The sequence below is a fragment of the Pseudomonas sp. EA_5y_Pfl2_R50 genome, from assembly GCF_963970475.1.
Taxonomy (GTDB): domain Bacteria; phylum Pseudomonadota; class Gammaproteobacteria; order Pseudomonadales; family Pseudomonadaceae; genus Aquipseudomonas.
Map to the genome: position 1 here is coordinate 224642 of NZ_CAXAPT010000008.1, position 55990 is coordinate 280631.

The following is a 55990-nucleotide window of genomic DNA, read 5'->3' on the forward strand; positions in this document are numbered from 1 at the left end:
CTTGCAGTTCATGCAGCGCTTCTTCTTCGAGCACCGCACAGACTTCACCAGTTTCCCGATGGAGGATTCTGAGGTAAGGGTGTGGGCGATCCAGCCAGGCGTCGATCAAATAAGTCATGGTTCTCATCTCCTTGAAAGGGTTCAATGAGAATAATTCTTATTATCTAAATAGCAAGCGCCTATTGGCAGATTCTGAATTTTTCCGGGTAAAGATTGCGTAAGGTCAAAACGACTGGCGTTTGGCTATTGCGTGGATTTATTGCGTTTTAGCGGGGGAGGGCGAAGCTCCATCCCGCGGCTGGCGCGGGATGGATGACAGGTAAATCAGACTTTTCTGACGAACTCGGATTTGAGTTTCATCGGGCCGATGCCGTCGATCTTGCAGTCGATGTCGTGGTCGCCATCGCACAGGCGAATGTTCTTGACCTTGGTGCCGACCTTGACCACCAGTGAGGTGCCCTTGACCTTGAGGTCCTTGATCACGGTGATGGTGTCGCCGTCCTGCAGGACATTGCCGACCGAATCTTTCTTCACGGTGTCATCGGACGCCACTTCGGCTTCGCCACTGGCGGACCATTCGTGGGCGCACTCCGGGCACACCAGTTGAGTACCGTCTTCGTAGGTGTATTCGGAATTGCATTTCGGGCAGGGTGGCAACGTGCTCACTAAGGCTCCTTGGGTATGGATCGCTAAAAGTCGCACATTGTATAGGGTTTTACGCGTAGGAGGGCATAGTGCAGAAACAACTGTGGGAGCGGTCTTGCTGGCGAAGGCGGTGTGCCAGTCAACATTGATGTCGATTGGCAGATTGCTTTCGCGAGCAGGCTCGCTCCCACAGTGGGTTGTCTCAGTGCGTGCGGGCGACCGCAAACTCACTCAATTCAATCAGCGCATCGCGGTATTCGCTGGCCGGCAGTGCGTCGAGGCACTTGATCGCACGGGCCACGTAATCGCGGGCCAGTTGCGCGGTGTACGCCAGCGAACCGGACGCTTCCACTGCAATGCGGATGCTTTCCAGATCTTCGATTCCGCCTTTCTGGATCGCCTGACGCACCAGTGCAGCCTGTTCAGCCGTACCTTCACGCATGGTGTAGATCAGCGGCAGGGTTGGCTTGCCTTCGGCCAGATCGTCACCGACGTTCTTGCCCAGTGTTTCGGCGTCGCCCTTGTAGTCGAGCAGGTCGTCGACCAGTTGGAACGCTACCCCCAGGTGATCGCCGAAGGTGCGCAGGGCTTCACTTTGCTCGGCGGTCGCGCCGGCCAGTGCCGCAGCGCTGTGGGTCGAAGCTTCGAAGAGCATTGCGGTCTTGCCGCGAATGACTTCCATGTAGGTTTCTTCGGTGGTGCTGGCGTCGCGAACCTTGGACAGTTGCAGCACTTCGCCTTCGGCGATGATGCGCGTGGCCTGGGAGAGGATCTTCATCACCGGCATCGAGCCCAGCTCGACCATCATTTCGAACGAACGCGAATACAGGAAGTCGCCGACCAGTACGCTTGGGGCGTTGCCCCACATGGCGTTGGCGGTCGAACGGCCGCGGCGCATGCCGGACATGTCGACGACGTCGTCATGCAGCAGGGTCGCGGTGTGCAGGAATTCGATGGTGGCGGCGAGCAGGCGCATGTCGTCGCCTTCGCGACCCAAAGCCTTGCCACACAGCAACACTAATAAAGGACGCAGGCGCTTGCCGCCGGCCGAGGTAATGTAATCGCCGATTTTCGATACCAGCGGCACTCGGGACGTCAGCTGCTTCTTGATGATGCCGTCGACGGCGCTAAAATCGTCCGCCACCGCGCGGTAGAAAGCTTGGGGTTGCATCAGCGAGAGTCGCTCCAGAAGGGTTGCGCGGCATGCTAGGACCCCCATCCAGACCTGTCAAGGCGCGATGGACGGCTACTTGCAAGCCTGCTGCGGCTTGCGTACAATCGCGCACCCTGAACTTCCTGGGCAGCACCTGCCTTACGCAATTGCAACAGGCCTTCCAGCCTAATGCAGCCATGCCAGCCAATACCTCTTCTTATAAAGAGCTGGGTGAGCAGGATTATCGGAGAAATACCATGTCTTATGCAGTAATCGTTACTGGCGGCAAGCAGTACAAAGTCGCTCCAGGTGAATACCTGAAGATCGAAAAGCTGGAAGTCGCTACCGGCGAATCCGTTACCTTTGATCGCGTTCTGTTGGTTGCCAATGGCGACGACGTGAATATCGGCGCTCCAGTTGTTGCTGGCGCTACCGTTGTGGCTGAAGTGATCTCCCAAGGTCGTCACGATAAAGTCCGCATCATCAAGTTCCGTCGTCGTAAGCACCACATGAAGCGTATGGGCCACCGCCAGTGGTACACCGAGATCAAAATCACCGGTATTCAGGCTTAATTTCAGCCTAATTCCTCACTAGGAGAATTGACTCATGGCACACAAAAAAGCTGGTGGTAGTACCCGTAACGGTCGCGACTCAGAAGCCAAACGCCTTGGCGTGAAGATGTATGGCGGCCAGGTCATCAAGGCCGGCAACATCATCGTGCGTCAGCGCGGCACCCAATTCCACGCTGGCTACGGCGTTGGCATGGGTAAAGATCACACCCTCTTCGCGAAAATCGAAGGCGTGATCAAGTTTGAAGTAAAAGGCGCTTTCAACCGCCGTTACGTGAGCGTAATCGCGGCTTAATCGCGAGATCGCTGGAAGAGCCCTGTCTTGCGACGGGGCTTTTTCGTTTGTGGGGTGAGTCTCTTGCAAAGCTGTTTGTATGGGCTGACGGCGTGCGACATGGGTCGTGTTTCGGAGTCGCTGCGCTCATTTTTGCAAGAGTCTTATGTCTTGATTGTTTTTCGGCTCGTCCGTATGGCGAGAGGCGTTGGTTATGAAGTTTGTTGATGAAGTATCGATTCGCGTAAAGGCTGGTGATGGCGGCAACGGCGCCATGAGTTTCCGTCGGGAAAAATTCATCGAGAACGGTGGTCCGAACGGTGGTGATGGCGGTGATGGTGGTTCCATCTACATGATGGCCGACGAAAACCTCAACACCCTGGTCGACTATCGTTATACCCGGCACTTCGATGCCGAGCGTGGCTCCAATGGTGGTAGCACCGACTGCACCGGCAAGAAGGGCGAAGACCTGATCCTGCGCGTGCCGGTTGGCACCACGGTGATCGATTCCGCTACCCAGGAAGTCATCGGTGACCTGACCAAGGCTGGTCAGAAGCTGATGGTGGTACAGGGTGGCTGGCACGGTCTGGGCAACACTCGTTTCAAGTCGAGTACCAACCGTGCTCCGCGCCAGACCACGCCGGGCAAGCCGGGTGAGCAACGCGACCTGAAGCTGGAAATGAAAGTCCTCGCCGATGTAGGCCTGCTGGGCTTGCCGAACGCCGGTAAAAGTACCTTCATCCGTTCGGTGTCTGCCGCCAAGCCGAAAGTCGCCGACTATCCGTTCACCACGCTGGTGCCGAACCTTGGTGTGGTCAGCGTCGACCGCTGGAAGAGCTTCGTTGTTGCGGACATTCCAGGTCTGATCGAAGGCGCTTCCGACGGCGCTGGTCTGGGTATTCGCTTCCTCAAGCACCTGGCGCGGACGCGTCTGTTGCTGCACCTCGTCGACATGGCGCCGCTGGATGATTCCAGTGCTCCGGATGCTGCTGAAGTGATCGTCAACGAGCTGATCAAGTTCAGTCCGTCCCTGGCTGAGCGTGATCGCTGGCTGGTGCTGAACAAGTGCGACCAGATCCTCGAAGAAGATCACGAAGAGCGCGTCAAGGAAATCGTTGATCGTCTGGAGTGGACTGGCCCGGTTTACGTGATTTCGGCCATTGCCAAGATCGGTACCGAGCGTCTGTGTCACGACATCATGCGTTACATGGAAGATCGTGCCGATCGCCTGGCCGCCGATCCGGCATACAAGGAAGAGCTGGCTGATCTCGATCAGCGCATCGAAGATGAGGCCCGTGCGCAGTTGCAGGCACTGGACGACAAGCGTGCCCTGCGCCGCAGTGGCGTGAAGTCGGTCCATGACATCGGCGACGATGACTGGGACGAAGAAGATGTGGATGATGAAGATGGTCCGGAAATCATTTACGTGCGTGACTGATCCGTTGCGATAAACTTGAACGCCGCTCAATCGAGCGGCGTTTTGGTATCTGGAAATCGATCGTTGGTCGGCAATAGCCACGAATAACGTCACGGGCAGCGCTGGGTCGCGCTGCCCTCAAGCTAAGGTTGAAGATGATGCGGAGCAAGGTGACAGGTGCGCAGCGTTGGGTCGTGAAGATCGGCAGCGCTTTGCTGACAGCTGACGGCAAGGGGCTGGATCGTGCGGCAATGAGTGTCTGGGTCGAGCAGATGGTGGCCTTGCATGAGGCTGGCGTCGAACTGGTGCTGGTGTCCTCCGGGGCGGTGGCGGCCGGCATGAGCCGTTTGGGCTGGACCGCACGACCCAGTGCGATGCACGAGCTCCAGGCGGCCGCAGCAATTGGTCAGATGGGCTTGGTGCAAGCGTGGGAGTCCAGCTTTGCCGAGCATGGCCGCCACACTGCGCAGATTTTGCTGACGCACGACGACCTGTCTGATCGCAAGCGTTACCTGAACGCCCGCAGCACCTTGCGCGCACTGGTCGAGCTGAAGGTCATCCCGGTGATCAACGAAAACGACACCGTGGTCACTGACGAAATCCGTTTTGGCGACAACGATACGCTGGCGGCGCTGGTGGCCAATCTGGTCGAGGCGGATCTGCTGGTGATTCTCACTGATCGCGACGGCATGTTCGACGCAGATCCGCGCAACAATCCTGATGCGCAGATGATTTACGAGGCGCGCGCCGATGATCCGACCCTGGATGCGGTGGCGGGCGGCACGGGCGGTGCGCTGGGGCGCGGCGGCATGCAGACCAAACTGCGCGCGGCGCGTCTGGCGGCGCGTTCCGGGGCACACACCATCATTGTTGGTGGGCGCCTTGAGCGCGTGCTTGATCGCCTGAAGGCAGGCGAGCGCATCGGTACGTTGCTGTCGCCAGAGCGCGGCATGCTCGCTGCGCGCAAGCAGTGGCTGGCCGGGCATCTGCAAACGCGCGGTACGTTGGTTTTGGACGATGGCGCGGTGTCGGCGTTATCTCAAGGCAACAAAAGTTTGCTGCCTGTGGGTGTGAAATTGGTGCAAGGCAGTTTCCGTCGTGGCGAGATGGTGGTGTGTGTGGCGCCGGATGGTCGTGAGATCGCCCGGGGCCTGGCCAACTACAGCGCGCTGGAGGCACAAAAAATCATCGGTCAATCGTCGGATGCGATTGTCGGTTTGCTGGGGTACATGGCTGAACCTGAACTGGTTCATCGTGACAACTTGATTCTGGTGTAAGGAAAATTCGATGCGTTTGGCAAAAGGATTGTTGGGTCTGCTGATGGCGATGCCGCTGCTGGCCTCGGCCGAGGAAATCGGCCAGGTGTCAACGGTTTTCAAGTTTGTCGGCCCGAATGACCGGATCGTGGTCGAGGCGTTCGATGATCCGAAAGTTGAGGGTGTGACCTGCTACCTGTCGCGCGCCAAGACTGGAGGGGTGAAGGGTGGTTTGGGGTTGGCCGAGGATCGCGCGGAGGCCTCGATTGCTTGTCGTCAGGTTGGCCCGATCAAGTTCAAGGGTGATTTGAAGGATGGTGATGAGGTGTTCAAGGAGCGCACATCGCTGGTGTTCAAAACCATGCAGGTCGTGCGTTTCCTCGACAAGAAGCGCAACACGCTGGTGTACCTGGTCTACAGTGATCGCTTGATTGAAGGCAGTCCGCAGAATGCCGTGACCGCCATCCCGATCCTGCCATGGGTGCCGGTCCAGCAATAACGCCGCAAAACTAACTGTGGGAGCGGGCTTGCTCGCGAAAGCGGTCTTTCGGTTGATATCGCTATCAACTGATACGTCCCTTTCGCGAGCAAGCCCGCTCCCACATTTTTTTGTGCTGGATTTACTGAATCACAGGCAATAAAAAACCGACCCTAAGGTCGGTTTTTAATGACTACGTCGATTAAGCAGCTTCTTTCAGTGCTTTGACGTGGCCATTCAGACGGCTCTTATGGCGAGCAGCCTTGTTCTTGTGGATGATGCCTTTATCGGCCATGCGGTCGATAACTGGCACAGCCAGAACGTATGCAGCTTGAGCTTTTTCAGCGTCTTTTGCGTCGATGGCCTTAACTACATTCTTGATGTAGGTACGAACCATGGAACGCAGGCTGGCGTTGTGGCTGCGACGCTTCTCAGCCTGTTTTGCACGTTTTTTGGCGGAAGGTGAGTTGGCCACCGTCGAGCTCCTCGAAAGACTTTTTAGGAAATAGCAAACAAAATAGGCCGCGAATCATGCCGATGAGTTGAAGTCTTGTCAAGGGCGCTTGAAACGTTCCGCTAAGTGGTAGGTGTGGTGCGACGGGATATTTCTTTCCGGCGTGTGACCTGTAAACTCGCGAGCTTTGGCTCTGTGCTGTTGCGGCGCAGAGTATCGCACAAGTAGGCGCTTTATTCGCCTGCTGTTTATCGACAGGCACAAATTCCCTCAATGAATCTGCTCAAATCGTTGGCCGCCGTCAGCTCTATAACGATGCTTTCCCGGATTCTCGGGTTTGTTCGTGACACGCTGATTGCCCGTACATTCGGCGCCGGGATGGCGACGGACGCCTTCTTCATTGCCTTCAAACTGCCTAATCTGTTGCGCAGGATCTTCGCTGAAGGGGCTTTCTCACAAGCATTCGTGCCGATTCTTGCCGAATACAAAAATCAGCAGGGCGAGGAGGCGGCCCGGACTTTTATTGCCTATGTGTCGGGCTTGCTGACCCTGGTGCTGGCCGTCGTCACGGCGCTGGGCATGATCGCCGCGCCGTGGGTCATCTGGGCCACGGCGCCCGGCTTTACCGATACTCCGGAAAAATTTCAGCTCACCTCCGATCTGTTGCGGGTGACGTTCCCTTATATATTGCTGATCTCCCTGTCCTCGCTGGCCGGGGCAATCCTTAATACCTGGAACCGCTTTTCGGTGCCGGCGTTCGTGCCGACTCTGCTCAACGTCAGCATGATCGTGTTCTCGCTGTTCCTGACGCCGTACTTCGATCCACCGGTCATGGCCCTCGGCTGGGCGGTATTGGTCGGCGGACTGGCGCAGTTGCTCTATCAACTGCCGCACCTGAAAAAGATCGGCATGCTGGTGCTGCCCCGCCTGAATCTGCGTGACACCGGCGTGTGGCGGGTGATGAAACAGATGTTGCCGGCGATCATCGGCGTGTCGGTCAGCCAGATTTCGCTGATCATCAACACCATTTTTGCGTCATTTCTGGTCGCCGGTTCGGTGTCGTGGATGTATTACGCCGACCGTTTGATGGAGCTACCGTCCGGTGTCCTCGGCGTGGCGTTGGGCACGATTCTGCTGCCGACGCTGGCGAAAACCTACGCGAGCAAGGATCGCCACGAATATTCGCGGATTCTCGATTGGGGTCTGCGTCTGTGCTTCGTGCTGGTGCTGCCGTGCGCGTTGGCGCTGGGAATTCTCGCCGAGCCGCTGACGGTCTCGCTGTTTCAGTACGGTCAGTTCAGTGGTTTCGACGCCGAGATGACCCAGCGCGCGCTGATCGCCTATTCTGTGGGTCTGCTCGGCATTATCGTGATCAAGGTGTTGGCGCCGGGCTTTTATGCGCAACAGAACATCCGTACACCGGTAAAAATCGCAATCTTCACACTGGTCGTCACTCAGTTGTTTAACCTGGCTTTGATTGGACCGTTGGCTCACGCGGGGCTGGCCTTGGCGATCAGTGCCGGAGCCTGTTTGAACGCCGGGTTACTGTTCTATCAACTGCGCAAGCAACAGATGTATCAGCCGCAGCCGGGCTGGACCCGATTCGCTTTCAAGCTGGTGGTCGCGGTGGCGGTGATGTCCGCGGTGCTGCTGGTCGGCATGCATTTCATGCCGGCGTGGGATCAAGGCCACATGCTTGAACGCTTCCTGCGCTTGGGCGCTTTGGTGGCGGCCGGCGTAGTGGCGTATTTCGGTATGTTGCTGCTGCTCGGTTTCCGTCTGCGCGATTTCAATCGCAAGGCCTTGAGCTGAGGTTTTACCCTTTATGAACAGGCGCGAGCCGGCAGTTTTGTCGGCTCGATCACTTTGCGTTACGGTGTTGCCTGTCGTCGACCGTCCGGTGTGGTTATAATCGACCACTTTATGAGCAAGAAGCGCGTTATGCAGCTGGTTCGAGGCCTCCACAACTTGCGCCCCCAGCATCGGGGCTGCGTCGCCACTATTGGCAACTTTGACGGTGTTCACCGTGGTCACCAGGCTATCCTGGCCCGACTGCGTGAGCGTGCGCTCGAGTTGGGCGTACCCAGCTGCGTGGTGATTTTCGAGCCGCAACCACGTGAGTTCTTTGCGCCCGAGACCGCGCCGGCACGTCTGGCCCGATTGCGCGACAAGCTGCAACTGCTGGCTGGCGAAGGCGTTGACCGGGTCTTGTGTCTGGCGTTCAACCAGCGCCTGAGCAAGCTCAGCGCCAGTGAGTTCGTCGATACCATTCTCGTTGATGGCCTTGGCGTTCAGCATCTGGAAGTCGGCGACGATTTTCGCTTCGGTTGCGATCGCCTCGGCGATTTCGATTTCCTGATGCAGGCCGGGCAGGTTCACGGTTTTACCGTGGAAGCTGCGCAAACCGTCGAGCTGGACGGCATTCGTGTCAGCAGCACGCAGGTGCGCAACGCGCTGGCCGCCGCCGACTTTGCCTTGGCCGAACGTTTGCTCGGTCGCCCGTACCGCATCGCCGGTCGCGTGCTGCACGGCCAGAAGCTGGCCCGGCAATTGGGTACGCCCACTGCCAATATTCAATTGAAACGTCGGCGTGTGCCGTTCACCGGGGTGTATCTGGTGGGTGTGGATATCGACGGCAAGACCTGGTCCGGCGTCGCCAACATTGGCGTGCGGCCCACGGTTCAAGGTGATGGCAAGGCCCACCTTGAAGTTCATCTTCTGGATTTTGCCGGCGATCTGTATGACCGGCGTCTGACGGTGGTTTTCCACCAAAAGCTGCGTGAAGAGCAGCGCTTCGCCTCCCTGGAGGCATTGAAAACGGCGATCAATGCGGATGTCGCCACCGCCCGTGCACTAGCCGCACCTAGCGCCCATCGCTAACGAAGAGCCTTAAATGACCGACTATAAAGCCACGCTTAACCTTCCGGACACCGCCTTCCCAATGAAGGCCGGCCTGCCACAGCGCGAACCGCAGATCCTGCAGCGCTGGGACAGTATTGGCCTGTACGGAAAGTTGCGCGAGATTGGCAAGGATCGTCCGAAGTTCGTCCTGCACGACGGCCCTCCGTATGCCAACGGCACGATCCACATCGGTCACGCACTGAACAAGATTCTCAAGGACATGATCATCCGTTCGAAGACCCTGTCGGGCTTCGACGCGCCATACATTCCGGGTTGGGACTGCCACGGCCTGCCGATCGAGCACAAGGTCGAAGTGACTCACGGCAAGAACCTGGGCGCCGACAAGACCCGCGAACTCTGCCGCGCCTACGCCACCGAGCAGATCGAAGGTCAGAAATCCGAGTTCATCCGTCTCGGCGTGCTCGGCGACTTCGCCAACCCTTACAAGACCATGAATTTCAAGAACGAGGCCGGTGAAATCCGCGCGCTCGCCGAAATCGTCAAGGGCGGTTTCGTGTTCAAGGGGCTCAAACCGGTGAACTGGTGCTTCGACTGCGGTTCGGCCCTGGCTGAAGCGGAAGTCGAGTACGAGAACAAGAAGTCCTCGACCATCGACGTGGCCTTCCCGATTGCTGACGAAGCCAGGCTGGCTGCCGCGTTCGGTCTGCCGTCGCTGGACAAACCAGCGTCGATCGTGATCTGGACCACCACCCCGTGGACCATTCCGGCCAACCAGGCGCTGAACGTGCACCCGGAATTCAACTACGCGCTGGTTGATGTCGGCGACAAGTTGCTGGTGCTGGCTGAGGAACTGGTCGAAGCGTGTCTGACCCGCTACGGCGTCGAAGGCTCGGTTATCGCCACCACCACCGGTAAAGAACTGGAACTGATCAACTTCCGTCACCCGTTCTACGACCGTCTGTCGCCAGTGTACCTGGCTGACTACGTCGAACTGGGCGCTGGCACCGGCGTGGTTCACTCCGCTCCGGCCTACGGCGTGGACGACTTCGTGACCTGCAAGAAGTACGGCATGGTCAACGACGACATCCTCAATCCGGTGCAGAGCAACGGCGTTTACGTGCCGTCGCTGGAGTTCTTCGGCGGCCAGTTCATCTGGAAAGCCAACCCGGCCATCGTCGACAAGCTGACCGAAGTCGGTGCGCTGATGCACACCACCGTCATCGAACACAGCTACATGCACTGCTGGCGCCACAAGACCCCGCTGATCTACCGCGCCACCGCGCAGTGGTTCATCGGCATGGACAAAGAACCAACCAGCGGTGACACCCTGCGTGTGCGCTCGCTCAAAGCCATCGAAGACACCAAGTTCGTTCCGGCCTGGGGCCAGGCGCGTCTGCACTCGATGATCGCCAACCGTCCGGACTGGTGCATCTCCCGTCAGCGCAACTGGGGCGTGCCGATCCCGTTTTTCCTCAACAAGGAAAGCGGCGAGCTGCACCCACGTACCGTCGAGCTGATGGAAGAAGTCGCCAAGCGCGTTGAAGTCGAAGGCATCGAAGCCTGGTTCAAGATGGACGCCGCCGAACTGCTCGGCGACGAAGCGCCGCTGTACGACAAGATCAGCGACACCCTCGACGTCTGGTTCGATTCGGGCACCACGCACTGGCACGTCCTGCGCGGTTCGCACCCGATGGGTCACGAGAACGGCCCGCGCGCCGACCTGTACCTGGAAGGCTCCGACCAGCACCGTGGCTGGTTCCACTCGTCGCTGCTGACCGGTTGCGCCATCGACAACCACGCGCCGTATCGCGAACTGCTGACCCACGGCTTCACCGTCGATGAGTCCGGTCGCAAGATGTCCAAGTCCTTGGGCAACGTGATCGCGCCGCAGAAAGTCAACGACACCCTCGGTGCCGACATCATGCGTCTGTGGGTCGCTTCGACCGACTACTCCGGCGAAATGGCAGTGTCCGAGCAGATCCTGCAACGCAGTGCGGACGCCTATCGCCGTATTCGTAACACCGCGCGCTTCCTGCTCTCGAACCTGAGCGGCTTCAACCCGGCCACCGACATTCTGCCGGCTGAAGAAATGCTCGCGCTGGATCGTTGGGCGGTCGACCGCACCTTGCTGCTGCAACGCGAGCTGCAAGAGCACTATGGCGAATACCGCTTCTGGAACGTCTACTCCAAGATCCACAACTTCTGCGTGCAGGAGCTGGGTGGTTTCTACCTCGACATCATCAAGGATCGCCAATACACCACCGGCGCCGACAGCAAGGCCCGTCGCTCGTGCCAGACCGCGCTGTTCCACATCTCCGAAGCGCTTGTACGCTGGATCGCGCCGATCCTCGCCTTCACTGCCGACGAACTGTGGCAATACCTGCCGGGCGAGCGTAACGAGTCCGTGATGCTGAACACCTGGTACGAAGGCCTGACCGAGTTGCCGGAAGGCTTCGAGCTGGGGCGCGCCTACTGGGATCGCATCATGGAAGTGAAGGTGGCGGTCAACAAAGAGATGGAAATCCAGCGAGCGGCCAAAGCCGTCGGTGGCAACCTGCAAGCCGAAGTCACGCTGTTCGCCGAAGACGCCCTGAGCGCCGATCTGGCCAAGCTGAGCAACGAACTGCGCTTTGTCCTGATCACCTCGACCGCCAGCGTTGCGCCTTTTGTTCAGGCCCCTGCTGATGCGGTGGCCACTGAAGTCAGCGGCCTGAAACTGAAGATCGTCAAATCGGCCTTCCCGAAGTGCGCCCGTTGCTGGCACTGCCGCGAAGACGTGGGCGTGAACCCGGAGCACCCGGAAATCTGCGGGCGTTGCGTCGACAACATCAGCGGCGCTGGCGAGGTTCGTCACTATGCCTAATGCCGTTGGCCGTTTTGGACGGTTGAGCTGGCTGTGGTTGAGCCTGCTGGTTCTGGTCATCGACCAGGCCAGCAAGTTCTACTTCGAAGGCAAACTCGAAATGTATCAGCAGATTGTGGTGATCCCCGACTACTTCAGCTGGACTCTGGCCTACAACACCGGCGCTGCCTTCAGTTTCCTCGCCGACAGCTCCGGCTGGCAGCGCTGGCTGTTCGCCCTGATCGCAATTGTGGTCAGCGCAGTGCTGGTGGTCTGGCTCAAGCGTCTGGGTCGCAACGAAACCTGGCTGGCCGTCGCATTGGCGTTGGTGCTGGGTGGTGCGCTAGGCAATCTGTACGACCGCATCGCGCTGGGCCATGTGATCGATTTCATTCTGGTGCACTGGCAGAACCGCTGGTACTTCCCGGCATTCAACTTTGCTGACAGCGCGATTACCGTTGGCGCGGTGATGCTGGCACTGGACATGTTCAAATCCAAGAAAACCGAAGAGGCCGTTCATGACTGAACAGGTATTGGCTGAGCAACGCATCGGCCAGAACACGGAAGTCACTTTGCACTTTGCATTGCACCTGGAGAACGGCGATACCGTCGACAGTACGTTCGACAAGGCTCCGGCGACTTTCAAGGTCGGCGACGGCAACCTGCTGCCAGGTTTCGAAGCGGCGCTGTTCGGCTTCAAGGCCGGTGACAAGCGTACGCTGACCGTCGAGCCGGAAAACGCTTTCGGTCAACCGAACCCGCAAAACGTGCAGATCATTCCGCGTTCGCAGTTCGTTGACATGGAGCTGTCGCCGGGTTTGCTGGTGATCTTCAACGATGCGGCCAATACTGAACTGCCGGGTGTGGTGAAAGAATTCGACGACACGCAAGTGACCATCGACTTCAATCACCCGCTGTCGGGCAAGACGCTGACCTTTGACGTGGAAATCATCTCCGTCAAAGCGATCTGAAACTGTGAGAGCGAGCCTGCTCGCTCTCACAGTTGGTAATTCATTGTTTTCGCGCGCAAGACACGAGGCACAGCATGCAAATCAAACTCGCCAACCCCCGTGGCTTCTGCGCCGGCGTGGACCGCGCGATCGAAATCGTCAACCGCGCCCTGGAAGTCTTCGGGCCGCCGATCTATGTTCGTCATGAAGTGGTGCACAACAAGTTCGTCGTCGAAGACCTGCGCAGTCGTGGCGCGATTTTCGTCGAAGAACTGGACCAGGTGCCGGACGACGTCATTGTGATTTTCAGCGCCCACGGTGTTTCTCAGGCCGTGCGCAACGAAGCCGCCGGTCGCGGCTTGAAGGTGTTCGACGCGACATGCCCGCTGGTGACCAAGGTACACATCGAGGTCGCCAAATACAGCCGTGATGGCCGTGAATGCATCCTCATCGGCCACGCCGGTCACCCGGAAGTCGAAGGCACCATGGGCCAGTACGATGCCAGCAATGGCGGCGCGATCTACCTCGTTGAAGACGAGAAGGACGTGGCCGAGTTGCAAGTGCATGACCCGGAGAAGCTGGCGTTCGTCACCCAGACCACGTTGTCGATGGACGACACCAGTCGTGTCATCGATGCCCTTCGGACGCGCTTCCCGGCCATCGGTGGCCCGCGCAAGGACGACATCTGCTACGCCACACAAAATCGTCAGGACGCGGTCAAGCAACTGGCCGACGAGTGCGACGTGGTGTTGGTGGTCGGCAGCCCGAACAGCTCCAACTCCAACCGTCTGCGTGAGCTGGCTGAACGTATGGCCACGCCGGCCTATCTGATCGACGGCGCCGAAGACCTGCAGCAGAGCTGGTTCGAGGGCGTCGAGCGGATCGGCATCACCGCAGGTGCTTCCGCACCGGAAGTGCTGGTGCGTGGCGTGATCCAGCAACTGCAGGCGTGGGGCGCGACCGGTGCTGATGAGTTGGCCGGACGCGAAGAGAACATTACCTTCTCGATGCCGAAAGAGCTGCGCGTTCGTTCTATCTGACCTTCTGCGCTTTTTCGCACAGCGCCTGTTCAGCCTGATGGCTGGTCAGGCGCACGCGACCGCTCGCAGCCAGCACTACCTGGCGCTGGCTGACCGGTTCGCGGGCCGAGCAGACATGTAACGTTCCGGCCTGAAATGCCCGTCCCGGCATAAGCGGTTGTCCCAGACTGCCAAACCGCACATAGCGACTCACCCACCAGTTACCGACAATTGGCACCCGAGCGTCACTTGCACGCTCAACCAGCAGCGGATTGCTGCTGTCCTCCGGCCCTTTGCCACTGATATCCAGAATGATCCGCCAACCCTGACTCCAGTCGCCGTTGATGCCGTGGATCACCACGCTTTGATTCCGCGAGACGGCGAGACTGCGGGCGTTGCGCAGACCGTCGAGCAGTGACTGTGTGGCCTGATCGCGCTGGTTCGATTCCCTGAGTGCGGCAAACGCCGGGCTGACCAGCAGCAGAACAATTGCGCCAATCGCCAGTCCCATAAGCAGTTCAATCAGGCTGAAACCCTGTTGTGGCATGAAAACTCCTTCCTTGGCGGCGTGATGAGCGGCGCGATCCGTGCGCCGGGCAGGGCAAATCAACCGACACCGGCCGGATGAATGTTCTAGTTTGTAGAGGCAGGTATAGCCGACGGCAACGGAGGGCATCGATGGATCTTCGTACAAAAGGTTTCACGCTGATCGAGTTGCTGGTGGCGGTCGCGATCTTCGTGATCCTGATTACCTTGGCGGTGCCTGCGTTCACCCGGTCGGTCCAGGGCAGCAAGGCCGATACCGAAATGGGCGACCTGCAACGGGCGCTCAATTTCACCCGGCTTGAGGCCATTGATCGCGGCACGACCATTCGCCTGCGCCCGACTGCCGGAGGCAGCGTCTGGAGCGGCGAACTGTCGGTCTACGACGGTACTGGCCCCGCGGCCAATGTGTTGCGGGTTGTTCCGGCGATGAGCAGCGGCGCGACTCTGACGCTAACCTCAGGAGTGACCGCGCTCGACTTCAACAGTGTGGGCGGTCTGTCGGCGGCCACGGCAGTGGTCATCAGTTATACGCTGGGAACGCAAAGCAGGACGCTGAACGTGTGCTTGAACGGACGAATTCAATTGGGTGGAAGTTGCGGATGAGGGCAGGGAGCAAACATGCACAGGAAGGCATGACGCTGATCGAAGTGCTGGTCGCGTTGCTGATTCTTACGGTCGGGCTGCTCGGGGCGGCGGCGGTACAGTTGAACGCGTTGAAGTACACCGATAGCTCACGCATGACCAGTCAGGCGAGCTTCATCGCCTACGACATGATGGACCGCATCCGCGCCAACTCCGGTGCCGATTACACCGTCACGCCACCGGCCTCGGGCAACCTCAGCGTCGCCCGTGATCAGGATCTCTACGACTTCACTACCAACATCGTCAATTTCGGCGGTCCTGCCGCCACGGGCAGCATCACCCTGAATCAGCGTGTCTACACCATCACCATTACCTGGAGCGATGCGCGGGCAGCCAATACCGCCAGTGCCCAGCGCAGTTTCGTGCTGACCAGTCGCGCAGCGGTCGATCCGGTGGCGACGCCATGAACCGCCATCAGCGCGGTTTCGGCCTGATCGAATTGCTGATTGCCCTGGCGCTGGGGCTCATCGTGGTGCTTGGCGTGGTGCAGACGTTCATCGCGGCCAAGAACACCTATGTCAGCCAGAACAGCGCTGCAGCGATGCAGGAGGACGCGCGTTTCGTGCTGAGCAAAATGATCCAGGAAATTCGCATGGTCGGCATGTTTGGCTGTCTTGACACCATTACCGACTCCAGCTCGGCGGGGGATTTCAGTGCGGCGCAGATCACTCCGATCAGTTGGGACAACGCCAATCAGAAACTGACCCTGGTCACCGCTGATATCGGGAACAGTGGGGGAACGCCGACCTGGACCGTGGTTTCCGATTGTCGCAACAGTTCGACTGCCTACAGCGGTTTGCGCAGCCCGGCGACCGGGCAAACCGGCTTTGCGATCCGGCGCCTGATCTACAGTTTCAGCAACAACCAGATCCTCATGGGCACCGGCAGCGGCACGCCGGCCCAGCAGGTACTGGTGAACAACGTGAGTGCGTTCAGCGTGACCTTCGGGCTGGCCAGTTCGGCGACGGACGTGGCAGCTTCGACCTACAGCGCCAACCCCGGCGATCCGGCGCGCATCCGCAGCGTGCGCTTGAGCCTCACGCTGACTGATCCGAACAACCGGGTGCGCAATCAAACCTTCAATGTGGTTGCCGCTTTGCGCAATCGCCTGCAATGAGGGGCGCAACCGTGACAATCTCTATGCACAAACGCCCGCAGCAGCGCGGCATGGTCTTGCTGGTCACGCTGGTATTTCTCTTGCTGCTCACGGTGATCGGTCTGTCGTCAATGCAAAGCGCCGTCCTGCAGGAAAAAATGGCAGGTAGCGTGAGCTTGCGCAATCAATCATTCCAGACCGCCGAAGCGGTGTTGCGGGTCGGCGAAAGCGCGGTACAACTGGACAGTTACTCGCTGGCCGTGTGCAGCGGCACCACACAGTGCGCGCCGCCGGCTGAGTCGTCGGTGGTCAGTGCGGCCGGGTTCAACTCGACCTCCGGGGTTACCTGGATCGCTGCCGGCGGCGGTTTCTACGGGGTGCAGAACATTGGCACCACGCTCACCGCAGTCAACGTGCCGAGCAACACGTCGGCGACGTTGTATCGAGTCACCGCTGTCGGCATCGTCGGCACTTCGCGTAGCGTAGTGGAGAGTGTCTATGCGAAGTATTAAACGATGCGGGCCGCTGCTCCTCGGCATGTTGCCGGTTTTTTATCTGGCCGCGCCAGCGTATGCGTTCACGCCATCGGATTCGCCGCTGTTGAGTGCGGCGGCGGTACCGCCGAACGTGATGCTGCTGATCGACGATTCGGGAAGCATGAACAGCATCATTTATGCGGCCGGTTTCGATCCGACTGTCGATCGCACGCCGGCCCGGCAATGCAACGCCTTTTTCGGGCTGTGCACTGCCCTGAATGCCCCGGCGATTACCGGCGATTCAGTGTTCCTGTCGAGCCTGCCGACCTCTGGATGCTCGGGCGGGGCATACGCGTTCTACAACAACAGCCTGACGCCACTGTGCCTGAAACTGCCAGACCCGGTGGGCGGTGGTAACACCCGTTATTCAGGAGACTACATTTCCTATGTGGTCAGCCTCGCCCTCAGCAATGGCACGCGGGATTTCACCACGGGGGCGATCCCCAACGATTACCGGATCAACGTGGCGCGCAACGTGTCCACCGCACTGGTTGCCAGCAACCGCACATTGCGCATGGGGCTTTCGACGTTCAACCCGGTCACCAACAACAATTCGGGTAACGGCGGTTACATCGCCCGGGCCATCAGCGATCTGTCACCGGTGTCCGGCAGCGTCACCCAGGCGCAGGCCGACAATAACTACAATGCGCTGATCTCCTCGATCAACGCTCTGAGCGCTGTCGCCAACACTCCCCTGGCGGAAACCTACTACGAAATCACCCGCTACATGCGCGGCATGGCGCCTTACTACAACAGCACACCGAGCACCTACACCAGCCCGATCCAGTATCGCTGCCAGAGAAACTACGGGGTGGTCATCACCGACGGTTTGCCGACCTTCGACCGTACCTTCCCGAGCAACGACCCCCTTGGCGGCAGCCGTCTGCCGAACTGGGACGGCATCAACAATGACGGCAACAACCTCAATGGCGACAGCGAGGGCGACACGCTGTACCTGGATGACATTGCCAAATTCGCTTTCGACATCGACATGCGTTCAACCGGCACGGATGCGGCCGGCAAGAGCTGGAACGCGGTGGATTTTCCCAAGCAGAACATGAACACCTACACAGTAGGATTCACGGCTGCCAACGACATGCTCTCGGATGCCGCCAGTTATGGGCAGGGCAGGTACTATCAGGCTACTGACAGCACCGGGCTCAACGCCGCCTTATCGTCGGCATTGAGTGACATTACCTCCAAGGCCGGCTCCGGTGGCGCCGGCGTTACCAGCGGCACCACGCTGGCCAGCGGGAGCAGTTACTTCCAGACCAGTTATGACCCAAAGGACTGGCGCGGCACGATCAAGTCGTTCGGTTTTACGTCGGCAGGCGCCGTGAATACCTCGGCAACACAGTGGACCACTGATACCACCATCGTCCCGGGGGCGACCGCGCCGACTTATCAGTCGTGGAACACCGCCAGCAACGCCGCCGTCACACTGGCCTTCGGTAATCTCTCGGCCACGCAGCAGGTCACGCTCAATCAAGGCCTGCCCACCGGCATCACCGGCACCGATCTGGTGGAGTGGAGCAAAGGCATCAACAAAACCGGACTCAAAGTGCGCAATGTATTGCTGGGGGACATCATCAACTCGCCACTGGTGCAGGCTTCGCCTGGGGACAAAACCGCTTCTGATTTATCCGGCGACAGCACGTATACCGCGTACCTGACTACCAAAGCGGCCAACATGAATGCCAGTCTGGTGGTGAATGCCAACGATGGTTTCGTCAACGTCATCAACTCGGCCAATGGCTCGCGGCGTTATGCCTATATGCCGTCGAGCGTGTTGCCGTCGTTGCGCCTGATCGCCGATCCGGCGTACATCAACGGTGTCAGTCACAAATTTCTCGTGGACGGACAGGTGGGCGTTTATGACGCGCAACTCAACAGCGCCTGGAAAACCCTGGCCTTGGGCGGCACGGGCGCCGGCGGCAAGACGTTCTATGCACTGCAGTTGTTCGACGCGTCAGCGGGTAATGTCTTGCGCGCACTGTGGGAAGTCAGCGCGCCAACGACTGCCAACACTTCCAATGCTTTTAATGATCTGGGTTATGCCTACGCGCGCCCGGAAGTGGCACGCTTGGCCGATGGTCGCTGGGCGGCATTCATTTCCAATGGCTATGGCAGCAACTCCGGTGTCGCCGCGTTGTATGTGCTGGATGTGCGCGACGGTTCGTTGATCAAGAAAATCGTCATCGACAGCACGGAGACCACCAATGGTTTGTCGTCGGTGAAACTCAAGGTCAATTCCTCCAACGTGGTGCAAGCCGCCTATGGCGGTGATTTGAAAGGGCGGTTGTGGAAATTCGACTTGAGTGCGACATCCACTGACAGCTGGGGAGTGGCGTTTGCCGGAAAGCCGTTGTTCACCACGGCGGGCGGCGTGACGCAACCGATCACCGCGCAACCGTTGCTGGCGGATAACCCGCTGGGCGGCAAGCAGATCTTCGTCGGTACCGGCAAGTTCAACGAGACGGCCGACAAGACCAACAAGGACTTGCAGGCGTTCTATTCGGTGTGGGATGCCGATGGCGGCTCGGGACAACTGACCGTCAGCAGTTTGCAGGCGCAGGCCGTCACGGGCGTGTTTTCCGCAAGCGGCGGGCAGTTCATCACCACCACGCCAAACGACACGACCTATCCGGCAGAAAAGGGCTGGTACTTGCCACTGGTGTATAACAGCGCGCTCACCGGCGAGCGGGTGATCAATCAGGCCAGTCTGGTGCTGGGGCGCATCATCTTCACCACGGCGAGTGTCGATACCACCGATCCCTGTTCCAGTTTCGGTACAGGCAAACTGGTCGAACTCGATGCGTTCAGCGGTAAGATGCTCAACTATGCGGTACTCGACACCAACAACGATGGCATCGTCGACAGCAATGACACGATTTCCAGCGGTGTGATATTCAGCGGTGGCATTCCGACCTTGAATGCCATCGTCAACAGTGCGACACGCAAGATCGTCAACGACACCAGCGGAAACATCACCTCGCTGGTGGAGAAGGGTGGCGGTGGCAGCCGGCGTATCATGTGGCGACAAATACAGTAAGCGAGAGTTTGAGGCATGCGCAGATCCAACCGCGGTTTTACCCTGATCGAAATCATGATCGTGATTGCGATCATCGGGATCGTCATCACCATCGGCTATCCGAGCCTCACCGAATACGTGAAGAAGGGGCGTCGGGCCGAAGTGGTGTCGCTGTTGTCGGAGCAGGCGCAGACCCTTGAGCGCTTCTACACCAGGAACAATGTCTACACCGGTATCACCGGGCTCAGCACGGGCAACGATTTCTACACCATCACTCCGACCATCGCTGACCAGACCTTTCTCCTGACCGCGACCCGCAAGACGGGCGCGGCCATGGCCACCGACAAGTGCGGTGACTTCACTCTGACCAACACCGGTGTCAGAAGCATGAACAATGCGACCACCGGGCTGGCCACCAAGGATTGCTGGGGCCGCTGAAGCGCTTTTATTCGGGCGCCTTTTTTGGGCCCACTGTCTTTTTTTACGGTTGGATCAAACATGACCAGGCAACAGCAAGTGGTGATTGTCGGTGGCGGGGTGATTGGCCTGCTGACCGCCTACAATCTCGCCTCCGAAGTCGGCAGCGTGGTGCTGCTGGATCGTTCGAATGTCGGTCAGGAATCATCCTGGGCCGGTGGCGGTATCGTTTCTCCGCTTTATCCGTGGCGCTATAGCCCGGCGGTGACGGCTTTGGCGCACTGGTCGCAGGATTTTTATCCACAGCTCGGTGAGCGTCTGTTTGCCGACACCGGAGTTGATCCGCAAGTACACACCACCGGCCTGTACTGGCTGGATCTGGACGATGAAGCCGAGGCGCTGGCCTGGGCGGAACGGGAAAACCGGCCCCTGCGGGCTGTGGATATCTCGGCGGCCCATGATGCGGTGCCGGTACTCGGCGTTGGATTCTCGCGGGCAATCTACATGGCCGATGTCGCCAACGTGCGCAATCCGCGGCTGGTCAAATCGCTGAAAGCGGCGTTGCTGGCGCTGCCGAACGTGACCATTCATGAACAATGCGAAGTCAGCGGCTTCGTCCGCGATGGTGACCAAGTTATTGGTGTCCAGACGGCCAATGGCGTGATCAAAGGCGATCAGGTGGTGCTGACGGCAGGGGCGTGGAGTGGTGATCTGCTCAAGACGCTGAACCTGACGCTGCCGGTCGAGCCGGTCAAGGGCCAGATGATTCTCTACAAATGCGCGGCTGACTTTTTACCGAGCATGGTGCTGGTCAAGGGGCGCTATGCGATTCCTCGCCGCGACGGCCACATTCTGATCGGCAGCACACTGGAGCATGAAGGCTACGACAAGACCCCGACCGATGTGGCGCTGGCAAGCCTCATGTCTTCGGCGGTGGAGCTGCTGCCGGCACTGGCGGATGCCGAGGTCGTGGGGCACTGGGCGGGATTACGGCCGGGCTCGCCAGAAGGGATTCCCTATATTGGCCGGGTGCCGGGGTTCGACGGTTTGTGGTTGAACTGCGGACACTACCGCAACGGGCTGGTGCTGGCGCCGGCGTCGTGTCAGTTGTTTGCCGATGTGATGCTGGGACGGGCGCCGATTATTGATCCGGCGCCGTATGCGCCGGAAGGCCGGATTTAGTCAGATATATCTGTTGAGCCGGGCAGACCGCCTTCGCAAGCAGGCTCGCTCCCACAGTTGATCTTTGTCGGTCACAAAATCCAATGGGGGAGCGAGCCTGCTCGCGAAGGGGCCATCAATCCAGGCCCAGTTTCTTCAGGCGATAACGCATCGACCGAAACGAAAGACTCAACCGCTGCGCCGCCGCCGTGCGGTTCCAGCGGGTCTCCTCCAGCGCCTGCAGAATCAGCTTGCGCTCGACGTTCTCCAGATAATCCTCAAGATTATCGATCTGCGTCAGATCGGCAATCCCGCCATCCGCCGTGCAGTTGCCTTCACTCAGGCGCAAATCCTCAGCCTCGATCGTGCGGTTTTCACACAAGGTGTGCGCCCTCTCGAGCACATTCTCCAGTTCCCGCACATTCCCCGGAAACCGATAGTTCTTCAGCGCCTCAATAGCCTGAGGATGTAAGCGCGCAGCCGGTTGGCCCGTGTCCTTGGCCAAGCGCCTGAGCATATTGGCCGCGAGCACTTCGATGTCGTCTCGGCGCTCACGCAGAGGCGGTACGCGAAGCTCGATCACGTTCAAGCGGTAATACAGATCCTGCCGGAAGCGTTCGGCCGCGACCTCTGCGTCGAGATCCTTGTGCGTGGCGCAGAGAATTCGTACATCGACCACGCTTTCCTGTTGACCACCGACACTGCGCACGGCTTTTTCCTGGATCGCCCGCAGCAGCTTGACTTGCATCGACAGCGGCAAGTCCGCCACTTCGTCGAGAAACAGCGTGCCGCCATGGGCCGCCTGAAACAGCCCCGGCTTGTCCTCGACCGCGCCAGTGAAACTGCCTTTGCGATGGCCGAAGAACTCGCTTTCCATCAGCTCTGAAGGAATTGCCCCACAGTTCACTGGTACGAACGGCTGACCGCCACGTGGCCCTTGCTCATGGATCAGGCGCGCGACCAGTTCCTTGCCACTGCCCGATTCGCCACTGATATACACAGGTGCCTGACTGCGAGCGAGTTTGTCGATTTGCTTGCGCAGGCTGCGCATGGGGGGTGAATCGCCGAGCAACCGTCGATCAATGGAGGTAAAGCTGCCTCCCGCTGCCGGCATGCGCAGGGCGGAGCCGACCAGTTCGCGCAAGCGGGTGAGGTCCACCGGTTTGGTGAGGAAGTCGAAGGCACCTGCTTTCAAAGCGTTGATGGCCGTTTCCAGGCTGCCATAGGCGGTGATCATCGCCACCGGCACTTGTGGATAACGTTGCTGGATGTGCTGGACCAACTCCAGCCCCGTACCATCGGGCAGGCGCATGTCGGTCAGGCACAGGTCGAAGCTCTCGCGGTTCAGCAGCGTCTGGGCTTCAGCCAGATTGCGTGCGCTGAAGGTGTCGAGCTTCATCCGTCCCAGGGTGATTTCCAGGAGTTCGCGGATATCCGGTTCGTCGTCGACGATGAGGATTTTTTGCCGTGGGCTCGTGTTCAACTTTGTTTCCGTCCGTGAGCAAAGGTGATGCGAAAGCAGCCGCCGCCTTGGCGTGACTGGAAGTCTAGGCGCGCTTGGTTGCTTTCGCACAGCTCACGGGACAGATAAAGCCCAAGGCCGGTGCCCTGGCTGCTGGTGGTGAAGAACGGTTCGAACAGATGCGCCTGTTCATCGGCGGGTACACCGGGGCCGTTGTCTTGCACTTCGATTACCGAAAGCTGACTGTCGGTGTCGACGAACAGTGCCAGCCAGACCTCGGCCTGATCGTGCAGCAGGGCACTGTGGCGCCAGCCGTTGCGTACCAGATTGTCGAGAATCTGCGTGAGCTGGTTCGGGTCCATCAGGGTGGTGAAGTCCCCCGAGTTGATCCGCAGGTGAATCTGCTGGCGCTCGTTGGCCTGCTCTCGGCTTTCGGCAACGAAGTTTTCCAGCCAAGGTTTGAGATCCAGTCGTTGCGGGGCACTTTGCTGGCGGCGCGACAGTTGCAGGACGTTTTCGATGACTCGGTTCATGCGCTGGGAGTGGTCTTGAATGATCTGCGTCAGACGCCGATCCGCGCTGTCGAGTTCCTCGGACTCAGCCAATAGCTGCGCGGCATGACTGATGGCACCCAAGGGGTTGCGGATTTCATGGGAGATCCCGGCGGTCAGCCGCCCGAGCGCGGCGAGTTTCAATTGCTGAGCCTGTTGGGCGATCTGCGCGAGGTCTTCGAGAAACACCAGGGTTTGCTGATTCGGGCTCTGTTCGAGGGCGATAAAACTCGGCTGCAGTTCGAGACCGCTGCCGGGGATTTTCAGGCTTTGCGGGCGCAGGGTCGGGTTGTTCATCCACATTTGCAGGCGATCCACCAGCGCCGGCGCATACTCTTCGATCAAATGACCCTGGAGATGTGATTGCGCGAGCAGGGCCTGGGCGCTGTGATTGGCCAGTTGCACGCGGCGTTGTTCGTCGAGCACCAGAATGCCGGTGCGCATGCGTTGCAGGATCAATGCGTTGAGGGCTTCCAGATTCATGACTTCGCTGGCGCGCTGTTCGGCCAGGGTTTCGCTGACTTCCAGGCGGCGGATCAGACCTTGCACCAGCAGCGAGGCGGCAAAACATAATGCACCGAGGGTGCCGGCCTGCAGGTATTCGTTGGCGTTCAGCGGGTGGCTGAAACTCAGCAGGAAGCTAAGACCGACAATGCCAAGGGCGCCGATGGCGGCAATCAACAGGCCGATGCGTCTGCGCAGCAACGTGTTGCTGATTGCCACCGAGACGATCAGCAGGTTGCCGAGGGCGCTGGCGACGCCGCCCGCTGCGTAGAACAGACCGCATAACAGCAGCACGTCGACGAGGGCCAGGCTGAACAGCTGAGCCGGTCGGCGGGTGTTCTCGAGGAACACCACCAACAGGATGTTAAGGACCAGATACAGCCAGCTACCGCTGCGCAGCAAGTCGTCGTTGGCCGACGTCAGCAGGCGGTTGTCCATGTTGCTGGAGATCAGCAACACCAGAGTGATGCCGACGCTTAAACGGTAGAGATGATAAAGACGCAGCAGGCGCTGGGCCTGTTTGCTGTTGGCGTCGGCGGCCTCAGCGACCACTGGAGCCCGGGCCTTGCTCAAGGTGAGCCTGGCTGCAATACCACTGTTGCTGAACACTCAACGCTCGATCCCTTGGCAAGTGCACGCCGCAATGGGCGCAACGTACCATCGGCGCGGCGTCCTGCTCGCGCGGGGGACGGGTTGAAGCAGAGGGGGCCTTGAATTTACGCCACAGCCATACGGCAGCGAAGATCACGGCGATCCAGAACAATAAACGAAGCATGATGAGCGGCTTTTCGACTGATGATCCGGCAGTTTAGCCAAGGTCCAGACAAGCGCACAGCCCATTGAAGCCCGGCAACGAAAAAGGGAGATCCGAAGATCTCCCTTTTCTGTATATCCGGTGTGATCAGTCGAACACGCCGAAGGTCATGTAGCTGAACCACGAACGGTCGGTGTTGCTCGACTCAGGTTCTGGTTCTTCGATCACGTCGCCGTTCTCGTCTTTAGGCTTGAGCTCGTTCGGGATCGCGTCTTTCGCGTCCTGGAACTGCTTCTGCACGTCCTGGTTGGCGCGGGTTTCTCCTGGCGGCAGCGGTGGACGCGATTCGATCAGGCCCAGTGTCGCCTTGCTCAGGAACGAACGGTTGTCGGCTTCGGCCACCCGTGGCACGAACTGACCGTCCTGCAGGCTTGGGTGGTTCGGATAGTTGAGCTTCAGGGTTTCCAGGCTGGTGGTCGCCAGTTCGTCCAGGTGCAGACGCTGATAGGCTTCGGTCATCACCGCCAGGCCGTCGCCGACCGATGGGGTTTCCTGGAAGTTTTCCACCACATAGCGGCCACGGTTGGCAGCGGCTACATAGGCCTGACGGGTCAGGTAGTAGTCGGCCACGTGAATTTCGTAGGCCGCCAGCAGATTGCGCAGATAAATCATGCGCTGCTTGGCGTCCGGCGCGTAGCGGCTATTCGGGAAGCGGCTGGTCAGTTGAGCGAACTCGTTGTACGAGTCGCGGGCGGCGCCCGGGTCACGCTTGGTCATGTCCAGCGGCAGGAAGCGCGCCAGCAGGCCCACGTCCTGGTCGAACGAGGTCAGACCTTTGAGGTAGTACGCGTAATCCACGTTCGGGTGCTGCGGATGCAAACGAATGAAACGCTCGGCAGCGGATTTTGCAGCTTCCGGCTCGGCGTTCTTGTAGTTGGCGTAGATCAGCTCCAGCTGCGCCTGATCGGCGTAGCGACCGAACGGATAACGCGACTCCAGGGCTTTCAGCTTGGCTGTGGCACTGGTGTAGCTGTTGTTGTCCAGATCAGTCTGGGCCTGCTGATACAGCTCGGCTTCGCTGAGGTTTTCGTCTACGACTTCCTTCGATGAGCAAGCAGCGGTCAATGCGAGGATGGCGATCAGCAGCAGGTGTTTCACTTGCATGGCGGCTTGCGTCCCTATGACGGCCGCTGTCTTGGGCGGGGCCGTCCTGTTATGATGAGCGCCCCGTTGAAAAGCCTCGGGGCAAAAGACGCCGTATTTAACCACAAGCGCGCAGCCGAAACCAAAAGCTGTGCCGACGCACAGTCAGAGCATGTCCGATAAAATTGAACTTCGCGCAGAGGTGCCGTCCGAATTGGGCGGCCAACGCCTCGATCAAGTCGCTGCCCAACTCTTCGCTGAGCACTCCCGCTCGCGCCTTTCCGCCTGGATCAAAGAAGGTCGCCTGACTGTGGACGGGGCGGTCATCCGCCCTCGCGACATCGTGCACGGCGGTGCCATCCTTGAGCTGACTGCCGAGCAGGAAGCCCAGGGCGAGTGGATCGCCCAGGACATCGAGCTCGACATCGTCTACGAAGACGACGACATCCTGGTGATCAACAAGCCTGCGGGCCTGGTGGTGCACCCGGCTGCCGGCCACGCCGATGGCACCTTGCTCAACGCCTTGCTGCACCATGTGCCGGACATCATCAATGTCCCGCGTGCCGGTATCGTGCACCGTCTGGACAAGGACACCACCGGTCTGATGGTGGTGGCCAAGACCATTCAGGCGCAGACCAAGCTGGTTGCACAATTGCAGAGCCGCAGTGTCAGCCGCATCTATGAGTGCATCGTGATCGGTGTCGTGACTGCCGGGGGCAAGATCAACGCCCCGATCGGTCGCCACGGCCAGCAGCGCCAGCGCATGGCAGTGATGGAAGGTGGCAAGCCTGCCGTCAGCCACTACCGTGTGCTGGAGCGCTTCCGCTCGCACACCCACGTCCGGGTGAAACTGGAAACCGGTCGTACTCACCAGATTCGCGTACACATGTCGTACATCAACTTCCCGTTGGTCGGCGATCCGGCTTACGGTGGTCGTTTCCGCATTCCGCCAGCCGCGAACCCCACGATGGTTGAGTCCCTCAAGCATTTCCCGCGTCAGGCCCTGCACGCGCGCTTCCTCGAACTGGATCATCCGACGACCGGTGAGCGCATGAGCTGGGAATCGCCGCTGCCGGAAGATTTCGTCTGGCTGCTGACCCTGCTCAAGCAGGATCGCGAGGCGTTCGTCGGATGAACTGGCTGACGCCGGACTGGCCTGCGCCGGCCAGCGTCAAAGCCTGTGTCACTACCCGCGAGGGGGGTGTCAGCGAGGCGCCGTTCGACAGCCTCAATCTGGGCGATCATGTCGATGATCGTCCGCAAGCCGTTGCCGAGAACCGTCGGCGCCTGACTGATCACTTCTCCATAAAGCCTGCCTGGTTGCAGCAAGTGCACGGGATTGCCGTGGCGCATGCCGATCCGGGCATCGTCGCCACCGCTGATGCAAGCTGGACCGCAACCCCCGGCATTGCCTGTGTGGCGATGACGGCGGATTGCCTGCCGGCCTTGTTCTGTGATCGTGCCGGCACCCGCGTTGCGGCCGCTCATGCCGGTTGGCGGGGGCTGGCGGCGGGTGTGCTTGAGGCAACCCTCGACAGCCTCGATGTTCCGGCTGCAGAAGTGCTGGTCTGGCTCGGCCCTGCCATCGGCCCGAAAGCCTTTGAAGTCGGACCGGAAGTACGTGAAGTCTTCATCCAGCAATTGCCGGAAGCGGCAAAAGCCTTCGCGCCGAGCGACAATGCCGGCAAGTTCATGGCGGACATCTATCTGCTGGCGCGCCTGCGTCTGGCTGAGCGGGGTGTCACCGCTGTTTATGGTGGCGGTTTCTGCACCGTGACTGATCCACGCTTCTTTTCTTATCGCCGTGCGTCGCGCACCGGTCGTTTCGCCTCTCTAGTCTGGCTCACCCGCTAGAATCTCTGATCTGCATCAACTCTTTGACGCTTGAATCTCCCAGAATCGACCGCATCTACAGTGGTATCTGGCAGGTTTCTTTATTCAGGATGGTTTTTAGGTCCGGCCTGCTCAAAAGGAAGGTGACTTATGCGAATAGACCGTTTAACCAGCAAATTACAGTTGGCCCTGTCCGACGCCCAGTCGTTGGCAGTCGGCCACGATCATCCGGCCATCGAGCCGGCGCACTTGATGCAAGCCATGCTTGAACAGCAGGGTGGTTCGATCAAACCTCTGCTGATGCAGGTGGGCTTCGACGTCAACAGCTTGCGCAAAGAGCTGACCAAAGAGCTCGACCAATTACCGAAAATCCAGAACCCTACCGGCGACGTGAATATGTCGCAGGACTTGGCGCGCCTGCTCAATCAGGCCGACCGTCTGGCCCAGCAGAAGGGCGACCAGTTCATCTCCAGCGAGCTGGTGTTGCTCGCCGCGATGGACGAGAACAGCAAACTCGGCAAGCTGCTGCTTGGCCAGGGCGTGAGCAAGAAAGCCCTGGAAAACGCGATCACCAACCTGCGTGGCGGCGAAGCTGTGAACGACGCCAACCACGAAGAGTCGCGGCAGGCGCTCGATAAATATACCGTCGACCTGACCAAGCGCGCCGAAGACGGCAAGCTTGATCCGGTGATCGGTCGTGACGACGAAATTCGCCGCACCATTCAGGTTCTGCAACGCCGCACCAAAAACAACCCGGTGCTGATCGGTGAACCTGGCGTGGGTAAAACCGCCATCGCCGAAGGTCTGGCGCAGCGCATCATCAACGGCGAAGTGCCAGACGGCCTCAAGGGCAAGCGTCTGCTCTCGCTGGACATGGGCGCGCTGATCGCCGGTGCCAAGTATCGCGGTGAGTTCGAAGAGCGCCTGAAATCGCTGCTCAACGAGCTTTCGAAGCAGGAAGGGCAGATCATTCTGTTCATCGACGAACTGCACACCATGGTCGGCGCCGGTAAAGGCGAAGGCTCGATGGACGCCGGCAACATGCTCAAGCCTGCACTGGCGCGTGGTGAGTTGCACTGCGTCGGCGCGACCACGCTCAACGAGTATCGCCAATATATAGAGAAGGACGCGGCGCTCGAGCGACGCTTCCAGAAAGTATTGGTGGATGAACCGAGCGAAGAAGACACCATCGCCATCCTGCGTGGCCTCAAAGAGCGTTACGAGGTGCACCACAAGGTGGCGATCACCGATGGCGCGATCATCGCGGCGGCCAAGCTCAGCCATCGCTACATCACTGACCGGCAGTTGCCGGACAAGGCCATCGACCTGATCGACGAAGCCGCCAGCCGCATCCGCATGGAGATCGACTCCAAGCCGGAAGTGCTGGATCGTCTTGAACGACGCCTGATCCAGTTGAAGGTGGAATCCCAGGCGCTCAAGAAAGAAAGCGACGACGCAGCGAAGAAACGCCTGGAAAAACTCCAGGAAGAAATCGAGCGTCACGAGCGTGAGTACTCGGATCTGGAAGAAATCTGGAACTCGGAGAAAGCCGAGGTGCAGGGTTCTGCGCAGATTCAGCAGAAGATCGAACAGTCGCGTCAGGAACTGGAAGCGGCACGCCGTAAAGGCGACCTGAACCGCATGGCCGAGTTGCAGTACGGGGTGATCCCGGATCTGGAACGCAGCCTGCAAATGGTCGATCAGCACGGCAAAAGCGAAAACCAGTTGCTGCGCAGCAAGGTGACTGAAGAAGAGATTGCCGAAGTCGTGTCGAAGTGGACCGGCATTCCAGTATCGAAAATGCTCGAAGGCGAGCGCGACAAGCTGATGAAGATGGAAAGCCTGTTGCACCAGCGTGTGATCGGTCAGGACGAAGCCGTGGTCGCCGTGGCCAACGCCGTGCGGCGTTCGCGCGCCGGGTTGTCCGACCCGAATCGCCCGAGCGGCTCGTTCATGTTCCTCGGCCCGACCGGCGTCGGTAAAACCGAGTTGTGCAAGGCGCTGGCCGAATTCCTCTTTGATACTGAAGAGGCGATGGTGCGGATCGACATGTCCGAATTCATGGAGAAACATTCCGTGGCTCGCCTGATCGGTGCGCCACCGGGATACGTGGGTTACGAAGAGGGCGGTTACCTGACCGAGGCTGTACGTCGCAAGCCTTATTCGGTGATTCTGCTGGACGAGGTCGAGAAGGCGCACCCGGATGTGTTCAACATCCTGCTGCAGGTGCTTGAGGATGGTCGCTTGACCGACAGCCATGGCCGCACGGTGGACTTCCGCAATACCGTGATCGTCATGACTTCTAACCTCGGCTCCGTGCAGATTCAGGAGCTGGTTGGTGATCGTGAGGCGCAGCGTGCAGCGGTGATGGATGCGCTGACGTCGCATTTCCGTCCGGAGTTCATCAACCGGGTCGACGAAGTGGTGATCTTCGAGCCTCTGGCGCGGGACCAGATCGCAGGCATTACCGAGATCCAGTTGGGCCGTCTGCGTACTCGTCTGGCCGAGCGCGAACTGAAGCTGGAACTGAGCCCTGAGGCGATGGACAAGCTGATCGCGGTTGGTTACGACCCGGTGTATGGCGCGCGTCCATTGAAGCGGGCGATTCAGCGCTGGATCGAAAACCCGCTGGCGCAGTTGATCCTTTCGGGTCACTTCATGCCGGGCGACACGGCGACCGGGACTGTCGAGAACGACGAAATCGTTTTCAATTAAGTCCAGACGCCAATGAAAATCGGGAGGCCTCACGTTGTGGGGCCTTTTTTTTCGTTAGGCTGTTGAACTCAAAGGAAAAGGCTTGTAAAGTGCGCCCCGCAGTCAGTCGCCAAGACGGTCTCAGCTCACTGAGTTGAAATCTGAAATAAGTTGCAAATCATTAACTTGAAAGCAATTTAGGGGGTTGACAGAGGTGTTCTAGGTTGTAGAATAGCGCGCCTCAGACACACGAACGCAGCGATGCGAACGAGTGACTGGAAGCAGTAAGTTTCACCGTTGTAAATTGAAATGTGCAGTTCCGTGATAGCTCAGTCGGTAGAGCAAATGACTGTTAATCATTGGGTCCCAGGTTCGAGTCCTGGTCACGGAGCCAATTTCAAGCCGGGGTATAGCGCAGTCCGGTAGCGCGCCTGCTTTGGGAGCAGGATGTCAGGAGTTCGAATCCCCTTACCCCGACCATTTTTGGGTCGTTAGCTCAGTTGGTAGAGCAGTTGGCTTTTAACCAATTGGTCGTAGGTTCGAATCCCACACGACCCACCATTTTTGAAACCAGTTAACACTGGGATCGAATCTTAAGATCAGAGGCCAAAAGCGCTGATCGAAGAAGGCGATCTTTGAAAGGTCGCCTTTTTTTTACCGGGGTATAGCGCAGTCCGGTAGCGCGCCTGCTTTGGGAGCAGGATGTCAGGAGTTCGAATCCCCTTACCCCGACCATATTAAAAATCCTCGTATCGAAAGATACGGGGATTTTTTTTGTCCCTCGAAAAGACAATTCCCCTCAAGTCATCGTACAACTTGCCGGTGGCCCGCTAACACGAGGGGACTGTCACAGCTTCGCCCTTTGAATCTGGCCAATACAAGAATAATAAGGGCGCGCGTCATGTTGCTTCGTCAGTTGAATATTGCTCCCAGGGCTGCTTTGGGATTCTCCCTGATCGCGGTGTTGGTGGCATGGCTCGGCGTATTTGCGCTGGGGCAGATGTCGAGCATCCGCGACAAAGAGCTGAGCGAGAAAATCGCCGCCTACGACAAACTGGTCACCACCCCGGAAGGCCAACACCTCTACAACCCATTCAAACAAACCTTCGCGGCGTACCGCAGCGGTATCGCCCAGGTTGCCGCCGAAAGCCAGAAGTATGCGGCGCACTACGAAAACTCGCGCACGATTGTCAGCTTGTTCATCGCATTTGCCTTCTGGCGCTTTTACCGAAGTTCGAAGGACGGGACATTTGCATTCTCCTGGGCTGCTGCACAGCGCAACCATCGGTCAAGGGCGATCAGCCTGAGCAGGTGTTGCTCGGGGGTGGCCATTGAGCGGTGGCGGTGTATCGCGGCTGTGTCGCGAAGCGGGGGGAGTTTGTAGGCGAAGGAGGGGAATTGGGGTGTAGATACAGTGAGAAACACATCTGCCAATCAATATAAAACACTGTGGGAGCGGACTTGCTCGCGAAAGCGGTACATCAGCAACACTCATGTCGACTGACGCGCCGTCTTCGGGAGCAAGCCCCCTCCCACAGTTTCAGTGCATCAATGCAGCTTCAGACGGGGTTCGGTGCCACGGCCAATCTTGCTGCCCAGCATCAGCATCGCGGTGCGGAACGGCCCGTACAGCGCCATCTGGTGCATACGGTACAGCGACACGTAAAACATCCGCGCCAGCCAGCCTTCGAGCATCACGCTGCCGGTCAGGTTGCCCATCAAGTTACCCACAGCCGAGAAACGCGACAGCGAGATCAACGAGCCGTAGTCGGTGTACTTGTATTCGGGCAGGGTCTTGCCCTCGATGCGCAGCTTCAGCGACTTGGCCAGCAACGAGGCCTGTTGGTGCGCCGCTTGCGCGCGCGGTGGGACGTTGCGATCAGTACCCGGTTGCGGGCACGCGGCGCAATCGCCGAAGGCGAAGATGTTTTCGTCGCGGGTGGTTTGCAGGGTCGGCAACACTTGCAGTTGATTGATGCGGTTGGTTTCCAGCCCGTCGATGTCCTTGAGGAATCCCGGCGCACGAATACCGGCCGCCCAGACTTTCAGACTGGCCTTGATCTCGTTGCCATCGGCAGTGATCAGGCTGTCAGCCGTGACTTCGCTGACCGACGCGTTGGTCATCACATTGACCCCGAGTTTTTCCAGGGTCTTGTGCACCGGCCCGCTGATGCGCTCCGGCAGGGCAGGCAGCACCCGTGGCCCGGCTTCGATCAGGGTGATGTGCATGTTTTCCGGTTTGATCCGGTCCAGCCCGTAGGCGGCCAGTTCGTGGGCGGCGTTGTGCAGCTCTGCTGCCAGTTCCACGCCCGTCGCGCCAGCGCCGACGATGGCCACGCTGATCTGTTCGACCACATCGGTTTGTCCGGCGTGCGCGCGCAGGTAGTGATTGAGCAATTGCTGGTGGAAGCGCTCGGCCTGCTTGCGGGTGTCGAGGAACAGGCAGTGCTGCGCCGCACCCTGAGTACCGAAATCGTTGGTGGTACTGCCGACGGCGATGACCAGCGAGTCATACGCCACTTCACGGGCAGGCACGAGTTCGATGCCGTTTTCGTCGTAAGTGGCGGCCAGCTGGATTTTCTTCTGTGCGCGATCAAGCCCGCTCATGCGCCCCAGCTGGAACTCGAAGTGGTTCCATTTCGCCTGGGCAACATAGTTGAGTTCGTCTTCGGAGGAATTCAGCGATCCGGCGGCCACTTCGTGCAACAGCGGTTTCCAGATATGGGTCAGGTTCGCGTCGACCAGCATCACACTGGCTGTACCGCGTTTGCCCAGAGTCTTACCCAGACGGGTAGCCAACTCCAGACCGCCGGCGCCGCCGCCGACAATGACAATACGATGGGACATGGGGATAACTCGCAAGGTTTTTAAAGGAAATCTTTGTCGTCATTACCCAAGCGAGCGCCAAGCTGCTCATAGCGTCAGGTAACTGATAAATCGGCTCAGCAGGCCCAGACCAATGGTCACTGCCAGTACCAGCACCAGGAGCATCCACGGCCGGAAAGGCCGGCGCTCGACACGGTGTTGGGACAGTTGCAGGTACTCTTCGACATGTTTCTGGTCTTCGGGGTTCAGGCGGCTGGTCATATTGGCCTCGTCAGGTAGACGTTGCTGAATGGGCAGAAGCTACAGCGGTTTTTATCCGGGGTTGAACGCAGCATAGCCGCTGTCCGGAACCGGCTCGACAGTCACACCGTCATCGAGGCGAATGATCCCGCTTTGTAGCACCCGGGCAGTAATCCCGCCATGCCCGCGCACCGCTTGAAAAGTGCCGGGGCCAAGGTTGTTTTGCAGGCGTGCGCAAGGCTGGCACCAGCCAGTGGTTTCAAATATGGCCTGACCGATGCGAAAGCGCCGCCCCTTGAGGCTAAACAAATTGATACCGCTGATAACGAGATTGCGCCGCAGATCTTCAGGCCTGACCGCTTGATCATGCGGCCGACCCATCAATGCGCTGATCACGGCGAGGTGTTCCCACTGAATCAGGGTCACCTGTCGTGCGTTGCGCACTCCGGGGCGTGCGTGATCGCCAGTCAACCCCGCTTCCAGTCGCGCCTCTACTGCATCGAGTTCGATCATCGGCCCGCGCGACTCGGGGCGCACACCGATCCAGCGCACGCACCCGGTTTGCGGCACGTCGGCGATCAATTGCTGAAGTGGCGTCACAGGCTGATTCCTACATCAAAGACAATGCTGCGACCGAGATTGCTGCGCAGAAAGTCCGGCGCGTCCGGGTGGGCGAACAGCACGCGGGCGAACGTCGGGCCGACCAGCGAAAGCGAGCGCCAGCCTTGGCGCAAATATTCCGTCGGCGGCGGAAAATGGCTGTTCAGGTCGAGTACTTCGCGTTTGAGGCTGGCGAAAGCGATGATGTCCAGTTCGCCCAGATCCATGCCGCGTTCCTTGTAGTTGTGTGCTTTTTTGCGCAAGGTCGGTGCCAGTCGCATCAGAAACTCGTTGGCGGGGATGCGCTTGGGTTTGGCTTCGCGGCGCACCAGCTGGCTGAGGGAAAAGGCACTGCGTCGTCGCTGCAATTCATCGCGCCATTCGTCGTTGAGCCGGCGCCCTTCATCGAGCACGAAGAACACTTCGAAATTGGCATCTCGAAACAGCACGTCCGGCGGTTCGCCGGCCGGCGCGAATTCGTCGGCGCGGTAGGGAATATTCAGGCCTTGCAACAGGCGCTGGCAAACCCAACGCTCACGCTCCCATTTGCGGGCATTGGACAGGAACGCGTTGGCCTGCTCGGCCGCGATGGTCAGCAGGCGTAAATAATCTGAGTCATCCATAAGCCCAAGCTTAGCGTTCAAATGCGACAAGCTGAAAGCGTTACGCGGCAAAGTGCATCAGTGGGCAGTTGAGAAGGGCGGTGTAGACTCATGGAAATCGATTGTTTGCGCCAAACCAAGAGGACTCATCGTGAAATTTCGCTGGCTGCTGCTGTTCGCTGTTTTTCCGTTGTTTGCCCATGCACTCGAAACCGGTGAGCACCTTGCTCCCTGGACGTTGCTCGATCAGTACGAGCAACCCTTCACTCTCGACAACAGCACCACCACGCTGCTGGTGGCACGGGACATGGACGGCGCCAAGCTGATCAAGGAAGCGTTGAAGGATCAGCCCAAGGGCTACCTGGAGGCCCGTAACGCGGTGTTCGTTGCCGACATCCAGCGCATGCCGGCGCTGATTGCCAAAATGTTTGCCGTACCGGCCATGCGTGACTACAGCTACAGGGTCATGCTTGATCGAGAGGGCCGGGTCGCATCGCGTTATCCCGGCGCAGAAGGCCAGGTATTGTGGTTGCAACTCAAGGAGGGTCAATTGCTCTCGCAACGTGAGTACGCCAACGCGAGCGAACTGCGCGAGGCACTGGAGAAGGCCCGGCCATGATCGGCGTCGAGGTGCTGGGCAATGAAAGTCTGGTGCTGGGCTGGCTGATTTATCTGCCGGTGCTGCTCTGGGCGATCATGCGCACGCCTTGGGTCGAGTTGTTCAGTGACTCGCGTCGCCAGCATCTGTTGTTCGGTACCGTGTTTGCGTTGTTTCTGTTGTGGTTGATGCGCCGGGATTTCGATACAGGCGTGTCGTATCACTTTCTCGGCATGACGGCGGTAACGCTGTTGCTGGACTGGCCACTGGCGATTGTCGGCGGGCTGGTGGCGCAAACCGGTCTGGTATTGCTCGGGCGCCAGGATCTCGCGGCGATGGGGGTCAATGGCGCTTTGTTCATTTTGCTGCCGGTGCTGGTCACCGAGTGCGTGGCGATCCTCGTCGAGCGCGCTCAGCCGCGCAATCCGTTCGTGTACATCTTCTGTTCCGGCTTCCTCGCTGCCGCGCTTGCGGCATTGCTGTGCCTGCTGCTGAGCCTGGCGTTGCTGTGGTACGACGGCCTCTTCGCCATGCCCGAATGGCTGGAGGATTTCATCGGCTACTTGTGGCTGATCATTTTTCCCGAGGCGTTCATCAACGGCATGATCGTCAGTGCGCTGGTGGTATTCAGCCCGGAATGGCTGGAGACGTTCAATCGCACGCGCTACCTCTCGGCGCCGTGGAAGGATGACGATCCGAAGTCTTGACCCACATCAAACCCGCCACGCGCGGGACATTTCATGCTCGTGCAAATCCTTTCAGGAGCAGCGGCATGAGTGTGTACGAGTGGGCGAGGCAGGAGACACGGCAGAGTCTGGAGATGGCGCAGGAAGTCGGGTTCGACCCCGGCTTGAGTTTGCGCGCCTTGCTCAGTGCCGTGGTGCAGCAGAGCAAGGCCGTGCGCAACGCCGAAGACCTCGCCGACGAGTTGCGCTTTCTGGCGGAAAACCTCGACGACGATCAGGACTACGGCTTCATGCGGCCCTGAAGATCAGTGACGCGGATCGAAGTCGCCGGTGAACAGTTCGTCTTCGGCATCCGGTGCCACCGGAATCTTGTGCTCTTCGGACGCCCAGGCACCGAGATCGATCAGCTTGCAGCGATCAGAGCAGAACGGGCGGAATTTGTTTTCCGGGGTAAATTCCACGGGGGCCCCGCAGGTCGGGCATTCAACGGTCGGGATCTGGCTCATGCTTGGCCTCCGGATAAAGTCAGGTAAAAGTGATGCAGACGCTCGACCTCGCTGTGCAGCCAGGCGAGGTCGCGGTCGTTGACCACCACATCGTCGGCACGGCTCACGCGATCTTCGCGGCTCGACTGGGCCTTGAGGATCGCCTGGACCTGCTGCTCGCTGGTCTGGTCACGCTGCAAGGTGCGTTCGATCTGCAGTTGTTGCGGGGCATCGATCACCAGAATGCGCTGGGTCATCGCGTATTGCCCGGATTCGATCAACAGCGGCGAAACCAGAATCGCGTAAGGCGATTTTGCCAGCGCCAGATGATGAGCGATTTCCTCGGCGATCAACGGATGCAGCAGGGCTTCGAGCCAGCGGCGTTGTTCCGGGACTTCAAAGATCAGCTTGCGCAACGCCGCGCGATCCAGCGTGCCGTCTGCTTGCAGCACGCCGGGGCCAAAGTGATCGGCAATTTTCGCCAGCGCCGGACGCCCAGGCTCAACCACCCAGCGCGCCGCATGATCGGCATCCACCACGTGGACACCCAGATCAATGAAGTGTTGGGCCGCCGCGCTTTTACCGCTGCCGATGCCGCCGGTCAGGCCAAGAATCCAGGGTTTTTCCACAGGGGTATTCATTTCAAACCGACAAACTGCCAATAGAAGTCGGTTATTTGACCACCCCAGAGCAAGGCAATCCAGCCGGCAATTGCCAGAAAAGGGCCGAAGGGGATCGGCGTCGAAGTTTTCTGATCGCGCAGGCGCAGCACAATCACCCCGATGATGGCCCCCACCAGCGATGACAGCAGGATGGTCAGCGGCAAAATCTGCCAGCCGCCCCAAGCTCCGAGCAGCGCCAATAACTTGAAATCACCGTGACCGATGCCGTCCTTGCCGGTCAGCAGCTTGAACAGCCAGAACACCGACCACAACGAAAGATAACCGGCCACCGCGCCCCATAGCGCGTCGTGCAATGGTACGAACACGCCGAAGCTGTTGGCGATCAATCCGAGCCATAACAATGGCAGCACCAGTACATCGGGCAGCAGTTGGTGCTCGGCGTCGATCAGACTCATCGCCAGCAAGCCCCAGGTGAGGACGATCAACAGACCCGCCGGCCAGCCAAAACCGATATGCCAGGCGATGAACGCCGACAGCAGGCCGCAGGCGAGTTCGGTCAGCGGATAGCGTTTGCTGATCGGCGCAGAACACGCCGAACAGCGCCCGCGCAGCCAGAGATAACTGAGCAGGGGGATGTTTTCCCACGGGCGGATGCGATGCGCGCAATGCGGGCATTCGGAGTGGGGCAGCATCAGGTTGTAGGTGGATTGCGGCGTTTCGCCGGGCAAGCCGAGCACGTCGTGCGCCTGCTGGCGCCAGTCGCGCTCGAGCATTTTCGGCAGCCTCCAGATCAGCACGTTGAGGAAGCTGCCGACCACCAGACCCAGCAGCAATGCTGTGCCGACAAACGCCAGCGGATACACGGCAAACAGTTCGTCGATAGGCATGTCAGATCGCTGAGCCGAGCTGGAAGATTGGCAGGTACATGGCCACTACCAGCCCGCCGACGATTACCCCCAACACGACCATGATGAACGGCTCCATGAGGCTGGTGAGGTTGTCGACCATGTTATCCACTTCTTCCTCGTAAAAACCTGCAACCTTGTCGAGCATCTCGTCCAGCGCGCCGGACTCTTCGCCGATGGCCGTCATCTGCACGGCCATGCTGGGAAAGACCCCGGTACTGCGCATCGAGAAATTCAGCTGCATACCGGTGGAAACATCCTGGCGAATGCGCAACACGGCTCGTTTGAAGACGACGTTGCCGGTGGCGCCGGCCACCGAGTCGAGCGCCTCCACCAACGGTACACCGGCGGCAAACGTGGTCGATAAGGTTCGGGCAAATCGTGCCACGGCGGACTTGTACATCAGCGTGCCCACCAGTGGCAGTTTCAGCAGCCAGGTGTCTTTGCGATCGCGCAAGGCCTGGGATGTTTTCAGCGCGTGGCGGGTACCGAAAATCGCCGCGACCAACCCACCGAGGAGCGCCCACCACCACTGCTGCATGAATTCGGAAAGGCTGATCACCATCAGGGTGAAGGCCGGCAGTTCGGCGCCAAAACCCGAGAAAACCGACTGAAATTGCGGCACGACTTTCACTAGCAGAATCCCGGTCACCACCGCCGCGACCAGTATCACGGCGGTGGGATAGGTCATGGCTTTCTTGATCTTGGCCTTGAGCCGTTCGCTTTTTTCCTTGTAGGTCGCGACCCGTTCCAGCAGCGTATCGAGGGCGCCGGACTGCTCGCCGGCATCGACCAGGTTGCAATACAACTCGTCGAAGTACTGCGGCTTCTTGCGCAGTGCTGTGGCGAAGCTGTTGCCGGCGGCCACTTCCTGTTTCACCTCGTCCACCAGTTTGCGCATGGCCGGGTTTTCGAAACCTTCGGCAATGATGTCGAATGACTGCAACAGCGGTACACCGGCCTTCATCATGGTTGCCATCTGCCGGGTGAACAGGGCGATGTCCTGCGCCTTGATGCGTTTGCCGAAACTCAGTAGCGACACGGACTTCTTGCGCACCTTGCCAGGATTGATCCCCTGTTTGCGTAATTGCGCCTTGACCAGTGCGGGATTCACTCCGCTCAGTTCCCCGCTGATTTTGCCGCCCTTTCTGTCCGTGCCTTCCCAGGCGTAGACGTGCATTTTTGCTGCCTTGACCGCCATGTTCAGTCCTTGGTAACCCGGTTGATTTCTTCAAGGCTGGTGATGCCTTGCATGGCCTTGTGCAGCCCGGAGGTGCGCAGGTCGTCGAAGCCGTCACGGCGCATCTGGCTGTCGATTTCCAGCGAGTTGCCCTCGGCCATGATCAGCCGTTGCAGCTCTGCGGTGTTTTTCACCACTTCATAAATCCCCACTCGACCCTTGTAGCCGCCATTGCAGTGATCGCAACCGACCGGCTCGTAGATCGTGAAAGTGCCGATGCGTTCCTCGGGAAAGCCTTCGGTGATCAGGGTTTCGCGCGGTATCTCGATGGGTTTCTTGCAGTGGCTGCACAGCTTGCGCGCCAGGCGCTGAGCGATGATCAGGCTGACCGAGGTGGCGATGTTGAAGCCGGGAATGCCCATGTTGTGCAGACGCGTGAGGGTTTGCGCCGCGCTGTTGGTGTGCAGGGTCGAGAGTACGAGGTGACCGGTCTGCGCGGCTTTGATGGCGATCTCGGCGGTTTCGAGGTCGCGGATCTCGCCGACCATGATCACGTCCGGGTCTTGCCGCAGAAACGAGCGCAGCGCCTGGGCAAAGTCCAGGCCTTGTCTGGGATTGACGTTGACCTGGTTGACGCCTTCCATGTTGATTTCCACTGGGTCTTCGGCGGTGGAAATGTTGATGTCGACGGTGTTGAGGATATTCAGGCCGGTGTACAGCGACACGGTCTTGCCCGAGCCGGTGGGCCCGGTGACCAGAATCATCCCCTGCGGCTGCTTGAGCGCGGCCATGTACAGGTCTTTCTGCTCTGGCTCGTAGCCCAGGGCGTCGATGCCGATCTGCGCGCTGGACGGGTCGAGAATCCGAATCACCACTTTTTCGCCCCACAGCGTCGGCAGGGTGTTGACCCGGAAGTCGATCGACTTGTTTTTCGACAGGCGCATCTTGATCCGCCCGTCCTGGGGTTTGCGCCGTTCCGAGATATCCAGACTGGCCATGACTTTCAGGCGCGCGGCGATGCGCCCGGCCAGTTGGATCGGCGGTTTGGCCACCTCGCGCAGGATGCCGTCGGTGCGCACCCGCACCCGATAGTTTTTCTCGTAAGGCTCGAAGTGCAGGTCGGACGAACCGCTCTTGATCGCGTCGAGCAACATTTTGTGGACGAAGCGCACCACGGGCGCATCGTCAGCGTCGAGGCCGCCAATGGCGTCCTGTTTATTGTCGTCGATGGCTTCCACGTCGAGTCCGTCGAGGTCGACGTCGGCCATTTCCTCCAGGCCGGTGGCGTGGGTGTCGAAGAACTTCTCGATGGCGTCGGTGAGTTTGTCGTCCTCCACCAGAATCGCTTCGGTGCTCAGCCCGGTACTGAACTGAATGTCGTTGATCGCTTGATGATTGCTCGGGTCGGAAATCCCCACGAACAGCTTGTTGCCGCGCCGCCACAAGGGCAGGGCGTGATGCTGGCGCACCAGTTTTTCGCTGACCAGGTCTTTGGGCTGGGTTTCCTTGTCCAGGCAGTTGAGATCAAGGAACGCCATGCCGAAATGCTCACTGGCGATCTCGGCCACCTGCCAGCTCTTCACCATTTTGTTTTGCACCAGATAGCTGACCAGCGACAGCCGATTACGCTGGGCCTGTTGCCAGGCCTGCTGGGCGCTTTTTTCCGTCAGCAGTTCGGCCCGTACCAATTGCTTGGCCAGACCGCTCAGAGCGATGTCATTCATGGGGATTCCGCACGCTTGCAGTTCATGACTTATAGCCTAGTCAAGTGACAGCGCCAAACACGGCCGGTGCAGGTGACAAAAAGTGTCAGATAGTGCGGTTGCGGGTTGTAGGAAATGGCGTTATTAGCGCGTCGCGCCCAACAGGCGGGGCTTTGAAGGCGTTGGCATGGCCTATGCTCCTGATCTTTCAGATCATGAGATTTCGACTCATGCATGGAGCGTGTCTATGAAAAAACAACAGGGTTTCACTCTGATCGAGTTGCTGATCGTTGTGGCAATCATCGGGATTCTGGCGACCATCGCCCTGCCGCAGTATTCCAAATATCAGGCGCGCTCGAAGGTAACTGCCGGGCTGGCGGAAATCAGCGCAATGAAAGTGCCCTTCGAGGACACCATCAACCAGGGCACCAACCCGACGCTCGCCCTCGTGAAAGGTGACAATGCGACCACTACCTCCAACTGCGCGCTGACGGCTTCGGGTACTGCCGCTGATGGCGCGGGCACAATTGTCTGCACGATCGCCAACGCTCCAGCGCCCGTATTGGGCAAAACCATTACGTTGACCCGTACCGCTGCCAGCGGCTGGTCCTGCGGTACTACGGTATCCCCGGAATATTCGCCTAAAGGTTGCACTGCAAGCGGCACCTGATCTTCGCTGGATGCCGACAGAAATGCCCCGCACTGCGGGGCATTTTTCATTGTCGAGTGGCTAACAAAAGCTTCAATAATTTCAGCATGTTAGGAACTTTCCAAAAAACCGCAACTTGCATGCGATTTAAACCGGTGTCATGCAAATTGCATGATTTCGAAGATTTCGCGAATTGGTAACTTATTGATTTATAAGGGAATTAATCATTCTCGAAAGTTGGCACAGCGTTCGCAACTACCTCGGTAACCCTGCTGACAACACATTCAGCAGACTTTCCAGAAAAACAGGAGTTACTCGTATGAAGAAGTTCGCTATCACTGCCGCTGCTGCTACCGCGCTGACCCTGACCATGACCGGCGCTTTTGCACAAACCACCCAGGCTACTCAGGCTCCAATGATGCTGGCCGCCGGTGAAGTCACCGAAATGAAACAAGACACTTCCGATACCTGGATCACCACCAAAGTCAAAGCTGACTTGGTTACCGAGAAAGGCATTCCAGGTACTGACATCAAAGTAGAAACCAACAAAGGTGTTGTATCGCTGTCGTCGACTACTGCTGTAACTGAATCGCAGAAAGACGTAGCTGTTGCCATCGCCAAGAAAATCAAAGGCGTTAAAGCGGTCTCCGCTGACGGCCTGAAAGCCGAGTAAGGCACGACTTCTCGCCTGGACCGGGAGAAGACGCGACAGACGGGCCGAGCAATACGTCTGCCGCAACTTTAGAGTTCATGCGAACGGTCACTCGGATGTGACCATTACAGGCCCCGGCACTTGTGTCGGGGCCTGTTCTATTTCTGGGTAAATACATAAAGATGATTGTGGGAGCGAGCAAGCCCGCTCCCACAAGGGTTATTCGTGACGGTCAGCTACCGCGTTTGCTGTTGATCTGCCGCAGGCGGTTGCCTTCAAAGCGCAGGTATTGGTACATGCCGTTGTTAGGGCCGTAGGTCCATTCCTCGACCTGAAACTCTTCCCGGCGATTGGCGCTGCGCTTGTACCCGAGCACGTCACGGCTGACCGGCTCGCCGCATTTGTGCAGCACTTCGCTGGAGCGGTCGCCAAGGGTGACCAGTTGGCTGCCGCAGCGCAGGGTATCGGATGCGCTGGCATGGCCAGCGGCAAACGCCAGGGCGATCACAGTCAGCCATGGGCGCTTCATCATTCGGCATCCAGATGCATGTGTGTCACCACCCGGCCATCGCTCTCGGCTTCACCCAGATTGGCGTCGATGAAATACACGCGGTCATCCTCCAGCTTGCCCTTGTCGACCAGATAATCCTTGATGCTGCTGGCGCGCTCCTGGCCCAACTGACGCAGCAGTGTGTCACTGCCACTCCAGAACCGGATCACCCCTTCACGCATTTTTGCCGTGCGTTCTTCCTTGCCCAGATCTTTCCATTCGGCGGGCGGCTGGGTTTTCAGGCGGGTGCGGTAGATGCCTTCGAGCAGTGGACCTTTCTCGCTGTCCGGTACTTGCAGCAACGACGCCTGCGCCGGGACTTTATCGCCACGACGCTGCAGCATCTTGTAGTAGTTGTATTGGTATTCACGTTCCAGCCGTTGCTCGGCGAGCAATGGACCATCGCTGCTCTGCGCGGCAGTGCCTTCGATTTCCAGGCGCAGCGCCGGACGCTCCTTGAGGGCCTGGGACAATTTCATCAGTGCGGCTTCGGCATCTTTGTTCAGTTCGCTGGAGCCTGGTGCAAACGACACGCTGCCGAGGTCTTCGGAGCCGCCACCACTGACCAGTCCGCCAATCAACTTGAACGGCGCGGCTGCCGCTTTGACGATCAGATTGCGCAGGGTCTGCCAGACAATCGGCATCACGCTGAACTGCGGGTTGTTCAAGTCGCCGGTCACCGGCAATTCGATGGAAATCTTGCCGTCGACGTCCTTGAGCAAGGCAATCGCCAGTTTCAGCGGCAGGCTCACGGCATCCGGGCTGTCGACCTTTTCCCCGAGCTGCAGTTGCTCGACCACCACTTTGTTCTCGGCTTTGAGCTGGCCCTTGGTGATCAGGTAATGCAGGTCGAGATTGAGGCGACCCTTGCGGATGCGGTAGCCGGCGAATTTGCCGGAGTAGGGCGTCAGTGTCGTCAGCTCGACCCGTTTGAAGCTGGTGGCAATGTCGAGGCTGGCCATCGGATCGAACGGGTTGACCGCGCCTTTGATGGTCACCGGTGCATAACGGTCGACCTTGCCCTTGATGTCGACGCTCGCCGGTTTCGCCTGGCGACTGTCGATGGTGCCGATCTGTCCGTTGAGCTGCTGGACTGCGGTGGCGAAATTCGGCGTCAGGCTAAAGTCGGCGAAGTTGGCCGAGCCGTCGTTGATGGCGATGGCGCCGATGTGAATGCCCAGCGGTTTTTCGTTGCTGGCGGTCTTCGCCGCAGCGGGTTTGGCGCCCGCGTCGGCGGGCTGCGGGATCAGCAGGTCATCGATGTTGGTGGTGCGATCATCGTTGATCATGAAGCGCACATACGGCTGGAAAAGGTTGACCTTGTCGATGGACAGGCTGTCGCCGTGTTGATAATTCAGACCTTCCACGACCACCTGCTGCCACTTGAGAAAGTCGCGAGTCTTCAGGGTGTCGAGGGTGTGCAGTTGATCGATCCGGGCACGTCCGGTCACCGCGAGGGCCAGCGGCTCGGTGCTCTTGAGATTGACCTTCAGGTCACTGCCGAGCATGCCGCTGCGCAGCTCCAGGCGAATGAACGGGTTGATGTAGGACTGCGCGACACGCAGGTCGATGTCCTGGGTTTTCACGTTGAGCTGGGCGTTGACCGGCGCGAGATTGACGGTGCCGTCCGCCGTGATCTTGCCTTGCTTGCCCAGGCCGGTATCTAGCTTGAGCTTGAAGGGCGAGCCGTTGAGGCTGTCGAAATCCTGCAGGTCGACGTTCAGCGGAGTGATGTCCAGCGCCACCGGTGGACTCGCCGAACGATCCGCGAGATGGACGGTGTAGTTGCGCAACTGCACGTCTTTGAGCAGCACTTGCCACGGTTTGCTCGGGGCATTCGGTTCAGCTTTCGGCGAGTCTGCAGCCGCCGGTGTACTGGCCGGTTCGGCGGCGGCTTTGGCTGCGGGTTTCGATGGCTGGCTGGCGAACAGCTTTTGCCAGTCGAGCTGCCCGTCGGCTTCAAGCCCTGCCCAGGTTTCCAGTTTCTGGCTGCGGATCTTGCCAACGACGACCTGCTGCCTGGCCAGATCGACGCTGGTTTCGCTGACATCCAGACGTTCGAGTCTCGCCAGTGGACGCCCATCTGGCGCCTTGATGGCAAATGGCGCGATGCTGACGGCGACGTTATTGAGCAGCAGTTCGGTTTCTTTCGACAGGTTGAGTTTGTACTCGGTGCTGAGGCTGATCACACCGTCTTCGAGCACCAACGGCACGGAGTCGCGCACGTAGGGCCAGAAGGCTTTCATCTTGCCGTCAGTGACTTTCAGGGTGCCTTCAGAGGTGAACGGGATCAGGCTGAAATTACCGGCCCAGTCGATTCGTCCACCTTGCGGGCCGATGGCGACCAAGGTCATGTCGGCGCTGTCTTCGGGCAAGGTGCTGAGGTTTTTCAGCTCGAAACTCAGATCGTCGTAGAGGAATTCGATGGGTTCGCTCGGGCGTACATCCTGAAAATGCACGACGCCGCCGGCCAGCTTGATGTTGTCGATGCGCAGCGGAAACGGTTTGGCGTCGGGATCGGCCGGAGTGGGTTCGCTGGCGGGCACGTTGAACAGGCCGAGCAAGTTGAGCTTGCCGTCCTTGGCGAAGAGGATTTCGCTTTTCGGTTTGTCCAGTTCGATGTTGGCCAGATGCAGGGCCTTGGTCCACAGACTGTCGATTTGCAGGTCGGCGTACAGACGCTCGAAACCGACCTGTTCCTTGCCCGGCTCGCCGATAACCAGACCCCACAGGGTGACTTCGAGGCTGAACGGGTTGAGCTCGATACGCTGGATGTGCGCAGGCACGGTCGCGTAGCTGGCCAGTTGCTGGTTGGCCACACGCAGGGCGATGCCCGGCAGAATCAGAAACCCCAGCAGGCTGTAGAGAGCCAGAGCGGTCAACAAGGCGCCAATCGCGCGAATCAATCCTTTGGGCATGTGCGGCTTCATCTGTCTGAATCGGAGTGCCTTGGAGTATGGCACGCGATTCTGGTTCCGAAGTGCTTGATGTGGGACAGGATTGTTCAGATTTGTCTGAAAATGCAGAAGCCTCGTGGGAGCGGGCTTGCTCGCGAAAGCGTCATGTCAGTCAGCATCATTGTTGACTGACACAGCGTTTTTCGCGAGCAAGCCCGCTCCCACAGGGGAAAATGCTGAGCCGTTCGAGGGGGGTTATAACTGCAGGATCAGGGTTTTCAGCGGCGGCTGTTGATCCATGGACGGGAAGTCTGCGCCCGGGGTCATCACGCTCCACTCGCGCACGGGCCGGCCAGCCTTCTCGGCGCAGCGCAACACCTGCTCGCGCCAGTCGTCCATGCTGACCTTCGCCAGGTTGTTGCAGCAGATCAGCACGCCATTGTCGGCGGTGGTCAGCAGGGCCGGTTTGAGCAGGCTCTGATAGTCGCGCAGCAGGTCGACAGTGCCGAACGCGCTCTTGGCCCAGGCCGGCGGATCGAGCAGGACCAGATCGTATTGACGCTGTTCCAGACGCAGATAGCTGGGTAGTTTCTGCCCGCGCCGCTGACTGATCGGCAGGCCGGCCAACTGGCGGATCGCCGGAAAGTAATCGGACTGGACGAATTGCATCTCGGGCAGTTGCGGATTGAGCAGGCCGTTTTCGCGACCCACCGCCAGATTGCCTTCGGCGAAATCCAGATTGCACACTTCGCGAGCGCCACCGGCCGCCGCACTGAGGCCAACGCCGCAGGTGTAGGCGAACAGGTTGAGCACGCTTTTGCCTTTGGCGTGATCCTTGACCCAGCCACGGGTGTTACGCAGGTCGAGGAACAGCAGCGGGTCTTGTCCTGCATGACGACCGCGCACGCGGTAATTGAGGCCCCATTCGTGACCGATCAGGTCGGCCAGTGCGGTGTCGTCGGCTTTGTAGACGCTGTCGTCGCGATCAATGCGCGAGTTGCCACGGGAGCGGTCGTTGTAGACCAGCAGGGAGTCGAAGCCCAGTGTCTGATTGACCATGGCGTGCAGTTGCAACAGGTCGTTGCGTTCGAGCGTCTGGTGAAAGCTCTGCACCAGCAATTGCGGGCCGTAGCGGTCGATGGTCAGACCGCCGGCGCCTTCCTGGCTGCCATGGAACAGGCGGTAGCAATCGGTGCCCTGGCGGTGCAGCTCAGCGAGCAAGTCCTGGCGTTGATCGAGGGCGGCGCGCAGCGCCTGATTCAAGGAAGACATGCGGGCGCCTTGCTGGTGAGAATTGGGGCGCGAGAGTTTAGCAGCTTGGCGGGCAATCGAGTTGCGCCCTTCGCGAGCAAGCCCGCCCCCACAGGGAAGTGCATTCCAAATGGGGGAACGGGCTTGCTCGCGAAGCTTTTCAGGTCAGCAAGCCCATCCTGCGTTTGGCGCGTTGCACCGAGCCGTTACGCATCGCCCAGCGCAGCATCGGTGCGCTGCGTCTGACGCTGGCGCGAATCAGTTGTCGTTGCAGCGAACTCTGGCGGACGTCGAGCAGGTCGCTGGCCCAGTCCGGCAACAGGTCGATACCGGCCTTCATCATCAGATCGCCAAACGGTCGCGCCAGAACACTGGGCGCCGGTGCGTCGAGCAACAAGCGCAACACCTCGCGGCTGCGCTCATCGCACAGTAACTGCGGGCGCATACGTTGCAGGTAATCCGCTACAGCTTGCCGCGATTTCGGCACATCCCGTGCGCCCAGTCGTTCGGCTATCACGGCGATTTCCGCGTAGTAACGATCCTGATCCGCCCCCGACAAGTGCGGATTGCGATAACGCAAATGCGCCGCGAGAAAGTTACTCACTTCGGCCACGTGCACCCACGTCAGCAAATCCGGATTACTGGCCGCGTAAGCTCGTCCGTCCGGCGCGGTACCGACCACCTGCAAGTGAATGGTGCGCACTTTCTCGATCAGCCAGTCGGCGTCTTTTCTTGAGCCAAACGTAGTGCCGGAAACAAACTGACTGGTACGCCGCAAGCGCCCGAGCATGTCTTCACGAAAGTTCGAGTGATCCCAAACCCCGGCCAGCGCCAGCGGATGCAACGCTTGCAGCAACAGCGCGCTGATGCCACCGATCAACATGCTGCTGAAATCGCCGTGCACCTGCCAGCTGATCGAGTCCGGGCCAAACAGGCCGGGATCGCCCTTGGGGTTTTCCAGGTCGAGTTGGCCGAGCGACAGCCCGGTCAGGCTCATGAGTTGCTGTTCGATACGGCTGCGGATGAATTCCATGACCACTCAGTGAGAAAGGCCAGGCGCGGCCGGTTGACCGCGCCCGGGGTGTTACTGATTGAGGCGCTTGTCGATCAGGCCTTGCACCACGCTCGGGTCGGCCAGGGTCGAAGTGTCGCCGAGGCTGTCGAGCTCATTGCAGGCGATTTTGCGCAGGATGCGCCGCATGATCTTGCCTGAGCGGGTTTTCGGCAAGGCCGGCGCCCACTGGATCAGGTCCGGTTTGGCGAAACTGCCGATTTCCTTGCTGACGTGAGCCAGCAGCTCCTTTTTCAGCTCGTCATTGGGTTCTGTGCCGTTCATGGGCGTGACGAAGGCGTAGATACCCTGACCTTTGACATCGTGGGGGTAACCGACCACGGCGGCTTCGGCAATGCTGTCGTGCAGCACCAATGCGCTTTCCACTTCGGCGGTGCCGATGCGGTGGCCGGAGACGTTGATCACGTCGTCGATGCGCCCGGTAATCCAGTAATCGCCATCCTCATCGCGGCGCGCGCCATCGCCGGTGAAGTAGTAACCGGGGTAGGGTTTGAAATAGGTGTCGACCATCCGTTGCGGGTCGCCATAAACGCTGCGGATCTGCGCAGGCCAGCTCGATTTGATCGCCAGCACGCCGCTGCCGGCGCCTTTGATTTCCTTGCCGTGTTCATCGAGCAGCACCGGTTGCACGCCGAACATCGGCTGTGTGGCGCAACCCGGCTTGATCCGCTGTGCGCTGACCAACGGGCTGAGCATGATGCCGCCGGTTTCGGTCTGCCACCAGGTATCGACGATGGGGCACCGCTGTTCTCCTACGACGTTGAAGTACCATTCCCACGCTTCCGGGTTGATCGGCTCACCGACGCTGCCGAGTAATCTGAGGCTGGCGCGGGATGTTTCCTGCAACGGTTCGGCACCTTCACGCATCAACGCACGCAGGGCGGTGGGAGCGGTGTAGAAGATGTTGACCTTGTGTTTATCGATCACCTGCCAGAAGCGCGAACTGTTCGGGTAGCTCGGCACGCCTTCGAACATCAGCGTGGTCGCGCCATTGGCCAGCGGGCCGTAGACGATATAACTGTGGCCAGTGACCCAGCCGACGTCAGCGGTGCACCAGAACACTTCGCCATCGCGGTAATCGAGCACGTATTTGAAGGTCATCGCCGCTTGCAGCAGATAGCCGCCGGTGGTGTGCAGCACGCCTTTGGGTTTGCCGGTGCTGCCGGAGGTGTAGAGGATGAACAGCGGGTCTTCGGCGTCCATCGGTTCTGGCGGGCAATCGTCGCTGACCTCGCGCACGGCCTGGTGATACCAGAGGTCGCGGTCTTCGACCCAGTCGACTTGCCCCTGGGTACGCTCGACCACCACAACGGTGCTGACGTCCGGGCAACTCTGCAGGGCTTTGTCGACATTCTGTTTCAGCGGTACGAACTTGCCGCCGCGCACGCCTTCGTCGGCGGTGATCACCGTGCGGCAATCGGCATCGAGAATGCGGTCACGCAGGGAGTCGGGAGAGAAGCCGCCGAACACCACCGAATGGATCGCGCCGATCCGCGCGCAGGCGAGCATCGCATAAGCGGCTTCGGGGATCATCGGCATGTAGATGCACACCCGGTCGCCTTTCTTCACGCCACGGCTTTTCAGCACATTGGCCAGGCGGCAGACGTGGTGATGGAGTTTTTTGTAAGTGATTTGCGCCGATTCGGCCGGGTCGTCGCCTTCCCAGAGCAAGGCAGTCTGATCGCCGCGATGTTCGAGGTGACGGTCGATGCAGTTGTAACTGACGTTCAGTTTGCCCCCGGCAAACCAGGCGGCTTCACCGGTTTTCAGGTCGTAGCGCTGGACGGTCTGCCATGGCGTGCTCCAGTCGAGGAAGCGCGTGGCCTGTTCGGCCCAGAAGGCGCTGGGGTGTTCAATGGATTCGCGGTACAGGCGCTGATAGTCGTCCTGACTGAGCTGAGCAGCCCGGCGGACGGCATCGGCTTTGGGGAACGTGCTGATATCGAACATGACGGTTCCTTATTCTTGTTGTGCGAAGAATAAAGATGCGCCGAGAGGTCGACAGGTTCAAGTCATCCACAAACAACTGTGTGGAGAAGTGTTGCCCGCAGGATCTGTGGGCAACACCGTCAAATCAACCGCGGTGACGACCGCGGAAGTAGTTGATCAGGCCCTGAGTCGAGGCATCGTCAGCCACCGTCTCGTCGCTGCCGACCAGACGGTTGTAAACGCCTTTGCCCAATTCCTTGCCCAGTTCCACGCCCCACTGGTCGAAGGCGTTGATGCCCCAGACCACGCTCTGCACGAACACTTTATGTTCATACATGGCCACCAGTGCGCCGAGACGACGCGGGCTGATGCGCTCGACCACGAGGGTGTTGCTCGGGCGGTTGCCCGGGATCACCTTGTGCGGCGCGAGTTTGTGCACCTGTTCTTCGCTCATGCCTTTGTCGCGCAGTTCCTGTTCGGCCTCCGGCAGGGTCTTGCCGAGCATCAGCGCCTGGCTCTGCGACAGGCAGTTGGCGTACAGCCACTGGTGGTGGTCGGAAACCGGGTTGAAGCTGACGATCGGCACGATGAAGTCGGCCGGGATCAGTTGCGAACCTTGATGCAGCAACTGGTGGTAGGCGTGCTGACCGTTGCAGCCGACGCCGCCCCAGATCACCGGGCCCGTATCGGTCGACACCGGGGTGCCGTCCTGACGCACGCTCTTGCCGTTGGACTCCATGTCCAGTTGCTGCAAGTGTTTGGTGATGTTGCGCAGGTAGTGGTCGTAAGGCAGGATCGCGTGGCTTTGCGCGCCCCAGAAGTTGCCATACCAGACGCCGAGCAATGCCAGCAGCACCGGCATGTTCTGTTCGAACGGCGCGGTCTGGAAATGCTGGTCCATGGTGTAGGCACCGGACAGCAGTTCCTTGAAGTTGGACATGCCGATGGCCAGGGCAATCGGCAAACCGATGGCCGACCACAGCGAGTAACGCCCGCCAACCCAATCCCACATCGGGAAGATGTTTTCTTCGCGAATACCGAACGCCACGGCTGCCGCGTTGTTGCTCGAGACGGCGATGAAGTGACGATACAGTTCGGCTTCCGAACCGCCCTGCGCCAGGTACCAGGCACGTGCGGCCTGGGCATTCTTCAGGGTTTCGAGGGTGTTGAAGGATTTCGACGAAACGATGAACAGCGTGGTCTCGGCGCGCAGTTTCTGCGTCAGCTCGTGGAACTCACTGCCATCGATGTTCGCCAGATAGTGGCAGCGCACGCCTTTCTGCGCGTAGGACAGCAGGGCTTCGGACACCAGCTCCGGGCCGAGGAACGAGCCACCGATGCCGATGTTGACCACGTCGGTGATCGGCTTCTCGGTGTAACCGCGCCACAGACCGTCGTGGATGCGGCCAACCAGATCGGTGATCTGGTTCAGCACCTTGTGCACTTCCGGCATCACGTTGACACCGTTGACCGACAGCTTGTCGCCAACCGGGCGGCGCAGGGCAGTATGCAACGCCGGGCGGCCTTCGGAGGAGTTGACGATTTCGCCGTCGAACAGCGCTTTGATCGCGCCCTTCAAGTCGACTTCATTGGCCAGACCCACCAGCAGGTTGCGGGTCTGGGCGTTGATCAAATTCTTCGAATAATCGAGAAACAGTCCGCAGCTGCTGAGAGTGAACTGATTGAAGCGCTGCGGATCGGCGTTGAAGGCTTCGCGCATGCTGAAATCCTGCATGGCTTGGCGGTGATCTTTCAACGCTTGCCAGGCGGGCAGAGCGGTAACGTCATGAGGAGTGCGGTAGTACGCCATCGCTGCGGTTTTCCTTTTTACTTGAACGGCCTTTTGAACACTGAACAGACCCGGCACGCCCTGTTTGGGCGAGGGGGCAACTGCGTCGACACGATTTCTGGACACAGGGCGAATACAGTAAACCTCGCGCTGCGTTCTGTCTTGACTTTGTCTGACCAGATCCCTGTACTTTTTTAACATCCAGGGCAGGAACTGGCCGACAAACGGAAGGGGAGCAGATGATATCGGGTTCAGGCGACCTGAACCGGGATGGCATTGCGGGTGAAGCGTTCGCCGTTGTCGACGTTATAAATCTGGATCTGCTCGTATTCACGGATGCCGGAAAGGTCCAGCCACTCGCCATCGATCGCGCAGGAGCCTTCGTAATCGAGCACTGCGTGGGTGACTTCGGCGCGGTGCAGTTTGGCCTTGAGCATGATCGCGTGCATGAGGAACTTCCCGGGTTGGAATCGAACGGCGCGCAGTGTGCCCGAAGGCTTTGAGGGCGGCAATACGCCTTGGAGGTGCAATCTTCAAGGCACTGAAAAACACTGTGGGAGCGGGCTTGCTCGCGAACGCGGTGTGCCAGTCAACATCTGTGCTGAATGACACACCGCGTTCGCGAGCAAGCCCGCTCCCACAGGAGGATTGCGGTGTTTTTAAGCGGGCGTTTCCAGGTTCAGGTGCAGGTTATCAATCAACCGCGTAGTGCCGAGGAACGCGGCCGCCAGAATCACCAGGTCGCGATCCTCGGCCGTTGCCGGACGCAAGGTCAGGCCGTGGCGGATCTCCAGATAGTCCGGGCGCAGGCCAGCGGCTTCCAGCTGTTGCAACTGGGCACTGATCAACGCCGGGAAGTCGCGTTCGCCTTGTTTGATCGACTCGGCGATGTTGCTCAGGCTGCGATAAACCACCGGGGCCACCGCGCGTTGTTCTTCGCTGAGGAAGCCATTGCGCGACGACAGCGCCAGGCCATCGGCGGCACGAACAGTCGGCTCGCCGATGATCTGGATCGGCATGTTCAGGTCATGCACCAGCGCGCGGATCACCGCCAGTTGCTGGTAATCCTTCTGGCCGAAAATCGCCAGGTCCGGCTGGACCATGTTGAACAACTTGCTGACCACGGTCGCAACGCCTTCGAAATGCCCCGGACGGCTTGCGCCGCAGAGGCCTTCGGACAATTGCGGGACGCTGACCCGGGTCTGCCCGGCCATGCCATCCGGGTACATTTCCTCGACGGTGGGCGCGAACAGCAGGGAGCAACCGGCTTCCAGCAGTTGTTCCTGATCCGCCGCCAGGGTGCGCGGGTATTTGTCGAGGTCTTCGCCGGCACCGAATTGCAGCGGGTTGACGAAAATGCTTGCGACCACGAAATCCACGCGTTGCGTGGCCTTGGTGATCAGCGCAACGTGGCCGCTGTGCAGGTTGCCCATGGTCGGCACGAAGCCGATGCGCTTGCCTTCGCTGCGGGCGCGGGCTACAGCAGCGCGCAGTTCGCGCACGGTTTTAACGGTGTTCATGCAGAGAATCCGTGTTCGATGCCAGGGAAAGTAACGCCTTTGACTTCGTTGACGTAAGCCTTCAGTGCGGACTGTATGCTGTCCTGACCTTGCATGAAATTCTTGACGAATTTCGGCACGCGACCCGTGATCGACAGACCGAGCATGTCGTGCAGTACCAGGACCTGGCCGTCTGTATCGGCACCGGCGCCGATGCCGATGACCGGAATCTTTACCGCCTGGCTGATTTCGGCAGCCAGATCGCTGGGTACGCATTCGAGCAGCAGCATCGCCGCGCCGGCCTGTTCCAGCGAGATCGCATCGGCACGCATTTGCCGCGCCTGGTTCTCGTTGCGACCCTGCACTTTATAGCCGCCAAGAATGTTCACGGCTTGCGGGGTCAGGCCCATGTGTGCGCAGACCGGTACACCACGCTCGGCGAGCAGGCGGATCGACTCCGCCAGCCACAGCTGACCTTCGACCTTGACCATGTGCGCACCGGCCTGCATCAGCATGGCGCTGTTGGTCATGGTTTGTTCAAGGGTGGCGTTGGCCATGAACGGCAGGTCGGCGAGGATCAGGGCATCGGTGTTGCCGCGTTTGACGCAGGCGGTGTGGTAGGCCATTTCTGCGGTGGTCACCGGCAACGTGCTGTCGTGACCTTGCAGGACCATGCCGAGGGAGTCGCCCACCAGCAGCACTTCGACTCCGGCCTCATTGCAGGCGTGGGCGAAGGTCGCGTCATAGCAGGTCAGCATGGTGATCTTTTCACCTTTCTGCTTGAGGCTCTGGAGCGTGGTCAGGGTGATGGCTGGCATATAAAAAATCCTCGTTCAGGCGCTCTGAAAACTACTGCGAGTAACGCGCGTGATTCCTCAACTACTCAGGCGCACGCTCTTTTGTCGTGCTTATAAGGCCTGGATTGCGCCCGTATGTGCCGGTTGGCGGCAGCGGGACGCCTATAGTCGTGATGAGCCAACAGGAAGTCAATTGCGTGTGTTACCGCATTGTTACGAGGGGAGTGTTACCGGCGTTACTGATGCGATTCAGCGGTGCGGCGGGGTTGGTTCGGCGATTTTTTGTCCGACAAAATCCTGGGTGTGGAATAAACCAATGTGGGAGCGAGCCTGCTCGCGAAGGCGGTGCATCAGTCAACATTGCGCTGAATGACACACCGCTTTCGCGAGCAGGCTCGCTCCCACAGGGGATTGCAATCAATCTGTCGGGAGGCGTTCCAGGCCGACGAACGGGCACGCGGCCAGCAGATCGGGGAGGCTGCGGCCATCGGCAAGGCGCAGATCCTGCGGCGCCAGTTCGGCGAGGGGATAGAGAACGAATGCACGTTCCTGGATCTGGTAATGCGGAACCTTAAGGCGCGGTTCGTCGATCAGGCGATTGCCGAACAGCAGAATATCCAGGTCCAGCGTGCGCGGGCCCCAACGCTCGAGGCGTTCGCGGCCCTGATCGTTCTCGATGGCTTGCAAGGCATCGAGCAATTCGATCGGTGCGAGTGAGCTGTCGAGCGCCGCCACCGCGTTGGTGTAACGCGGCTGGCCGGGCAACAGGGAATCACTTTGATAGAAGGCGGAAACGCCGGCCAGAGAGGTCTGCGGCAATTGCCCCAGCGCCTCTACGGCGCTGCGCAGTTGTTCGGCGGGGTCAGCGAGGTTGCTGCCCATGCCGATGTAGATGCGTTCCATGCCTTACTCGCCGGTTGCGCTCGGGGCACCGGCGCGTTTGCGCTTCGAACCGCCGCTGCGACGCCGTTTGCGGGGCGCGCCGCTGGCGTCATCGCCCTTGCCGCTGAGGTCGCGGATCATGTCGCGACGCTCGCTGTCGTTGGCGTCCTGATAGTCCGTCCACCATTCGCCCAGGCCATCGGTTTCCTCGCCAGCGCCTTCACGCAACAGAAGGAAGTCGTAACCGGCGCGGAAACGCGGGTTATCCAGCAACAGGTCGGCACGTTTGCCACTGCGGCGTGGCAGACGCTCCTGCATGTCCCAGATCTCGCGGATGGGCATGGTGAAGCGCTTTGGAATCGCGATGCGCTGGCACTGTTCGGCAATCAGTTCATGTGCCGCTTCCTGCATGGCCGGAATCGGCGGCATGCCACGTTCCTGAAGGCGCAATACACGGGCCGGCAGTGCCGGCCACAGCAATGCGGCAAACAGGAACGCCGGGGTGACCGGTTTGTTCTGTTTGATGCGCAGGTCAGTGTTGGTGAGGGCGTCGCTGATCAGCGTGTGGGTGTATTCCGGGTTGTGTTCCAGCGCATCGGCACTGGCCGGGAACAGCGGGGCAAACAGTTGCAGATCGACGAGCATTTCGAAGGTGATCGCGCCGTGCCCGGAGAGGAACAGCTTGAGCACTTCCTCGAACAAGCGTGCCGACGGGATTTCGCGCAGCATCGGCGCCAGTTCGCGGATCGGCTGCACGGTGTGCTTCTCGATGCCGAAATTGAGCTTGGCGGCAAAACGCACGGCCCGCAGCATGCGCACCGGGTCTTCCTGATAGCGCTGCTTCGGGTCGCCGATCAGGCGGATCAGGTGATTGCGAATGTCGTGTACACCGTTGGCGTAATCGAGGATGCGTTCGCTGACCGGATCGTAATAGAGGGCGTTGATGGTGAAGTCGCGGCGTTGCGCGTCTTCCTCCAGCGTGCCATAGACGTTGTCGCGCAGAATTCGCCCGCTCTCGTTACGGGAAGACTGGTTGCTGTCTTCATCGTCTTCGTTTTGCGGGTGATTGGCACGGAAGGTCGCGACTTCGATGATTTCGCGACCGAAATGAATGTGTACCAGCTTGAAACGGCGGCCGATGATCCGCGCATTGCGGAATTCGGCACGGACTTGCTCAGGCGTGGCACTGGTGGCGACGTCGAAGTCCTTGGGCGTGATGCCCAGCAGCATGTCACGCACGCAACCGCCGACCAGATAAGCCTGGTAACCGGCACCTTGCAGGCGTT

At 59.5% G+C, this 55990-nt stretch carries 55 protein-coding genes, 4 tRNA genes and 1 pseudogene (2 of these 60 cut by a window edge); 31 read left to right on the forward strand and 29 right to left on the reverse strand.

Annotation, left to right across the window (positions count from 1 at the left end):
• The 3 genes from AACY19_RS16005 to AACY19_RS16015 form a co-directional block, all read right to left on the reverse strand.
• Window positions 1–118: the start of a PA4570 family protein gene (locus tag AACY19_RS16005; protein WP_158960869.1), read on the reverse strand. It extends 140 nt beyond the left edge of the window; the window shows 118 of its 258 coding nt (coding positions 1–118); its start codon is at window positions 116–118; its stop codon lies beyond the left edge, outside the window.
• 206 nt (window positions 119–324) lie between these two features.
• Window positions 325–666, reverse strand: coding sequence for a zinc ribbon domain-containing protein YjdM (locus AACY19_RS16010; protein ID WP_158960870.1), 342 nt, complete (start codon window positions 664–666; stop codon window positions 325–327).
• A gap of 181 nt (window positions 667–847) precedes the next feature.
• On the reverse strand, window positions 848–1816 hold the full coding sequence (locus AACY19_RS16015; RefSeq protein ID WP_339451763.1) for a polyprenyl synthetase family protein: 969 nt from the start codon (window positions 1814–1816) through the stop codon (window positions 848–850).
• Window positions 1817–2055: 239 nt separating this feature from the next.
• On the opposite strand from AACY19_RS16015, the gene rplU reads away from it, so the two are divergent.
• The 5 genes from rplU (at window position 2056) to AACY19_RS16040 (ending at window position 5813) form a co-directional block, all read left to right on the forward strand.
• Window positions 2056–2370: a 50S ribosomal protein L21 gene (rplU, locus tag AACY19_RS16020; protein ID WP_007950961.1), complete on the forward strand. Its 315-nt coding sequence runs from the start codon at window positions 2056–2058 to the stop codon at window positions 2368–2370.
• Window positions 2371–2404: 34 nt separating this feature from the next.
• Window positions 2405–2662, forward strand: coding sequence for a 50S ribosomal protein L27 (gene rpmA, locus AACY19_RS16025; protein WP_007909818.1), 258 nt, complete (start codon window positions 2405–2407; stop codon window positions 2660–2662).
• 193 nt (window positions 2663–2855) lie between these two features.
• A complete protein-coding gene (gene cgtA, locus AACY19_RS16030; RefSeq protein ID WP_064392401.1) occupies window positions 2856–4079 on the forward strand; it encodes an Obg family GTPase CgtA in 1224 nt (407 codons plus the stop codon).
• A 137-nt stretch (window positions 4080–4216) separates the two neighbouring features.
• Window positions 4217–5335 (forward strand): glutamate 5-kinase, encoded by a 1119-nt coding sequence (gene proB / locus AACY19_RS16035; protein WP_339451766.1) that lies wholly within the window; start codon window positions 4217–4219, stop codon window positions 5333–5335.
• Window positions 5336–5345: 10 nt separating this feature from the next.
• Complete coding sequence (locus AACY19_RS16040) at window positions 5346–5813, forward strand: CreA family protein (protein WP_007909822.1); 468 nt, start codon at window positions 5346–5348, stop codon at window positions 5811–5813.
• A gap of 181 nt (window positions 5814–5994) precedes the next feature.
• On the opposite strand, the gene rpsT is transcribed toward AACY19_RS16040, so the two are convergent.
• Window positions 5995–6267, reverse strand: coding sequence for a 30S ribosomal protein S20 (gene rpsT / locus AACY19_RS16045; RefSeq protein WP_003228351.1), 273 nt, complete (start codon window positions 6265–6267; stop codon window positions 5995–5997).
• A gap of 252 nt (window positions 6268–6519) precedes the next feature.
• Between rpsT and murJ the strand changes: the two genes are divergently transcribed.
• The 6 genes from murJ (at window position 6520) to ispH (ending at window position 13940) form a co-directional block, all read left to right on the forward strand.
• On the forward strand, window positions 6520–8058 hold the full coding sequence (murJ, locus tag AACY19_RS16050; protein ID WP_339451769.1) for a murein biosynthesis integral membrane protein MurJ: 1539 nt from the start codon (window positions 6520–6522) through the stop codon (window positions 8056–8058).
• A gap of 129 nt (window positions 8059–8187) precedes the next feature.
• Window positions 8188–9126 (forward strand): bifunctional riboflavin kinase/FAD synthetase, encoded by a 939-nt coding sequence (gene ribF, locus AACY19_RS16055; RefSeq protein WP_339451771.1) that lies wholly within the window; start codon window positions 8188–8190, stop codon window positions 9124–9126.
• A gap of 13 nt (window positions 9127–9139) precedes the next feature.
• A complete protein-coding gene (gene ileS, locus AACY19_RS16060) occupies window positions 9140–11971 on the forward strand; it encodes an isoleucine--tRNA ligase (protein WP_339451773.1) in 2832 nt (943 codons plus the stop codon).
• Complete coding sequence (lspA, locus tag AACY19_RS16065) at window positions 11964–12476, forward strand: signal peptidase II (protein ID WP_339451775.1); 513 nt, start codon at window positions 11964–11966, stop codon at window positions 12474–12476. Before ileS ends, lspA begins: the two co-directional genes overlap by 8 nt.
• Before the next feature lie 7 nt (window positions 12477–12483).
• A complete protein-coding gene (gene fkpB, locus AACY19_RS16070; RefSeq protein WP_339451901.1) occupies window positions 12484–12921 on the forward strand; it encodes an FKBP-type peptidyl-prolyl cis-trans isomerase in 438 nt (145 codons plus the stop codon).
• Window positions 12922–12995: 74 nt separating this feature from the next.
• Window positions 12996–13940 (forward strand): 4-hydroxy-3-methylbut-2-enyl diphosphate reductase, encoded by a 945-nt coding sequence (gene ispH / locus AACY19_RS16075; RefSeq protein ID WP_339451777.1) that lies wholly within the window; start codon window positions 12996–12998, stop codon window positions 13938–13940.
• On the opposite strand, the gene AACY19_RS16080 is transcribed toward ispH, so the two are convergent.
• Window positions 13933–14466 (reverse strand): GspH/FimT family pseudopilin, encoded by a 534-nt coding sequence (locus AACY19_RS16080; RefSeq protein WP_339451779.1) that lies wholly within the window; start codon window positions 14464–14466, stop codon window positions 13933–13935. The genes ispH and AACY19_RS16080 overlap by 8 nt on opposite strands.
• 131 nt (window positions 14467–14597) lie before the next feature.
• Between AACY19_RS16080 and AACY19_RS16085 the strand changes: the two genes are divergently transcribed.
• The 7 genes from AACY19_RS16085 to thiO are packed head-to-tail and all read left to right on the forward strand — an operon-like array spanning window position 14598 to window position 21369.
• Window positions 14598–15068 carry a GspH/FimT family pseudopilin gene (locus tag AACY19_RS16085; RefSeq protein WP_339451781.1) on the forward strand — a complete coding sequence of 157 codons (471 nt, stop codon included), beginning with the start codon at window positions 14598–14600 and terminating at the stop codon, window positions 15066–15068.
• Window positions 15065–15514, forward strand: coding sequence for a type IV pilus modification protein PilV (gene pilV, locus AACY19_RS16090; protein WP_339451783.1), 450 nt, complete (start codon window positions 15065–15067; stop codon window positions 15512–15514). Before AACY19_RS16085 ends, pilV begins: the two co-directional genes overlap by 4 nt.
• Entirely contained in the window at window positions 15511–16224 is a 714-nt protein-coding gene (locus AACY19_RS16095) for a PilW family protein (protein WP_339451785.1), read from the forward strand. Before pilV ends, AACY19_RS16095 begins: the two co-directional genes overlap by 4 nt.
• A 23-nt stretch (window positions 16225–16247) precedes the next feature.
• Entirely contained in the window at window positions 16248–16715 is a 468-nt protein-coding gene (locus AACY19_RS16100) for a pilus assembly PilX family protein (RefSeq protein ID WP_445262311.1), read from the forward strand.
• Window positions 16702–19791 (forward strand): pilus assembly protein, encoded by a 3090-nt coding sequence (locus tag AACY19_RS16105; RefSeq protein ID WP_339451788.1) that lies wholly within the window; start codon window positions 16702–16704, stop codon window positions 19789–19791. Before AACY19_RS16100 ends, AACY19_RS16105 begins: the two co-directional genes overlap by 14 nt.
• Window positions 19792–19806: 15 nt before the next feature.
• Window positions 19807–20208, forward strand: coding sequence for a type IV pilin protein (locus AACY19_RS16110; RefSeq protein ID WP_339451790.1), 402 nt, complete (start codon window positions 19807–19809; stop codon window positions 20206–20208).
• A gap of 60 nt (window positions 20209–20268) precedes the next feature.
• Window positions 20269–21369 carry a glycine oxidase ThiO gene (gene thiO / locus AACY19_RS16115; RefSeq protein ID WP_339451792.1) on the forward strand — a complete coding sequence of 367 codons (1101 nt, stop codon included), beginning with the start codon at window positions 20269–20271 and terminating at the stop codon, window positions 21367–21369.
• 115 nt (window positions 21370–21484) lie between these two features.
• Here the strand turns inward: thiO and AACY19_RS16120 are convergent, their stop codons facing one another.
• The 4 genes from AACY19_RS16120 to AACY19_RS16135 form a co-directional block, all read right to left on the reverse strand.
• On the reverse strand, window positions 21485–22831 hold the full coding sequence (locus AACY19_RS16120; RefSeq protein ID WP_339451794.1) for a sigma-54-dependent transcriptional regulator: 1347 nt from the start codon (window positions 22829–22831) through the stop codon (window positions 21485–21487).
• Window positions 22828–24417 carry a sensor histidine kinase gene (locus tag AACY19_RS16125; protein ID WP_339451903.1) on the reverse strand — a complete coding sequence of 530 codons (1590 nt, stop codon included), beginning with the start codon at window positions 24415–24417 and terminating at the stop codon, window positions 22828–22830. The genes AACY19_RS16120 and AACY19_RS16125 overlap by 4 nt, the downstream gene beginning before the upstream one ends.
• A complete protein-coding gene (locus AACY19_RS16130) occupies window positions 24407–24640 on the reverse strand; it encodes a PP0621 family protein (protein WP_339451796.1) in 234 nt (77 codons plus the stop codon). The genes AACY19_RS16125 and AACY19_RS16130 overlap by 11 nt, the downstream gene beginning before the upstream one ends.
• Before the next feature lie 126 nt (window positions 24641–24766).
• The gene (locus AACY19_RS16135) at window positions 24767–25783 is read right to left on the reverse strand and encodes an outer membrane protein assembly factor BamD (protein WP_339451798.1); all 1017 of its coding nucleotides are present in this window, start codon (window positions 25781–25783) and stop codon (window positions 24767–24769) included.
• A gap of 151 nt (window positions 25784–25934) precedes the next feature.
• Here AACY19_RS16135 and rluD point away from each other — a divergent pair, with 151 nt between their 5' ends.
• From rluD to AACY19_RS16175, 8 genes are all read left to right on the forward strand, one after another.
• Window positions 25935–26897 (forward strand): 23S rRNA pseudouridine(1911/1915/1917) synthase RluD, encoded by a 963-nt coding sequence (gene rluD / locus AACY19_RS16140; protein WP_339451800.1) that lies wholly within the window; start codon window positions 25935–25937, stop codon window positions 26895–26897.
• Window positions 26894–27616, forward strand: a complete 723-nt coding sequence (pgeF, locus tag AACY19_RS16145) for a peptidoglycan editing factor PgeF (RefSeq protein WP_339451802.1) — start codon at window positions 26894–26896, stop codon at window positions 27614–27616. Before rluD ends, pgeF begins: the two co-directional genes overlap by 4 nt.
• Window positions 27617–27745: 129 nt before the next feature.
• Window positions 27746–30310, forward strand: coding sequence for an ATP-dependent chaperone ClpB (gene clpB, locus AACY19_RS16150; RefSeq protein WP_339451804.1), 2565 nt, complete (start codon window positions 27746–27748; stop codon window positions 30308–30310).
• Window positions 30311–30607: 297 nt separating this feature from the next.
• A tRNA-Asn gene (locus AACY19_RS16155) sits at window positions 30608–30683 on the forward strand.
• Between the two features lie 9 nt (window positions 30684–30692).
• Window positions 30693–30769: transfer RNA gene (locus AACY19_RS16160), tRNA-Pro, on the forward strand.
• Window positions 30770–30774: 5 nt separating this feature from the next.
• Window positions 30775–30850: transfer RNA gene (locus AACY19_RS16165), tRNA-Lys, on the forward strand.
• A gap of 97 nt (window positions 30851–30947) precedes the next feature.
• Window positions 30948–31024, forward strand: a tRNA-Pro gene (locus AACY19_RS16170).
• Between the two features lie 166 nt (window positions 31025–31190).
• Window positions 31191–31673, forward strand: coding sequence for a hypothetical protein (locus tag AACY19_RS16175; RefSeq protein ID WP_339451806.1), 483 nt, complete (start codon window positions 31191–31193; stop codon window positions 31671–31673).
• 164 nt (window positions 31674–31837) lie between these two features.
• Here AACY19_RS16175 and AACY19_RS16180 read toward each other — a convergent pair whose 3' ends face one another.
• The 4 genes from AACY19_RS16180 to AACY19_RS16195 form a co-directional block, all read right to left on the reverse strand.
• Window positions 31838–33136, reverse strand: coding sequence for an NAD(P)/FAD-dependent oxidoreductase (locus AACY19_RS16180; RefSeq protein WP_339451808.1), 1299 nt, complete (start codon window positions 33134–33136; stop codon window positions 31838–31840).
• Between the two features lie 66 nt (window positions 33137–33202).
• Window positions 33203–33376 (reverse strand): DUF3094 domain-containing protein, encoded by a 174-nt coding sequence (locus AACY19_RS16185; protein ID WP_007909875.1) that lies wholly within the window; start codon window positions 33374–33376, stop codon window positions 33203–33205.
• Between the two features lie 51 nt (window positions 33377–33427).
• The gene (locus AACY19_RS16190; protein ID WP_339451810.1) at window positions 33428–33955 is read right to left on the reverse strand and encodes an MOSC domain-containing protein; all 528 of its coding nucleotides are present in this window, start codon (window positions 33953–33955) and stop codon (window positions 33428–33430) included.
• On the reverse strand, window positions 33952–34578 hold the full coding sequence (locus tag AACY19_RS16195; RefSeq protein WP_008078503.1) for a DUF1780 domain-containing protein: 627 nt from the start codon (window positions 34576–34578) through the stop codon (window positions 33952–33954). Before AACY19_RS16195 ends, AACY19_RS16190 begins: the two co-directional genes overlap by 4 nt.
• Before the next feature lie 130 nt (window positions 34579–34708).
• On the opposite strand from AACY19_RS16195, the gene AACY19_RS16200 reads away from it, so the two are divergent.
• From AACY19_RS16200 to AACY19_RS16210, 3 genes are all read left to right on the forward strand, one after another.
• Window positions 34709–35176 (forward strand): FAD/FMN-containing dehydrogenase, encoded by a 468-nt coding sequence (locus AACY19_RS16200; protein ID WP_339451812.1) that lies wholly within the window; start codon window positions 34709–34711, stop codon window positions 35174–35176.
• Window positions 35173–35862, forward strand: a complete 690-nt coding sequence (locus AACY19_RS16205; protein ID WP_339451814.1) for an energy-coupling factor ABC transporter permease — start codon at window positions 35173–35175, stop codon at window positions 35860–35862. Before AACY19_RS16200 ends, AACY19_RS16205 begins: the two co-directional genes overlap by 4 nt.
• A 65-nt stretch (window positions 35863–35927) precedes the next feature.
• On the forward strand, window positions 35928–36143 hold the full coding sequence (locus AACY19_RS16210) for a hypothetical protein (RefSeq protein ID WP_007959584.1): 216 nt from the start codon (window positions 35928–35930) through the stop codon (window positions 36141–36143).
• Between the two features lie 3 nt (window positions 36144–36146).
• On the opposite strand, the gene yacG is transcribed toward AACY19_RS16210, so the two are convergent.
• The 5 genes from yacG to pilB are packed head-to-tail and all read right to left on the reverse strand — an operon-like array spanning window position 36147 to window position 40758.
• A complete protein-coding gene (gene yacG, locus AACY19_RS16215; protein WP_339451817.1) occupies window positions 36147–36347 on the reverse strand; it encodes a DNA gyrase inhibitor YacG in 201 nt (66 codons plus the stop codon).
• A complete protein-coding gene (gene coaE, locus AACY19_RS16220; RefSeq protein WP_339451819.1) occupies window positions 36344–36967 on the reverse strand; it encodes a dephospho-CoA kinase in 624 nt (207 codons plus the stop codon). Before coaE ends, yacG begins: the two co-directional genes overlap by 4 nt.
• A complete protein-coding gene (locus AACY19_RS16225; RefSeq protein ID WP_339451821.1) occupies window positions 36964–37836 on the reverse strand; it encodes a prepilin peptidase in 873 nt (290 codons plus the stop codon). Before AACY19_RS16225 ends, coaE begins: the two co-directional genes overlap by 4 nt.
• Before the next feature lies 1 nt (window position 37837).
• Window positions 37838–39055, reverse strand: coding sequence for a type II secretion system F family protein (locus tag AACY19_RS16230; protein ID WP_339451823.1), 1218 nt, complete (start codon window positions 39053–39055; stop codon window positions 37838–37840).
• A 2-nt stretch (window positions 39056–39057) separates the two neighbouring features.
• Window positions 39058–40758, reverse strand: a complete 1701-nt coding sequence (pilB, locus tag AACY19_RS16235) for a type IV-A pilus assembly ATPase PilB (protein ID WP_339451825.1) — start codon at window positions 40756–40758, stop codon at window positions 39058–39060.
• A gap of 226 nt (window positions 40759–40984) precedes the next feature.
• Here pilB and AACY19_RS16240 point away from each other — a divergent pair, with 226 nt between their 5' ends.
• Window positions 40985–41407 (forward strand): pilin, encoded by a 423-nt coding sequence (locus AACY19_RS16240; RefSeq protein ID WP_339451827.1) that lies wholly within the window; start codon window positions 40985–40987, stop codon window positions 41405–41407.
• 298 nt (window positions 41408–41705) lie between these two features.
• Complete coding sequence (locus AACY19_RS16245) at window positions 41706–42059, forward strand: BON domain-containing protein (protein ID WP_339451829.1); 354 nt, start codon at window positions 41706–41708, stop codon at window positions 42057–42059.
• A gap of 211 nt (window positions 42060–42270) precedes the next feature.
• Here the strand turns inward: AACY19_RS16245 and AACY19_RS16250 are convergent, their stop codons facing one another.
• The 11 genes and pseudogenes from AACY19_RS16250 to AACY19_RS16300 form a co-directional block, all read right to left on the reverse strand.
• Window positions 42271–42567 (reverse strand): DUF2845 domain-containing protein, encoded by a 297-nt coding sequence (locus AACY19_RS16250; protein ID WP_339451831.1) that lies wholly within the window; start codon window positions 42565–42567, stop codon window positions 42271–42273.
• On the reverse strand, window positions 42567–45518 hold the full coding sequence (locus AACY19_RS16255; protein ID WP_339451833.1) for a DUF748 domain-containing protein: 2952 nt from the start codon (window positions 45516–45518) through the stop codon (window positions 42567–42569). The genes AACY19_RS16250 and AACY19_RS16255 overlap by 1 nt, the downstream gene beginning before the upstream one ends.
• 222 nt (window positions 45519–45740) lie before the next feature.
• Window positions 45741–46757 carry a class I SAM-dependent rRNA methyltransferase gene (locus tag AACY19_RS16260; RefSeq protein ID WP_339451835.1) on the reverse strand — a complete coding sequence of 339 codons (1017 nt, stop codon included), beginning with the start codon at window positions 46755–46757 and terminating at the stop codon, window positions 45741–45743.
• 139 nt (window positions 46758–46896) lie between these two features.
• Window positions 46897–47769, reverse strand: a complete 873-nt coding sequence (locus tag AACY19_RS16265; protein ID WP_339451837.1) for an oxygenase MpaB family protein — start codon at window positions 47767–47769, stop codon at window positions 46897–46899.
• Between the two features lie 51 nt (window positions 47770–47820).
• Window positions 47821–49758, reverse strand: coding sequence for an acetate--CoA ligase (gene acs, locus AACY19_RS16270; RefSeq protein WP_339451839.1), 1938 nt, complete (start codon window positions 49756–49758; stop codon window positions 47821–47823).
• Window positions 49759–49882: 124 nt separating this feature from the next.
• Window positions 49883–51547, reverse strand: coding sequence for a glucose-6-phosphate isomerase (gene pgi, locus AACY19_RS16275; protein ID WP_339451841.1), 1665 nt, complete (start codon window positions 51545–51547; stop codon window positions 49883–49885).
• A gap of 248 nt (window positions 51548–51795) precedes the next feature.
• Window positions 51796–51975: pseudogene (locus AACY19_RS16280) on the reverse strand (aspartate 1-decarboxylase); the annotation flags it as partial.
• Between the two features lie 210 nt (window positions 51976–52185).
• Entirely contained in the window at window positions 52186–53046 is an 861-nt protein-coding gene (panC, locus tag AACY19_RS16285) for a pantoate--beta-alanine ligase (RefSeq protein ID WP_339451845.1), read from the reverse strand.
• A complete protein-coding gene (panB, locus tag AACY19_RS16290; protein ID WP_339451847.1) occupies window positions 53043–53843 on the reverse strand; it encodes a 3-methyl-2-oxobutanoate hydroxymethyltransferase in 801 nt (266 codons plus the stop codon). Before panB ends, panC begins: the two co-directional genes overlap by 4 nt.
• 396 nt (window positions 53844–54239) lie before the next feature.
• On the reverse strand, window positions 54240–54725 hold the full coding sequence (gene folK / locus AACY19_RS16295) for a 2-amino-4-hydroxy-6-hydroxymethyldihydropteridine diphosphokinase (RefSeq protein ID WP_339451849.1): 486 nt from the start codon (window positions 54723–54725) through the stop codon (window positions 54240–54242).
• Between the two features lie 3 nt (window positions 54726–54728).
• A protein-coding gene (locus AACY19_RS16300) for a polynucleotide adenylyltransferase PcnB (RefSeq protein WP_339451851.1) crosses the window boundary here: on the reverse strand, window positions 54729–55990 show its 3' portion. 139 nt of this gene lie beyond the right edge of the window; the window shows 1262 of its 1401 coding nt (coding positions 140–1401); its start codon lies beyond the right edge, outside the window; its stop codon occupies window positions 54729–54731.

What these genes read in the sequence shown, in the direction of transcription:
- AACY19_RS16015 (WP_339451763.1), bottom strand. Translation starts at nt 1,816, where the DNA reads ATGCAACCCCAAGCTTTCTACCGCGCGGTGGCGGACGATTTTAGCGCC.
- rplU (WP_007950961.1), top strand. Translation starts at nt 2,056, where the DNA reads ATGTCTTATGCAGTAATCGTTACTGGCGGCAAGCAGTACAAAGTCGCT.
- rpmA (WP_007909818.1), top strand. Translation starts at nt 2,405, where the DNA reads ATGGCACACAAAAAAGCTGGTGGTAGTACCCGTAACGGTCGCGACTCA.
- cgtA (WP_064392401.1), top strand. Translation starts at nt 2,856, where the DNA reads ATGAAGTTTGTTGATGAAGTATCGATTCGCGTAAAGGCTGGTGATGGC.
- proB (WP_339451766.1), top strand. Translation starts at nt 4,217, where the DNA reads ATGCGGAGCAAGGTGACAGGTGCGCAGCGTTGGGTCGTGAAGATCGGC.
- AACY19_RS16040 (WP_007909822.1), top strand. Translation starts at nt 5,346, where the DNA reads ATGCGTTTGGCAAAAGGATTGTTGGGTCTGCTGATGGCGATGCCGCTG.
- murJ (WP_339451769.1), top strand. Translation starts at nt 6,520, where the DNA reads ATGAATCTGCTCAAATCGTTGGCCGCCGTCAGCTCTATAACGATGCTT.
- ribF (WP_339451771.1), top strand. Translation starts at nt 8,188, where the DNA reads ATGCAGCTGGTTCGAGGCCTCCACAACTTGCGCCCCCAGCATCGGGGC.
- ileS (WP_339451773.1), top strand. Translation starts at nt 9,140, where the DNA reads ATGACCGACTATAAAGCCACGCTTAACCTTCCGGACACCGCCTTCCCA.
- lspA (WP_339451775.1), top strand. Translation starts at nt 11,964, where the DNA reads ATGCCTAATGCCGTTGGCCGTTTTGGACGGTTGAGCTGGCTGTGGTTG.
- ispH (WP_339451777.1), top strand. Translation starts at nt 12,996, where the DNA reads ATGCAAATCAAACTCGCCAACCCCCGTGGCTTCTGCGCCGGCGTGGAC.
- AACY19_RS16080 (WP_339451779.1), bottom strand. Translation starts at nt 14,466, where the DNA reads ATGCCACAACAGGGTTTCAGCCTGATTGAACTGCTTATGGGACTGGCG.
- AACY19_RS16085 (WP_339451781.1), top strand. Translation starts at nt 14,598, where the DNA reads ATGGATCTTCGTACAAAAGGTTTCACGCTGATCGAGTTGCTGGTGGCG.
- pilV (WP_339451783.1), top strand. Translation starts at nt 15,065, where the DNA reads ATGAGGGCAGGGAGCAAACATGCACAGGAAGGCATGACGCTGATCGAA.
- AACY19_RS16095 (WP_339451785.1), top strand. Translation starts at nt 15,511, where the DNA reads ATGAACCGCCATCAGCGCGGTTTCGGCCTGATCGAATTGCTGATTGCC.
- AACY19_RS16100 (WP_445262311.1), top strand. Translation starts at nt 16,248, where the DNA reads ATGCACAAACGCCCGCAGCAGCGCGGCATGGTCTTGCTGGTCACGCTG.
- AACY19_RS16105 (WP_339451788.1), top strand. Translation starts at nt 16,702, where the DNA reads ATGCGAAGTATTAAACGATGCGGGCCGCTGCTCCTCGGCATGTTGCCG.
- AACY19_RS16110 (WP_339451790.1), top strand. Translation starts at nt 19,807, where the DNA reads ATGCGCAGATCCAACCGCGGTTTTACCCTGATCGAAATCATGATCGTG.
- thiO (WP_339451792.1), top strand. Translation starts at nt 20,269, where the DNA reads ATGACCAGGCAACAGCAAGTGGTGATTGTCGGTGGCGGGGTGATTGGC.
- AACY19_RS16130 (WP_339451796.1), bottom strand. Translation starts at nt 24,640, where the DNA reads ATGCTTCGTTTATTGTTCTGGATCGCCGTGATCTTCGCTGCCGTATGG.
- AACY19_RS16135 (WP_339451798.1), bottom strand. Translation starts at nt 25,783, where the DNA reads ATGCAAGTGAAACACCTGCTGCTGATCGCCATCCTCGCATTGACCGCT.
- rluD (WP_339451800.1), top strand. Translation starts at nt 25,935, where the DNA reads ATGTCCGATAAAATTGAACTTCGCGCAGAGGTGCCGTCCGAATTGGGC.
- pgeF (WP_339451802.1), top strand. Translation starts at nt 26,894, where the DNA reads ATGAACTGGCTGACGCCGGACTGGCCTGCGCCGGCCAGCGTCAAAGCC.
- clpB (WP_339451804.1), top strand. Translation starts at nt 27,746, where the DNA reads ATGCGAATAGACCGTTTAACCAGCAAATTACAGTTGGCCCTGTCCGAC.
- AACY19_RS16175 (WP_339451806.1), top strand. Translation starts at nt 31,191, where the DNA reads ATGTTGCTTCGTCAGTTGAATATTGCTCCCAGGGCTGCTTTGGGATTC.
- AACY19_RS16180 (WP_339451808.1), bottom strand. Translation starts at nt 33,136, where the DNA reads ATGTCCCATCGTATTGTCATTGTCGGCGGCGGCGCCGGCGGTCTGGAG.
- AACY19_RS16185 (WP_007909875.1), bottom strand. Translation starts at nt 33,376, where the DNA reads ATGACCAGCCGCCTGAACCCCGAAGACCAGAAACATGTCGAAGAGTAC.
- AACY19_RS16195 (WP_008078503.1), bottom strand. Translation starts at nt 34,578, where the DNA reads ATGGATGACTCAGATTATTTACGCCTGCTGACCATCGCGGCCGAGCAG.
- AACY19_RS16205 (WP_339451814.1), top strand. Translation starts at nt 35,173, where the DNA reads ATGATCGGCGTCGAGGTGCTGGGCAATGAAAGTCTGGTGCTGGGCTGG.
- AACY19_RS16210 (WP_007959584.1), top strand. Translation starts at nt 35,928, where the DNA reads ATGAGTGTGTACGAGTGGGCGAGGCAGGAGACACGGCAGAGTCTGGAG.
- yacG (WP_339451817.1), bottom strand. Translation starts at nt 36,347, where the DNA reads ATGAGCCAGATCCCGACCGTTGAATGCCCGACCTGCGGGGCCCCCGTG.
- coaE (WP_339451819.1), bottom strand. Translation starts at nt 36,967, where the DNA reads ATGAATACCCCTGTGGAAAAACCCTGGATTCTTGGCCTGACCGGCGGC.
- AACY19_RS16225 (WP_339451821.1), bottom strand. Translation starts at nt 37,836, where the DNA reads ATGCCTATCGACGAACTGTTTGCCGTGTATCCGCTGGCGTTTGTCGGC.
- AACY19_RS16230 (WP_339451823.1), bottom strand. Translation starts at nt 39,055, where the DNA reads ATGGCGGTCAAGGCAGCAAAAATGCACGTCTACGCCTGGGAAGGCACG.
- pilB (WP_339451825.1), bottom strand. Translation starts at nt 40,758, where the DNA reads ATGAATGACATCGCTCTGAGCGGTCTGGCCAAGCAATTGGTACGGGCC.
- AACY19_RS16240 (WP_339451827.1), top strand. Translation starts at nt 40,985, where the DNA reads ATGAAAAAACAACAGGGTTTCACTCTGATCGAGTTGCTGATCGTTGTG.
- AACY19_RS16245 (WP_339451829.1), top strand. Translation starts at nt 41,706, where the DNA reads ATGAAGAAGTTCGCTATCACTGCCGCTGCTGCTACCGCGCTGACCCTG.
- AACY19_RS16250 (WP_339451831.1), bottom strand. Translation starts at nt 42,567, where the DNA reads ATGAAGCGCCCATGGCTGACTGTGATCGCCCTGGCGTTTGCCGCTGGC.
- AACY19_RS16255 (WP_339451833.1), bottom strand. Translation starts at nt 45,518, where the DNA reads ATGAAGCCGCACATGCCCAAAGGATTGATTCGCGCGATTGGCGCCTTG.
- AACY19_RS16260 (WP_339451835.1), bottom strand. Translation starts at nt 46,757, where the DNA reads ATGTCTTCCTTGAATCAGGCGCTGCGCGCCGCCCTCGATCAACGCCAG.
- AACY19_RS16265 (WP_339451837.1), bottom strand. Translation starts at nt 47,769, where the DNA reads ATGGAATTCATCCGCAGCCGTATCGAACAGCAACTCATGAGCCTGACC.
- acs (WP_339451839.1), bottom strand. Translation starts at nt 49,758, where the DNA reads ATGTTCGATATCAGCACGTTCCCCAAAGCCGATGCCGTCCGCCGGGCT.
- pgi (WP_339451841.1), bottom strand. Translation starts at nt 51,547, where the DNA reads ATGGCGTACTACCGCACTCCTCATGACGTTACCGCTCTGCCCGCCTGG.
- panC (WP_339451845.1), bottom strand. Translation starts at nt 53,046, where the DNA reads ATGAACACCGTTAAAACCGTGCGCGAACTGCGCGCTGCTGTAGCCCGC.
- panB (WP_339451847.1), bottom strand. Translation starts at nt 53,843, where the DNA reads ATGCCAGCCATCACCCTGACCACGCTCCAGAGCCTCAAGCAGAAAGGT.
- folK (WP_339451849.1), bottom strand. Translation starts at nt 54,725, where the DNA reads ATGGAACGCATCTACATCGGCATGGGCAGCAACCTCGCTGACCCCGCC.